Annotated in this window: 49 protein-coding genes (2 of these 49 only partly in view); 26 read left to right on the top strand and 23 right to left on the bottom strand. The window is 68.2% G+C overall.

Features of this window, described 5'->3' with window-relative positions:
- The 3 genes from atuC to OGL92_RS14000 form a co-directional block, all read right to left on the bottom strand.
- Positions 1-1050 carry the 5' portion of a geranyl-CoA carboxylase subunit beta gene (atuC, locus tag OGL92_RS14010; protein WP_263144365.1) on the bottom strand. 567 nt of this gene lie to the left of the window's left edge, so only the first 1050 of its 1617 coding nucleotides appear in the window; the start codon lies at positions 1048-1050; its stop codon lies beyond the left edge, outside the window.
- Positions 1051-1053: 3 nt separating this feature from the next.
- On the bottom strand, positions 1054-1929 hold the full coding sequence (locus OGL92_RS14005; protein ID WP_263144363.1) for an SDR family oxidoreductase: 876 nt from the start codon (positions 1927-1929) through the stop codon (positions 1054-1056).
- 74 nt (positions 1930-2003) lie between these two features.
- Positions 2004-3869, bottom strand: a complete 1866-nt coding sequence (locus OGL92_RS14000) for an acyclic terpene utilization AtuA family protein (protein WP_263144360.1) — start codon at positions 3867-3869, stop codon at positions 2004-2006.
- 190 nt (positions 3870-4059) lie between these two features.
- Between OGL92_RS14000 and OGL92_RS13995 the strand changes: the two genes are divergently transcribed.
- The 3 genes from OGL92_RS13995 (at position 4060) to OGL92_RS13985 (ending at position 6421) form a co-directional block, all read left to right on the top strand.
- The gene (locus tag OGL92_RS13995) at positions 4060-4689 is read left to right on the top strand and encodes a TetR/AcrR family transcriptional regulator (protein WP_263144357.1); all 630 of its coding nucleotides are present in this window, start codon (positions 4060-4062) and stop codon (positions 4687-4689) included.
- 50 nt (positions 4690-4739) lie between these two features.
- Positions 4740-5540 carry a transporter substrate-binding domain-containing protein gene (locus OGL92_RS13990; RefSeq protein ID WP_263144355.1) on the top strand — a complete coding sequence of 267 codons (801 nt, stop codon included), beginning with the start codon at positions 4740-4742 and terminating at the stop codon, positions 5538-5540.
- 71 nt (positions 5541-5611) lie between these two features.
- Positions 5612-6421, top strand: coding sequence for a transporter substrate-binding domain-containing protein (locus OGL92_RS13985; protein WP_263144354.1), 810 nt, complete (start codon positions 5612-5614; stop codon positions 6419-6421).
- A 138-nt stretch (positions 6422-6559) separates the two neighbouring features.
- Here OGL92_RS13985 and OGL92_RS13980 read toward each other — a convergent pair whose 3' ends face one another.
- The 4 genes from OGL92_RS13980 to OGL92_RS13965 form a co-directional block, all read right to left on the bottom strand.
- Positions 6560-7720 (bottom strand): EAL domain-containing protein, encoded by a 1161-nt coding sequence (locus tag OGL92_RS13980; RefSeq protein ID WP_263144352.1) that lies wholly within the window; start codon positions 7718-7720, stop codon positions 6560-6562.
- 79 nt (positions 7721-7799) lie between these two features.
- Positions 7800-8195 carry a hypothetical protein gene (locus tag OGL92_RS13975; RefSeq protein ID WP_263144351.1) on the bottom strand — a complete coding sequence of 132 codons (396 nt, stop codon included), beginning with the start codon at positions 8193-8195 and terminating at the stop codon, positions 7800-7802.
- A complete protein-coding gene (locus tag OGL92_RS13970; protein WP_263144349.1) occupies positions 8192-8572 on the bottom strand; it encodes a phage holin family protein in 381 nt (126 codons plus the stop codon). Before OGL92_RS13970 ends, OGL92_RS13975 begins: the two co-directional genes overlap by 4 nt.
- A gap of 14 nt (positions 8573-8586) precedes the next feature.
- On the bottom strand, positions 8587-8898 hold the full coding sequence (locus tag OGL92_RS13965; protein ID WP_263144348.1) for a DUF883 family protein: 312 nt from the start codon (positions 8896-8898) through the stop codon (positions 8587-8589).
- Positions 8899-9234: 336 nt separating this feature from the next.
- Here OGL92_RS13965 and OGL92_RS13960 point away from each other — a divergent pair, with 336 nt between their 5' ends.
- Positions 9235-10443 carry an ammonium transporter gene (locus tag OGL92_RS13960; RefSeq protein ID WP_263144347.1) on the top strand — a complete coding sequence of 403 codons (1209 nt, stop codon included), beginning with the start codon at positions 9235-9237 and terminating at the stop codon, positions 10441-10443.
- A gap of 551 nt (positions 10444-10994) precedes the next feature.
- Positions 10995-12725: a bifunctional isocitrate dehydrogenase kinase/phosphatase gene (aceK, locus tag OGL92_RS13955; protein ID WP_263144346.1), complete on the top strand. Its 1731-nt coding sequence runs from the start codon at positions 10995-10997 to the stop codon at positions 12723-12725.
- Between the two features lie 92 nt (positions 12726-12817).
- Here the strand turns inward: aceK and OGL92_RS13950 are convergent, their stop codons facing one another.
- Positions 12818-13975 (bottom strand): MFS transporter, encoded by a 1158-nt coding sequence (locus OGL92_RS13950; protein ID WP_263144344.1) that lies wholly within the window; start codon positions 13973-13975, stop codon positions 12818-12820.
- Between the two features lie 104 nt (positions 13976-14079).
- Here OGL92_RS13950 and OGL92_RS13945 point away from each other — a divergent pair, with 104 nt between their 5' ends.
- Positions 14080-14946 carry a LysR family transcriptional regulator gene (locus tag OGL92_RS13945; protein ID WP_263144343.1) on the top strand — a complete coding sequence of 289 codons (867 nt, stop codon included), beginning with the start codon at positions 14080-14082 and terminating at the stop codon, positions 14944-14946.
- On the opposite strand, the gene OGL92_RS13940 is transcribed toward OGL92_RS13945, so the two are convergent.
- The gene (locus OGL92_RS13940) at positions 14934-15884 is read right to left on the bottom strand and encodes a helix-turn-helix domain-containing protein (RefSeq protein WP_263144341.1); all 951 of its coding nucleotides are present in this window, start codon (positions 15882-15884) and stop codon (positions 14934-14936) included. The two genes, OGL92_RS13945 and OGL92_RS13940, sit on opposite strands and share 13 nt — an antisense overlap.
- 160 nt (positions 15885-16044) lie before the next feature.
- Between OGL92_RS13940 and OGL92_RS13935 the strand changes: the two genes are divergently transcribed.
- The 4 genes from OGL92_RS13935 (at position 16045) to OGL92_RS13920 (ending at position 20548) form a co-directional block, all read left to right on the top strand.
- Positions 16045-16683, top strand: coding sequence for a cysteine hydrolase family protein (locus OGL92_RS13935; protein WP_263144340.1), 639 nt, complete (start codon positions 16045-16047; stop codon positions 16681-16683).
- Positions 16684-16759: 76 nt separating this feature from the next.
- Positions 16760-18799, top strand: coding sequence for a TonB-dependent receptor (locus tag OGL92_RS13930; RefSeq protein ID WP_263144339.1), 2040 nt, complete (start codon positions 16760-16762; stop codon positions 18797-18799).
- A gap of 131 nt (positions 18800-18930) precedes the next feature.
- A complete protein-coding gene (locus OGL92_RS13925; protein ID WP_263144337.1) occupies positions 18931-20202 on the top strand; it encodes a sorbosone dehydrogenase family protein in 1272 nt (423 codons plus the stop codon).
- A gap of 217 nt (positions 20203-20419) precedes the next feature.
- Positions 20420-20548, top strand: coding sequence for a PA1414 family protein (locus OGL92_RS13920; RefSeq protein ID WP_263144335.1), 129 nt, complete (start codon positions 20420-20422; stop codon positions 20546-20548).
- 82 nt (positions 20549-20630) lie between these two features.
- Here the strand turns inward: OGL92_RS13920 and OGL92_RS13915 are convergent, their stop codons facing one another.
- The 4 genes from OGL92_RS13915 to speB form a co-directional block, all read right to left on the bottom strand.
- On the bottom strand, positions 20631-22238 hold the full coding sequence (locus tag OGL92_RS13915) for a 5-guanidino-2-oxopentanoate decarboxylase (RefSeq protein WP_263144334.1): 1608 nt from the start codon (positions 22236-22238) through the stop codon (positions 20631-20633).
- An 85-nt stretch (positions 22239-22323) separates the two neighbouring features.
- Positions 22324-23703, bottom strand: coding sequence for a sodium:solute symporter (locus OGL92_RS13910; RefSeq protein ID WP_263144332.1), 1380 nt, complete (start codon positions 23701-23703; stop codon positions 22324-22326).
- 97 nt (positions 23704-23800) lie between these two features.
- A complete protein-coding gene (locus OGL92_RS13905; protein ID WP_263144331.1) occupies positions 23801-24031 on the bottom strand; it encodes a hypothetical protein in 231 nt (76 codons plus the stop codon).
- Between the two features lie 353 nt (positions 24032-24384).
- Complete coding sequence (gene speB, locus OGL92_RS13900) at positions 24385-25335, bottom strand: agmatinase (RefSeq protein ID WP_263144329.1); 951 nt, start codon at positions 25333-25335, stop codon at positions 24385-24387.
- Between the two features lie 196 nt (positions 25336-25531).
- Between speB and OGL92_RS13895 the strand changes: the two genes are divergently transcribed.
- Both OGL92_RS13895 and OGL92_RS13890 read left to right on the top strand, forming a co-directional pair.
- Positions 25532-26425 carry a LysR family transcriptional regulator gene (locus tag OGL92_RS13895; RefSeq protein ID WP_263144328.1) on the top strand — a complete coding sequence of 298 codons (894 nt, stop codon included), beginning with the start codon at positions 25532-25534 and terminating at the stop codon, positions 26423-26425.
- The gene (locus OGL92_RS13890; protein WP_263144327.1) at positions 26415-27062 is read left to right on the top strand and encodes a DTW domain-containing protein; all 648 of its coding nucleotides are present in this window, start codon (positions 26415-26417) and stop codon (positions 27060-27062) included. The genes OGL92_RS13895 and OGL92_RS13890 overlap by 11 nt, the downstream gene beginning before the upstream one ends.
- Before the next feature lie 49 nt (positions 27063-27111).
- On the opposite strand, the gene OGL92_RS13885 is transcribed toward OGL92_RS13890, so the two are convergent.
- Together OGL92_RS13885 and OGL92_RS13880 are read right to left on the bottom strand one after the other, a co-directional pair.
- Positions 27112-27534 (bottom strand): YbaN family protein, encoded by a 423-nt coding sequence (locus OGL92_RS13885; protein ID WP_263144326.1) that lies wholly within the window; start codon positions 27532-27534, stop codon positions 27112-27114.
- 8 nt (positions 27535-27542) lie between these two features.
- Complete coding sequence (locus OGL92_RS13880; RefSeq protein WP_263144325.1) at positions 27543-28130, bottom strand: YecA family protein; 588 nt, start codon at positions 28128-28130, stop codon at positions 27543-27545.
- A gap of 151 nt (positions 28131-28281) precedes the next feature.
- Between OGL92_RS13880 and recQ the strand changes: the two genes are divergently transcribed.
- From recQ to OGL92_RS13850, 6 genes are all read left to right on the top strand, one after another.
- Positions 28282-30414 carry a DNA helicase RecQ gene (gene recQ, locus OGL92_RS13875; protein WP_263144323.1) on the top strand — a complete coding sequence of 711 codons (2133 nt, stop codon included), beginning with the start codon at positions 28282-28284 and terminating at the stop codon, positions 30412-30414.
- 170 nt (positions 30415-30584) lie between these two features.
- Positions 30585-31019 carry a MarR family transcriptional regulator gene (locus OGL92_RS13870; RefSeq protein ID WP_263144321.1) on the top strand — a complete coding sequence of 145 codons (435 nt, stop codon included), beginning with the start codon at positions 30585-30587 and terminating at the stop codon, positions 31017-31019.
- A 484-nt stretch (positions 31020-31503) separates the two neighbouring features.
- Positions 31504-33690 (top strand): FimV/HubP family polar landmark protein, encoded by a 2187-nt coding sequence (locus tag OGL92_RS13865; RefSeq protein WP_263144320.1) that lies wholly within the window; start codon positions 31504-31506, stop codon positions 33688-33690.
- A gap of 117 nt (positions 33691-33807) precedes the next feature.
- On the top strand, positions 33808-34257 hold the full coding sequence (locus OGL92_RS13860) for an Hsp20 family protein (protein ID WP_263144318.1): 450 nt from the start codon (positions 33808-33810) through the stop codon (positions 34255-34257).
- A 253-nt stretch (positions 34258-34510) separates the two neighbouring features.
- Positions 34511-34783, top strand: coding sequence for a DUF1145 domain-containing protein (locus OGL92_RS13855; protein WP_263144317.1), 273 nt, complete (start codon positions 34511-34513; stop codon positions 34781-34783).
- Positions 34776-35537 carry a collagen-like protein gene (locus OGL92_RS13850; protein WP_263144315.1) on the top strand — a complete coding sequence of 254 codons (762 nt, stop codon included), beginning with the start codon at positions 34776-34778 and terminating at the stop codon, positions 35535-35537. Before OGL92_RS13855 ends, OGL92_RS13850 begins: the two co-directional genes overlap by 8 nt.
- A 23-nt stretch (positions 35538-35560) precedes the next feature.
- Here OGL92_RS13850 and OGL92_RS13845 read toward each other — a convergent pair whose 3' ends face one another.
- Positions 35561-36025 (bottom strand): CopD family protein, encoded by a 465-nt coding sequence (locus OGL92_RS13845; RefSeq protein WP_263144313.1) that lies wholly within the window; start codon positions 36023-36025, stop codon positions 35561-35563.
- A gap of 88 nt (positions 36026-36113) precedes the next feature.
- Between OGL92_RS13845 and dinG the strand changes: the two genes are divergently transcribed.
- Entirely contained in the window at positions 36114-38258 is a 2145-nt protein-coding gene (dinG, locus tag OGL92_RS13840; RefSeq protein WP_263144311.1) for an ATP-dependent DNA helicase DinG, read from the top strand.
- A gap of 51 nt (positions 38259-38309) precedes the next feature.
- On the opposite strand, the gene OGL92_RS13835 is transcribed toward dinG, so the two are convergent.
- Positions 38310-39131, bottom strand: a complete 822-nt coding sequence (locus tag OGL92_RS13835; RefSeq protein ID WP_263144310.1) for an HDOD domain-containing protein — start codon at positions 39129-39131, stop codon at positions 38310-38312.
- A gap of 168 nt (positions 39132-39299) precedes the next feature.
- Here OGL92_RS13835 and OGL92_RS13830 point away from each other — a divergent pair, with 168 nt between their 5' ends.
- The 7 genes from OGL92_RS13830 to OGL92_RS13800 all read left to right on the top strand — a co-directional run bounded on the left by OGL92_RS13830 (position 39300) and on the right by OGL92_RS13800 (position 46651).
- Positions 39300-41666 (top strand): beta-agarase, encoded by a 2367-nt coding sequence (locus tag OGL92_RS13830; RefSeq protein WP_263144384.1) that lies wholly within the window; start codon positions 39300-39302, stop codon positions 41664-41666.
- A 71-nt stretch (positions 41667-41737) separates the two neighbouring features.
- Complete coding sequence (locus tag OGL92_RS13825; protein ID WP_263144308.1) at positions 41738-42883, top strand: serine hydrolase domain-containing protein; 1146 nt, start codon at positions 41738-41740, stop codon at positions 42881-42883.
- Positions 42884-42916: 33 nt separating this feature from the next.
- Positions 42917-43249, top strand: coding sequence for an NIPSNAP family protein (locus OGL92_RS13820; RefSeq protein ID WP_263144307.1), 333 nt, complete (start codon positions 42917-42919; stop codon positions 43247-43249).
- A 392-nt stretch (positions 43250-43641) separates the two neighbouring features.
- Complete coding sequence (locus OGL92_RS13815) at positions 43642-44454, top strand: SDR family oxidoreductase (protein WP_263144306.1); 813 nt, start codon at positions 43642-43644, stop codon at positions 44452-44454.
- Positions 44455-44557: 103 nt separating this feature from the next.
- Positions 44558-45745: an MFS transporter gene (locus tag OGL92_RS13810; RefSeq protein ID WP_263144305.1), complete on the top strand. Its 1188-nt coding sequence runs from the start codon at positions 44558-44560 to the stop codon at positions 45743-45745.
- A gap of 85 nt (positions 45746-45830) precedes the next feature.
- The gene (locus tag OGL92_RS13805) at positions 45831-46256 is read left to right on the top strand and encodes a hypothetical protein (RefSeq protein WP_263144303.1); all 426 of its coding nucleotides are present in this window, start codon (positions 45831-45833) and stop codon (positions 46254-46256) included.
- Positions 46257-46318: 62 nt separating this feature from the next.
- Positions 46319-46651 carry a YnfA family protein gene (locus tag OGL92_RS13800; RefSeq protein WP_263144301.1) on the top strand — a complete coding sequence of 111 codons (333 nt, stop codon included), beginning with the start codon at positions 46319-46321 and terminating at the stop codon, positions 46649-46651.
- 9 nt (positions 46652-46660) lie between these two features.
- On the opposite strand, the gene OGL92_RS13795 is transcribed toward OGL92_RS13800, so the two are convergent.
- From OGL92_RS13795 to mnmC, 6 genes are all read right to left on the bottom strand, one after another.
- Positions 46661-46894: a YheU family protein gene (locus OGL92_RS13795; RefSeq protein ID WP_263144299.1), complete on the bottom strand. Its 234-nt coding sequence runs from the start codon at positions 46892-46894 to the stop codon at positions 46661-46663.
- A gap of 58 nt (positions 46895-46952) precedes the next feature.
- Positions 46953-49706 (bottom strand): hybrid sensor histidine kinase/response regulator, encoded by a 2754-nt coding sequence (locus tag OGL92_RS13790; protein WP_263144298.1) that lies wholly within the window; start codon positions 49704-49706, stop codon positions 46953-46955.
- Between the two features lie 228 nt (positions 49707-49934).
- On the bottom strand, positions 49935-51131 hold the full coding sequence (locus OGL92_RS13785; protein ID WP_263144296.1) for an osmoprotectant NAGGN system M42 family peptidase: 1197 nt from the start codon (positions 51129-51131) through the stop codon (positions 49935-49937).
- A gap of 51 nt (positions 51132-51182) precedes the next feature.
- Entirely contained in the window at positions 51183-52937 is a 1755-nt protein-coding gene (gene ngg / locus OGL92_RS13780; protein WP_263144295.1) for an N-acetylglutaminylglutamine synthetase, read from the bottom strand.
- A 13-nt stretch (positions 52938-52950) separates the two neighbouring features.
- Positions 52951-54720 (bottom strand): N-acetylglutaminylglutamine amidotransferase, encoded by a 1770-nt coding sequence (locus OGL92_RS13775; protein WP_263144294.1) that lies wholly within the window; start codon positions 54718-54720, stop codon positions 52951-52953.
- Between the two features lie 193 nt (positions 54721-54913).
- Positions 54914-56848: the 3' portion of a bifunctional tRNA (5-methylaminomethyl-2-thiouridine)(34)-methyltransferase MnmD/FAD-dependent 5-carboxymethylaminomethyl-2-thiouridine(34) oxidoreductase MnmC gene (gene mnmC, locus OGL92_RS13770; protein WP_263144293.1), read on the bottom strand. 42 nt of this gene lie beyond the right edge of the window; only the last 1935 of its 1977 coding nucleotides appear in the window; its start codon lies off the right edge, out of view; its stop codon occupies positions 54914-54916.

The raw sequence follows: 56848 nt of genomic DNA, 5'->3' as shown, positions 1-56848 counted from the left end.
GGGGGTGATCGGGCCGTTGTTGCCGATCAGCCCGCAGGCGCGGCCCTGGATCCGCAGGTGGCCGCAGAGGGTCTGGGCGTCGTATTCCGCCTTGAAGTCGAGGAACTCGGAGCCGTCGGCGATCCGCGCGACGATCTCGCGGGCGTCGTAGGGCTTCTTCGGATCGGCCGGCACCACCCCCAGCAAGTCCTCGGCGGCGTACAGCGGCTCCGCATAGGCGGGCGGCGCCTGCCGCGGCAGGCGGGCGTTCCACGGCAGCATGGCGAGGATCTCGCGGGCGATGCGCAGGCCGTCGGCGTCGTCCTCCGCCAGGTACTCGGCGGTGCCGGCGACCTGGGCGTGCATTTCCGCGCCGCCGAGGGCCTCCTCGCTGGCGATCTCCCCGGTGGCGGCCTTGAGCAGCGGCGGCCCGGCGAGGAACAGGCGGGCCTTGCCGCGCACCACCACCACGTAATCCGAAAGCCCCGGCTGATAGGCGCCGCCGGCGGTGGAAGAGCCGTGCACCACGGTGATCTGCGGGATGCCCAGGGCGGACATCCGCGCCTGGTTGGCGAAGCCGCGCGCGCCCTCGACGAAGATTTCCGCGGCGTAATTGAGGTTGGCGCCGCCGCTTTCGGTCAGGGCCACCAGGGGCAATTTGTTCTCCATGGCGATCCGTTGCAGGCGCAGGGTTTTCTGCAGCCCGGTCGGCGAAATGGTGCCGCCCTTGATCGCGCTGTTGCTGGCGCTGACCAGGCAGCGTACCCCGGAGACCTGGCCGATCCCGGCGATGATGCCGCCGCCGGCCTGGCTGCCGTCCTTGTCGTCGTGCAACCGGTAGCCCGCCAGGGATGCCAGCTCGAGGAAGGGCGCACCGGGATCGAGCAGCAGGTCCAGGCGTTCCCGCGGCAACAGTTGGCCGCGCTTCTCGAACTTCGGCTTGGCCGCGGCGGCCTGGTCGCGGCCCAGGCGTTCGATTTGGCGGAAGGCCTCCAGGGCCGCCAGCATGGCCGCGCGGTCGGCGGCGAAGGCCTCGCCTTGGGGGTCGAGTTGCGAACGGATGACCGGCATGGGTTACTCCTGGTCCTTCAGCACGGCGGGCGTGCGAGCACGAGGGAAGCCGGCGTAGACCGGGTTGCGCCCCGGCAGCGCGGGGCTGAGGGGCCAGGCGCGGCTGCCCTGGCTGGCGGCGCCGTCGATACGCAGGCTGGCGCCGCTGATGAAGGCCGCCGCCGGGGAAAGCAGGAAGACGATGGCGGCGGCCACTTCCGCCTCGCTGCCGATGCGTTGCAGCGGGACCTGGTTCTTGAGCGAGCGGATCAGCCGCTTCATCGCCTCGGGGTAGGTGTCCAGGCCGCTGGACGCGATCCAGCCGGGCGCCACCGCGTTGACCCGCACGCCGGCATGGCCCCACTCGACGGCGGCGGTCTTGGTGAAGTTCTCCATCCCCGCGCGGGCGGCGCCGGAATGGCCCATGCCCGGCATGCCGCCCCACATGTCCGCGAGCATGTTGACGATGGCACCGCCACTGCGGCTCATGCCTTGGTTGAACACCTCGCGGGCCATCAGGAAGCCGCCCACCAGGTTGGTGCGTACCACCGTCTCGAAGCCTTTCTGGCTGATCGAGGCGAGGGGCGCCGGGTACTGGCCGCCGGCGTTGTTGACCAGGTGGTGGAGGGTTCCGTGGGCGGCGAGCACCTGGGCGACCAGCGCCTTCACCGCCGTTTCGTCGCGGATGTCGCAGGCGTGCCAGCTCGCTTCGCCCCCGTCCTCGCGGATTTCCGTGGCCGTCCGTTCGAGGCGCTCCGGCGTCCGTCCGACCAGCACCACGTGGGCGCCCAGGGCCGCCAATTCGTGGGCGGTGCAACGGCCTATGCCACTGCCGCCGCCGGTGACCAGGGCGGTCTGCCCGGCGAACAGCGCCGGTTTGAAGATGGATTCGTAGGGCATGGCCGCTCCGTTAACGTTGTTGTTCTCGTCGGCCGCTCGCGCCGTACGGCGGCCTGGGTTCGCCGGGCGTCGGTTCAGGGGCTTCGCCTGTCGCTGTCCGCCGACGGCTCGGGGTCCTCGGCGTCCGCCAGGTAAGGCGCGCCGTGGGCACCCGGCAAACTGTCCGCCAGCGCGCGCGGGACCGGCACCGGGAATTCCAGCAGCTGCTGGGCGAAGGCCTTGCCTTGCGGGTCGCTGCGCAGGCTGGCGACGCCCCCGCCGCCGAGGGCGTTCTCCAGGACGAAATTGAGGCTGTGGGTGCCCGGCAGGTACCAGCGCGCCACCCGGCCGACCTGCGGGTCGAGCACATGGCTCATCCAGTCCACCACCGCCTCGATGCCCAGGGCTTCGGCGATCCACGGCAGGTACTCGGGTTTGCGGGCCATCACGCCGATGTTGGCGTGGTTGCCCTTGTCGCCGGAGCGCGCCACCGCCAGGGCCACCAGCGGCACGCTGGTATCGGCCTCGCCCTGGGGCGATGGCGTCTCGGCCGCTTCGACCAGGCTTTCCGGGAGCAGACGTTCCAATCGCGGCAGGCCGACCGGATGGCGTCGGTCGCCGATTTGCACCGCCAGCCGGCTGTCGTCCTTCTCCACCAGGCAGGAAAACAGGCGGATCAGCGGGTACACCGTCGGCCGGCCGCCGACGATGCCGGTGAGGCCCGGCGCCATGCCGGTGGCCGCCTGGGCGATTTCCCGGGAGAACAGCAGCAGGGCCTCGCGGCGGGCGTGGCGCACGCCCAGCTTGACCACCACCTCGCGGGTGTCCTGACGCTGGCCATGGGGGCCGTAGGTGGCCTCGCTGCCGAGCAGTTCCAGATGGGTTTCGGCATAGGGTTCCCAGCCGCGCGCGTCGAACAGCTCGGCGGTCTTGGCGAAGATCGCGCGGCCGACGCGCCGGGCTTTCTTCACCGCGTCGATGCCGGCGATGAGGAAGCTGGCGCTGCAGCGATAGCCGTCGAGGTAGGTGGCGCTGGCCTTGTAGCGGTCGGTGGGCGGCAGACCGCTGGCACCGCTGACGGCGACGCGGTCGGGGCCGGCCTGTTGCAGGCTGACCCGGGTGAAGTCGCAGATCACGTCGGGTAATTGGTAGGCGCGCGGGTCGCCGATTTCGTAGAGCAGCTGTTCGCCCACGGTGAAGGGCGTGACCAGGCCGCCGCTGCCGGCCGGCTTGGTCACCACGAAGCGGCCGTCCGCCTGCACCTCCACCAGCGGGAAGCCGATGTGTTCGTAGTCCGGCACGCGTTGCCAGTCGGTGAAGTTGCCGCCGGTGCATTGCGCGCCGCATTCGATCAGGTGACCGGCGAGCGCCGCCTGGGCCAGCTTGTCGTAGTCGTCCCAGGCCCAGCCGAATGCGTGGACCAGCGGCGCGCTGACCAGGGCGCTGTCCACCACCCGCCCGGTGATCACCAGGTCGGCGCCCAGGCGCAACGCCTCGACGATCCCCGGTGCGCCGAGATAGGCGTTGAGCGATACGCAGGCGTCGGGGAAGGGCGCGCCGCTGAACATTTCCAGCGTGCCGGCGGCGGCCAGCGCCGGTTGCCGGTCGAGCAGGTCGTCGCCATGCAGCACGGCGATCTTCAGGTCCACCCCGGCGCGCTCGCAGGCGCTCGCCAGGGCCTCCGCGCAGGCCTGGGGGTTGACCCCGCCGGCGTTGGCGATCACCCGGATGCGGCGTTCGGCGATCTCGCCCAGCAGTGGCGCGAGCACGTCGACGAAATCGGTGGCGTAGCCGAGGCGGGGATTCTTCAGCCGCGCGCCCGCCATGACCGACAGGGTGACCTCGGCCAGGTAGTCGAACACCAGGTAGTCCAGCTCGCCGCCGCGGATCAGTTGCGCGGCGGCGGTGGAGGTGTCGCCCCAGAATGCGGAGGCGCACCCGATTCGCAGGCTATCGGTCATGTCGAAGGTCCAGGGGTGTATGCAATGGGCAGGACATTACCAAGCAAGCGCTTGGTTGAAAAGTCGGAAGCCTATGTTTTTGCCCAAGCGCTTGCTTGGCCAGCCCTCGACAGCATAGATTTCGCCAACCGAGACAACCACTTGCCCATGGCTGCAGGTCCCAGGCGGCCGGCGAGGAAAGGCGAAAAGCATGAATCCGGATGAACTCCAGGCCCAGGCGGTGATGCGCGAGTTGGTCGCGGAAGGCTGCCTCACCGACCCGCAGAGCGCCCGCGGCAAGTTGCTGCAAACCGCGGCCCATCTGTTCCGCAGCAAAGGCTACGAGCGCACCACGGTGCGCGACCTGGCCGGTGCCGTGGGCATCCAGTCCGGCAGCATCTTCCATCACTTCAAGAGCAAGGACGAAATCCTCCGCTCGGTGATGGAGGAGACCATCCTCTACAACACCGCGCTGATGCGCGCCGCCCTGGCCGAGGCCAGCGACCTGCGCGAGCGGGTACTGGCGCTGATCCGCTGCGAGCTGCAGTCGATCATGGGCGGCACCGGCGAGGCCATGGGGGTGTTGGTCTACGAGTGGCGCTCCCTCTCCGAGGAGGGCCGCACCTACATCCTCGGCCTGCGCGACACCTACGAGAGCCTCTGGCTCGGGGTGCTCGCCGAGGCCCAGGAAGCCGGCTACGTGAAGGCCGACCCCTTCGTGCTGCGGCGCTTCCTCACCGGCGCGCTGAGCTGGACCACCACTTGGTTCCGCTCGGACGGGCCGATGGACCTGGACCAATTGGCGGAACAAGCGCTCTCGCTGGTCCTCAAGGACGAGTGAGGCTGGCTGGGCTAGGCTTGGCTTGTCCGCGATGATTGGACGAGGCCTCTATGTCAGCCGTTTGGCGCGTGTTAGCGATGTTCCTCCTGCCGCTCCTGTGCTGCCTGTCGGCCGACATGGTGGTCGCGGACGCGTTGGAGATCCGGGTCGGTGCCTACGATTTCCCACCCTATGCGGTGAAACCCGAGCACCAGGCCCGCGGCGTGCTGCCCGACCTGCTGGCGCTGCTCAACGCCGGGCAGTCCCGCTACCGCTTCGTCCTGGTGCCCACCTCCAACGTACGGCGCTACCGCGACTTCGCCCAGGGCCGGTTCGACCTGATGTTCTTCGAGGCGGCGGCCTGGGGATGGGGTGGCATCGAGGCGGATGCCCTCGACCTGGGCATCGAGGATGCCGAGGTGTTCGTGGCGCGGGCGACCCCGGGACGTGACCAGGCCTATTTCGACCGGTTGAGCGACAAACGGCTGGCACTGCGCAACGGCTATCACTATGGCTTCGCCGGCCTCGACGCCGACCCGGCCCGGCTGGCCGAGCGCTTCCAGGCGACGCTGACCTACTCCCATGAAAGCAACCTGCTGATGGTGCTGCACGGACGGGTGGACGTGGCGGTGGTCACCCGTTCCTATCTGCAGCTTTATCTGGAGCACAACCCGGAGCTGGCGGACGCCTTCCTGGTGTCGCGCCGTACCGACCAGACCTACCGCTTGCAGGCGCTGTTGCGGCCTCGCTCGCCCTTGAGCAAGGAAGGGCTCGCCGCGCTCTGGCGGCAATTGCTGGCGGACAACCGGCTGGCGTCCCTGCTGGAAAGCTATCATTTGCCCCTGAGCCCGTTGCCCCCCGAGCGGCGCTAGGCGCAGTGGGAAGCTCAATTCAATTCGGGTAGGCTGCTGCGACTGGGGAAAAGCCGGGTCGACGGATCGAAATGCGAATTTCTACATGGGTGTTTGTTTGCGCCGCATGCCTTGGCGTTTCCGGAGCGGTGGCCGCCGCGCAGGAAGTGCACATCGGCGGTGCGCACTTTCCGCCCTATGTGATCAAGCCGGAAGGAAACGAGGCCGGTGGGTTGCTGCCCGAACTGATCGGGGTGTTCAACGCGGCCCAGTCGGATTACCGGTTCGTCCTGGTGCCCACCGCCATTCCCCGGCGCTTCCGTGATTTCCAGCAGGGCCGGATCGACCTGGCGATGTTCGAGAATCCCGGCTGGGGCTGGGACGGCATCGAAGGCTCGCGCATCGACATGGGCCTGGAAGACGCCGAGATCTACGTGGCCCAGGCCAGCGAAGGGCGCGACGAGCGCTATTTCGATGAGCTGAAGAGCAAGCGGCTTGCGCTCTATTCCGGCTATCACTACGGCTTCGCCGATTTCAATTCGGACCCCGCGTTCCTCGCTCGCGAGTTCAACACGGTCAGCACCTACTCCCACGACAGCAACCTGATGATGGTGATGCGCGGCCGCGCCGAAGTCGCACTGGTCACCCGTTCCTATTTCGGAGCCTACCTGGAAGCCCATCCCGAGCAGCGCGAGTTCTTCCTGCCCTCGCAGCGGGTGGATCAGGTCTACCGACACTACGCGCTGCTGCGGCCCGGCGCGCCCATCGACGCGAACGCGTTCTCGGCCTTGCTCGACCGGCTGCGCGCCGACGGCCGCCTGGAGCGGATCTTCAGCCGCTACCAGATCGAGGTCAAACCCACCGCGCGGGACAGTTCGACCATCGGGCACGTGGCCCATTGAACGTGTCGGCGTGGCGCTTCCGAAGCGCCCGCGCCCGGCTGTCCGGGACGCTTGGCCCGAACGGGCCGGCTCAGGTGAAGATGCAGCAGCCGGCAAGGAAGGACGCGCCTGCCGCGCCCAGGGCCATCCCGGTGGGGATCAGAAACCGGCGGCGTCGATGTCCACCAGCAGGAGCCGCATGCCGTCGTCGACGAATTGCCCGGCGGTGAGGCAGTACTGGTTGCTGGTGGCGTCGCGGTAGGTGCTGGACAGGGTCAGGCGGCGCTCCTCCCAGCCCTCGGCGAGCAACTGGTAGAAGTAGGGCCGCCACGACCAGTTGTGTCCCAGGTAACGCGGGTCCTCGTGCCACTTGCCGTCGCGCCATTCGAGGTTGGGCGTCAGCTGGGTGCCATGCCGGTCGCATTGGTAGAGGCGCAGCAACCAGGGATAGTCGCTGGGCGCCGGCAGTTGCGAGGCGGGCGCGCCGGTCGCCGCCCAGTCGCGCAGCATGGCCATCAGCGCGTTCACCTGTTGCCTCAGGATCATCAGGCGCCCGCGTTCGGCGAGCTTCTGCCGCACATAGCGGTCGCGCAAGGTCGCGAAGCGGCCGACGAAGGCGTCGCTGGCGAAGAAGTGCTCTTCGGCGCGGGCGAAAAGGTAGCCCTGCACGTAGCGGGCGCCGCACTCCAGGGCGAAGTCCATTTCCGCTTCGGTCTCGACGCCTTCGGCGATGATCCAGCAGCCGGTCTTTTCCGCCATCTGCGCCAGGGCCTTGACCACCTCGCCGCTGGCGCCGCCGCGAGCCGCTTCCTGGAACAGGCGCATGTCCAGCTTGAGGATATCGGGCTCAAGGGCGAGGACGCGGTCGAGTTGGGAGTAGCCCGCGCCGAAATCGTCGATGGCGATCCGCGCGCCGGCTTCGCGATAGCGCGCGACCACTTCGGGGAGACGACGGCTGGCGCCCAGTTCGGTGATCTCGAACACGATGCGATGGGCCGGAATGCCGGCCAGGAGGAGTTGCTTGAGGCTGGGCAAGGCCTGGCCGGGATGCAGGCGGCCGATCCAGCGAGGGGAGATGTTCAGGCTGAGGAACCAGTCGTCCGGCGCTTCGTGCAAGCGCTGCAACGCATTTTCGCGGATCGCCCGGTCGAGGCGACGCAAGGCGGTACCGGACACCTTGGGGTCGAAGAACAACGGGCCGACGGAGACCAGCCGACCATCGGCCTGGCGCAGGCGTCCAAGTGCTTCAACCCCTGCGATCAGGCCGGTGGCGGTATCGATGAACGGCTGAAAACATGCGATCGGTAGCCCATCTATCACGACAACTCCTTAGTCGACGCGGCAAGAAGACTACACCCGCGCCTAAAACGATAAGCAGCCGTAGCAAATTAGCAGCCATTCAGCGGAAAGGAGGGCCCTCTTTGCGTCTTCGCAGCGGTTCTTTCGGCGGATAGTAGGTCGAGACGGGCGCCACCGGCGGGCGCGAGGGCTTGTGCCTGGTGAGCTTGAGCAGTGGCAGCAGGCTGGTGCCCAGCTTGAACAAACTGGCCAGGCCGCGGCGTTTGCCGAACAGAAAGCTCAGCAGCGACATGCCGGCCATGCCCCACAACGGCGCATTACTCACGTTGAGCGAGTCCTGCAGGCTATGGGTGATTCCCTTGGCTCGACGCAGCGGCTGGGTCAGCAACAGGGCTTCGTGCTGGAGCTGCTGCCGGTGCAGTTCCATGCGCAGGCGCACCACGGCTTTACGCAGTTCTCGCCGGGAGGAGAATTCAGGTAGCTGTACGTCGCTCATGGCAAGAGTTGCTCCCGATCTTTCTTCAATTCGGCCAGGGTGGCGCTGAAGGGGGTGGATTCGTCATGCAACTGCGCACGCAAACGCAATCCGCACAGAACCGCCGCGATCGTATAGACGATGCAGAGCCCGATGATCCCGGTCAGGCGATAGCTGTCCCAGACGATGACCATCACCAGCGTGGACAGGCCCAGCAGAAGGAGGAGGGCGAACAACAAGCCCAATCCGGCGAACAGCAGCAGGTTGAGGGTGCGCCCCTTCTGCTCCTGCAATTCGATGCCCAGTAATTCCAGATGACTGTGCAGCAGGCCTAACGCCGCCGCGCCCAGGCGGCGTGGCGACGGGCCATGGCTGGCCGGCAGTGGGCCGGCTTCCATTCCCGGCTTCATGATCAGCGCCGCGCTGTGATCAGGCCGAGCACGAAACCGATACCGACGGCTACGCCGACTGCCTGCCAGGGCTTGTCCAAGACGTACTCTTCGGCGGTTTGCACGGCCACTTTGCTTTTTTCGCGCAGGCTTTCCTGGACGCCGCTCAGGGTTTCGCGGGCGCGTACCAGGTTTTCGTTGACCTGCAGGCGCAACTCAGCGGCTTGGTCGCCGGCCAGGTTCGCGGTGCTTTCCAGGAGTTTCTCGGTATCGCGCACCAGGGATTGGAACTCGGTAACCAGATCATCCTGCTTGGCGGTGTTCTTGATCGACATGGTGTATCTCCTTGATGGGGTCTGTTGGGTATGAGTTCCCGTTCGTCGGGAAGGTTCCTTCTAATATCGCTGGTATAGCGCTTGCAACAACCTGGGGCGCTCTCCTCGGGAATCGCCCCTTAAAAGAGCCTTAATGGGCAGCGCCTGACCTCGTGTCTGTTCGACAACCTACTGATAAACAATAGAAAAAAATATCGAAGCGGATTTACGCTGAATGTCCGTGCCCCTTTTTCGGACGTGCGCGGCCCACTCTGCGGTGGTCCGGTGCGTCTCCCTGGTGCGCATTCGGCGACGATGCCGCTTTTCGGTGCTTTTTCCTGCCGGAGTCTTTGTGCGATGGATAACCCCGATAGCGCCGTAGCCACCCTGGTGCATGGCTCGAATACCTTGTTTCTGCTGATGGGCGCGGTCATGGTGCTGGCCATGCATGCCGGCTTCGCGTTCCTGGAGGTGGGTACGGTGCGCCAGAAGAACCAGGTCAACGCCCTGTCGAAAATCCTCTCGGATTTCGCCGTGTCGACCCTCGCCTATTTTTTCGTCGGTTACTGGGTAGCCTATGGCGTGACCTTCCTGCAACCCGCCGCGCAACTCGCCCGGGAGCAGGGCTACGGGCTGGTGAAGTTCTTCTTCCTGCTGACCTTCGCGGGGGCGATTCCGGCGATCATTTCCGGCGGCATCGCCGAACGGGCGCGCTTCGTCCCGCAGCTGTTCGCCACCGTGCTGATCGTGGCCTTCGTCTATCCCTTCTTCGAAGGAATGGTCTGGAACGGCAACCTCGGCCTGCAAGCCTGGTTGGCGGCGCGTTTCGGCAGTAGCTTCCATGACTTCGCCGGGTCGGTGGTGGTGCATGCCATGGGCGGTTGGCTGGCGTTCGGCGCGGTCTTGCTGCTGGGGCGTCGCGACGGGCGGTATCGCGAAGGCCGGCTGGTGGCGTTCGCGCCCTCGAACATTCCGTTCCTGGCCCTGGGGTCCTGGATCCTCATCGTCGGCTGGTTCGGCTTCAACGTGATGAGCGCGCAGACCTTGCAAGGGCTCAGCGGGTTGGTCGCGGTGAATTCGCTGATGGCCATGGTCGGCGGAACCGTGGCGGCGCTGCTGGTGGGGCGCAACGACCCGGGCTTCCTGCACAACGGCCCGCTGGCCGGGCTGGTGGCCGTTTGCGCCGGCTCCGACCTGATGCATCCGGTCGGCGCGCTGGCCACCGGCGCGGTGGCCGGGGCACTGTTCGTCTGGGCCTTCACCGCGACCCAGGTCAAATGGAAGATCGACGATGTCCTCGGCGTCTGGCCCTTGCACGGGCTGTGTGGCGCCTGGGGCGGCATCGCCTGCGGCCTGTTCGGCCAGGCCGCGCTCGGCGGCCTTGGCGGCGTCAGCCTGGCCAGCCAACTGATCGGCACCCTGCTCGGCGTGCTGGTGGCGCTGGTGGGCGGGTTCGTCGTCTATGGCGCGCTGAAGAAACTGATTGGCCTGCGCCTGACCCAGGAGCAGGAATATTACGGCGCGGACCTGTCGATCCATCGCATCGGTGCGGTGAGCCAGGATTGAGGCGGTACCGCCTGCTCGCCAGGCAGCGGGTCTTCGCCAGGGGATAACGCCATGAAGGGAATAAGCGGCATGACCCAGGTGTGTTTCGGCTGCTTGAGCCTGCTCTGGGCGCTGGCTTCGCCCGGTGCCGCGCGCATCGATTGCCCCGAAACGCTGACCCCGAGGAAGGCCTGGCTGCGGCGCCACCCGCGGAGTGGCAGGGGCGCGGGGCTTCGCGGCCTCGTTATCTGGAGAGCGTGGGCTTCTATAACGGCGATCCGACCGGAGAGGCCTCCCTGGCTCCGCTCCGCGAGGTCGAGGAGGGCGGCGAAGGCGGGCCGCATGGGACTTCGGAAAGGACCCGGCGCCGGGCTGGATGGGGTGTCGCTATGTGGACAGCGGTCTCGTCCTGAGCCGACCGCTGCCCGCTGGCACGCGCGGCTGCCAAGTACGCCAGGCCCGCGACGGGCGCGTCCTTCGCGTCGATTGCCGGTAGAGACGGGCGCGCGCCTTTTCCTTCCACCGGCGAATGGCTAAGCTCGCCATTCCTTCGATCAAGCGGGATGCTTTTTATGGCGCAGCAATGGCCGGCCGCGGATATGGCTCGGCGGATCCTCGACGGGTTCGACGACTACCGCGAACACTTCCGCCAGATTACCGATGGCGCCCGCGCCCGCTTCGAGCGGGCCCAGTGGCAGGAGATCCAGAGCGCGGCGGCGGCGCGCATCTCGCTGTACGAGGAAATGGTCGCGCAGGTGAGCCAGCGCCTGCGCGCGGCGTTCGACGACGCGGTACTGCTCGACGTGCACCTCTGGCCCCTGGTGAAAAGCGCCTACATCAACCTGATCGACGTGCGCCTCGACGACGAGCTCTCAGAAACCTGGTTCAACTCGATCTTCTGCGACCTGTTCAGCCACGACCTGATCAGCGACGGCTGCATGTTCATCCATACCACCCGGCCGTCCCTGCGCGCCCACGAGCGGATGCCGCAGACCCGCGCCTACCGGCCGGAAGGCAACCTGGCCGCGGCGCTGGAGAAGGTGCTCGAGGATTACCGCTTCGGCGTCGCCTACGAGGACCTGTCGCGGGACCTGCAACGCCTGGAAGCCCAGTTGCGCGAGAACCTGCCGGACTGGGTGTGCAAGGACCCGGCGCTGACCATCGAACTGTTTTCCTCGACCCTCTACCGCAACAAGGGCGCCTACCTGGTGGGGCGCATCTACACCCTCGACGAGCAGTGGCCACTGGTGATTCCGCTGTTGCACCGCGAGGGGCGCGGCATCCAGGTGGATGCGCTGATCACCGACGAGGCGGAAGTCTCGATCATCTTCTCCTTCACCCGCTCCTACTTCATGGTGGACGTACCCGTCCCCGCGGAGTTCGTCGGCTTCCTCAAGCGCATCCTGCCGGGCAAGCACATCGCCGAGCTGTACACCTCGATCGGTTTCTACAAACACGGCAAGTCGGAGTTCTACCGGGCGCTGATCAACCACCTGTCGAATACCGACGACCGCTTCGTGATGGCGCCGGGCGTGCGCGGCATGGTGATGAGCGTGTTCACCCTGCCGGGCTTCAACACCGTGTTCAAGATCATCAAGGACCGCTTCTCGCCCTCGAAGAACGTCGACCACGCCACGGTGATCGAGAAGTACCGCCTGGTGAAGCGGGTCGACCGGGTCGGACGCATGGCCGATACCCAGGAGTTCGCCGATTTCCGCTTTCCGCTGAACAAGTTCGACCCCGAGTGCCTGGCCGAGCTGCTGGAAGTGGCGCCGTCGACCGTGGCGGTGGAGGGCGACAAGGTGCTGATCCGCCACTGCTGGACCGAGCGGCGCATGACCCCGCTGAACATCTACCTGGAAAGCGCCAGCGAAACCCAGGTGCACGAGGCGCTGGACGACTACGGCCTGGCGATCAAGCAACTGGCGGCGGCGAACATCTTCCCCGGCGACATGCTGCTGAAGAACTTCGGCGTCACCCGCCATGGCCGGGTGGTGTTCTACGACTACGACGAAATCAGCTTCCTCACCGAAGTGAATTTCCGTCGCATCCCGCCGCCGCGCTATCCCGAAGACGAGATGGCCCTGGAGCCCTGGTACTCGGTGGCGCCCAACGACGTCTTCCCCGAGGAGTTCCCGCGCTTCCTGTTCGCCGACCTGGGCCAGCGCCGGCTGTTCAACCAGTTGCACGGCGAGCTCTACGACGCCGCCTACTGGCAAGGGCTGCAGGCGGCGATCCGCGACGGCAAGGTGATCGACGTCTTCCCCTACCGACGCAAGAGCCGCCCCGACCCCATCCAGTGACCCGGAGGCCGCCGACCCGCGGGTTCGCGGCGGCCGCGCTCCCGAACCTTCTTCGCGCATCCAGTCTCTTTTCCCTTCCTCTGGCCGCCGGCTCAGCCTTGCACGGCCTCGGCACGCGACGCGGCGCCCGGTCGTCGCACCAGCAGGCTGGCGACCAGCAATACCGCGCCCGCCACCCAGAGCGCCAGGTCCAGGCCGCCGGTGAAGCGACTGCTGCACGCCGCCAGCAGCGGACCGCAGAGCTGACCGAGGGCGAAGGCGGCGGTGAGCAGGCCGATGTTCCGGGTATGCCCGTCCGGGTCGAGTTCGCGCGCGTATTGCAGGGTCAGCTGGGTGCCGGCCAGGAAGGGCCCGCCGCTGAGCGCTACCCCCAGTGCCAGGCCGAAGGTGCCGGGCAGCAGGCAGGCCAGCGCCCCGGCCGCCTGCAACCAGAGCGTGCAGACCAGCCAGCGCAGGGTGCCGCCGGGTGTCGGCCGGCGCAGGCTGGCGAGGAGCACGCCGAGGAAAGCCGCCAGGCCGAAGCAGGGCCAGAACAGGTCGGCTTGCCAGGCCCCGTGGAAACGCGACGCGGCGAGCTGCGAGAGGAAGGTGGCGGGAATGATGTAGCCCAGGCCGGACAAGCCATAGGCGCCCAGCAGCCCGCGCAGACCCGGCGGCAGCGACCGGGCCGTCCGAGGCGGGTGCGGACGTGCCCGCGGGCGCGGCAGCAGTGGATGGGCCAGCAGCGCCGCCGCCAGGCCCGCGCAGCCGTAGAAGGTCCAGGCGGCGGCGGAACCCAGCCGATAGTGATTCAGCGCCAAGGCGATCAGGCCGGTGACCAGCACCCCCAGGCTCGGTCCGGTGAAGACCAGCGCACCCCGCCGCGGCTGGCCGGCTTGCAGCGCGACTTGCTGGCTGATCCCGGCGGCCACCACCAGGGCCCAGGCGCTGGCCACGCCGCTGGCGAAGCGCAGCAGCCCGTGGGCCCAAAGCCCCTCGGCCCAGGTCGAGAGGAAACTCAGCGCCACGCAGCCCCAGAGCCCGGCGAACAGGCGCCGTCCGGCCCGGGCAGGGGTGTCGGCGCGCAGCGCATCGAGGGCGCCGAGCAGATAGCCGAGGTAATTGGCGGCCGCCAGCAACCCGGCGCCGGTGAGGTCGACCTGGCCTTCGGCGATCAGGTGCGGCAATTGCGGTGTCAGGGTGAAGCGGCCGACGCCCATGGCCACGAATAGCGTCAGCAGGCAGGCGAACAGGTGCAGGAGCGGGGACATGGGCTCTCCAGAGCCAGGAGGTCCCGCAGGGTAGGATGCTTGCCTTGTTCTGCAATACCGAATAATAGTGAACGACTTATTCTTTATTGGAGATGAAAGCCGCCATGGAATTCAGCCAGTTGCGTATTTTCCAGGCCGTCGCCGAAGAGGGTTCGATCGCCAAGGCGGCGCTGCGCCTCAGCCGGGTACCGTCGAACCTGTCCACGCGGCTGCGCCAACTGGAGGCGCAACTGGGCGTCGAGTTGTTCCACCGCGAGCGTCAGCGCCTGCAACTGACCCCCGCCGGCAGGGTCCTGCAGCGCTACGCCGAGCGCCTGTTCGCCCTGCAGGGCGAGGCCGAGGCGGCGCTCAAGGGCGACGAGCCCGGGGGCGTGTTCGTGCTCGGTTCGATGTACAGCACCGCCGCCATCCACCTGCCGGCGCTGCTGGCGCGTTATCACCATGCCTATCCCGGGGTGAACCTGCAGGTGCGGACTTGCCCCAGCGGCGAATTGCTCGACGGGTTGATCGGTGGGCGCCTGGACGCGGCCCTGTTGAACGGTTCCGGGGACTACCCGGAACTGGAGGGCATGCCGCTGTTCGACGAGGACATGCTGCTGATCACCGAACTCGGACACCCGCCGGTACGTTCGGCCCGGGACGTGGCCGGGCGCGCGGTCTTCACCTTTCGCCCGCGCTGTTCCTACCGACGGCTGCTGGAGGCCTGGTTCGCCGAGGCGCGGGTGGCGATGGGGCCGCTCATGGAAATCGAGTCGTACCACAGCATGCTGGCCTGCGTGATCGCCGGCTCGGGGGTCGCCCTGATGCCCGCGTCGATGCTCGACAGTCTGCCGGGACGCGAAGCCGTGGCACGGCATCGCCTGGCCGCACCCTTCGACCGGGCCACCACCTGGCTGATGTGGCGCAAGGGCATGCTCGGCGCCAACCTGCGCGCCTGGATCGACCTGGGGTTGCCCGCTCAGCGCCCCTGAAAGCTCAGCCGGTAGGCGCTCGGCGAAAGACCGAAGGCGCGGCTGAAATGCTGGCGCAGGGCGGCGCTGGAGCCGAACCCGGCCAGGCCGGCGATGCTGTCCACCGAGCGGTCCGTGCTTTCCAGCAGGCGCTGGCTCAGCGCCAGGCGTTCGGCCAGCAGCCAGGTGCCGAAGGTGCTGCCGGTGAGCGAGCGGAAGCGCCGGGTGAAGGTGCGCCGGCTCATCAGTGCGCGGTTCGCCAATTCGTCGAGGCTGTGGGGCTGGTCCAAGTGGGCGCGAACCTGGTCGAGCAGGCCGGCGAGGCGGTCGTCGCGGGTGCCGGCGGGCAAGGGTTGCGGAATGAACTGGGCCTGGCCGCCCTGGCGGTGCGGTGCGACCACCAGGCTCCGCGCCACCTGATTCGCCGCCTCGCTGCCGCAATGCAGGCGCAACAGGTGCAGGCAGCAGTCCAGGCCCGCCGCGGTTCCGGCCGAGGTGAGCAGGGGCCCGTCCTCCACGTAGAGCACCTCGGGCTCCAGGCGCACTGCCGGGAAGCGTTCGGCGAAGGCGTGGGCACAGGCCCAGTGGGTGGTGGCGCGGCGGCCGTCGAGCAGCCCGGCTTCCGCCAGCAGGAAGGCGCCGAGGCAAAGGCCGACCAGGCGGGCGCCCCGCTCGTGGGCGGCGACCAGGGCGTCCAGCAGTGCCTGGGGCGCCGGCTCGGTGGAATCGTGCCAGCTCGGCACGATGACCGTCTGCGCCTCGGCCAGCGCCTCCAGGCCGTGCTCCACGTGCAGGTCGAAGCCCGCGCTGCTGCGCAATCGGCCCGGCTCGACGGCGCATACGGTCAGTTCGTAGGGCGGGATGCCGGGGCGCGGCTCGCCGAACACCAGGCAAGGCACCGAAAGGTGGAAGGGGCTGATCCGGTCGAAGGCGACGATGGCCATGCGGGTGTGCGGCATTTTGGGTTTCCGGTCGGGAGGAGGGCGCGAAGCTTCGCCCGTTGGAGGCGGGCGAACACCGTTGGCCCGATCATAGCGGAGTATGGCATTCGGGCCACTCACCTGTGGCGCGGGCGGTCGGCAAGAATCCGTTTTCACCTTCTTCCCTCGGAGTTCGACCATGTCCCAGTCCCCACGCCGTGCCCTCATCGTCATCGACGTACAGAACGAATATTTCACCGGCGACCTGCCCATCGAGTACCCGGAGGTACAGGGCTCCCTGGCCAACATTCTGCGCGCCATGGACGCCGCCCAAGCCGCCGCTATTCCGGTGGTGGTGCTGCAACACCTGTCCGCCGAAGGCTCCGCGCTGTTCGCCCGTGGCAGCGACGGCGCGGCCCTGCATCCCGAGGTCGCCGCGCGGCCCCGCGACCTGCTGGTGGAAAAGCAGATGGCCAGCGCCTTCGCCGGCACCGGGCTGGGCGCCTGGTTGCGCGAGCGGCAGATCGATACCCTCAGCGTGGTCGGCTACATGACCCATAACTGCGATGATTCCACCGTGCGCCAGGCCTGGCACGAGGGCTGGGCGGTGGAGCTGCTGCACGACGCCACCGGCGCGGTTCCCTACACCAATGCGCTGGGCCAGGCCAGCGCCGAGGAAATCCATCGGGTGTTCACCCTGGTGATGCACACCGGTTTCGCCTCGGTGCTGGATACCGCCACCTGGCTCGGCTTGCTGCGCGACGGCGGCGAAGCGCCGCGCGACAGCATCCACCACTCCAACCTCCGCGCTCGCGGAAAGGCGCTGCCGGGCGCCTAGGGCTTTTAGCCGGGGCCGGGCTGTGGCACCTTCTGCGCCGCGGCGATTTCCGGGCCGCAGCGGACAAGGACCCCCGATGACCCCGATGCCCATCCAGCGCCGCCCCCGTGGCTGGCTCGCGCTGCTCGGCTGCGCCTGGCTCGCGCCGCTGGCCGCCGCCGAGCCGGCCCGCGAGCTGGCGCCTCTGGTGATCACCTCCCAGCGCGGCGCGGCCGGTTGGTTGCAGACGCCCGCCGCGGTGGGCCGGGTCGATCGCGACGACCAGCCCGGCGAGCAGACCCTGACCCTCGACCGCCTGCTGGCCCCGATTCCCGGGGTGTTCACCCTGGATCGCTACAACTTCGCCCAGGGCATGCGCCTGTCGATTCGCGGCTTCGGCGCCCGCGCCAATTTCGGCGTGCGCGGCGTGCGCGTGCGGGTCGACGGCGTGCCGCTGACCATGCCCGATGGCCAGACCGAAATGGACGGCCTGGACATGGGCCTGGTGGAGCGCGTCGAGGTGATCCGCGGACCGGCGTCCAGCCTCTACGGCAATGCGGCCGGCGGCGTGCTCTCCATCGATACCCGCGAGCCGAGCGTCGAGCCCTACGCCAGCCTGGACGCCAGCGGCGGCGACCTGGGCTATCGCCGTCTGCGCGCCGAGACCGGTGGCGGCGAAGGGCAACTGGCCGGGCTGCTGGCGTTCAACGCCACGCAACTGGACGGCTATCGCGACCACGACCGGGCGGAAACCAACAGCCTGACCGGCAAGCTCGGCTGGTACGCCGACGCCGGTACCCTCGGCCTGACCTTCAATGCCATCGACAACCGCGCCGAAGACCCCGGCGGCCTGACCGCCGCCCAGGTCGGCGTCCAGCGCCGCCAGGCGGCGCCGAACAACCTGCGCTTCGAGGCCGACGAGCGCATCCGCCAGCAACGCCTGGCGCTGGTCTGGGACGGCAAGGGGCCGGGGGCCGACGAGTACCAGTTGCGCAGCTACCTGGGCCATCGCAGCTTCGCCAACCGCCTGCCGTTCAGCGCGGGCGGGCAGGGCGCCTTCGACCGCGAGTTCGCCGGCTTCGGCGGGCATTACAGCCATCGCGCCGAGTGGCTGGGCCTGGCGCAGAAAATCACCCTCGGCATGGACCTGGAAAATCAGCGCGACGATCGCCGCCGCTACGACAACCTGCTCGGCTCGCGTGGCGCGTCCAGCCTGCGGCAGACCGAGCGCGCGGAAAGCGTCGGCGCCTTCCTCGAGGATGAAATCGCCCTGGGCGAGGATTGGCTGCTGAGCCTGGGCGGGCGCTACGACCAGGTGCGCCTGGCGGTGGACGACCGCTACCGGGCCGACGGCGACGACAGCGGTTCGCGCACCCTGCACGACTGGAACTACAGCACCGGCTTGAGTTACCGGCTGGATGAGCACCGGCAACTGTACGGGCGGGTCGGGACCTCCTTCGAGACGCCGACGGTGAACGAGCTGGCCAATCCAGCCGGCGGCGGCTTCAACGCTGCCCTCGGGCCCGCGCGGGCGCTGAACCGCGAAGTGGGGCTCAAGGGCGAATGGAGCGACCTGCGCTACGAGGCGGCGCTGTTCAGCTTGCTGATCGACGACGAACTGGTGCCCTACAGCCTGCCCGAGCAACCAGGGCGCAACTTTTACCGGAACGCCGGAAAGTCCCGCCGCGATGGCGTCGAGCTGGGGGGCGACTGGCGCTTCGCCGAGCACTGGCGCCTGTCCGGTGCCTACACCTACAACGACTTCCGCTTCGAGCGCTATCGCCAGGCCAACGCCGACTACGACGGCAACGCCCTGGCCGGCATCCCCCGGCAGTCCCTGTTCGCCGAGATGGCCTACCAGCGCGGCGACGGCTACGCGCGGCTGAACCTGAACGCCTTCGACCGCCTCTACGCCGACGACGGCAATGCCGAGCGGGTGCCGGGGTACGCTTTGTTCAATGCGCGCATCGGCCAGCGCCTGCGGTTCGCCGACCAGACCCTGGAGCCCTACCTGGGCATCGACAACCTGCTCGACCGTCGCTACACCGACAACGTGCGGATCAACGACGCCAACCGCCGCTACTTCGAGCCGGGCCCCGGACGCACCCTCTACGTGGGCGTGCGCGCGGAATTCTGACGGCGTCGCCGGGCCCGCCGCCGCTCGCGCCGCCGACCAGGCGGTGCCCGGGCGAGGCGGCAACCCGCCTGAACTAAAGCCGAAACCCGCCGGTCGACTTTTGCGTGACCTCTTTTTCAAGGATTCCACCCATGGCCCAGGACCTGCGCAACCGGTATTCCCTTTCCCCCCTCGCCGGGCTGCTGGCGGCCCTGGCGCTCGGCCCCGCGCTGGCCGCGCCGGAGAACGCGACCAAGGTGCGCACCGCGGTGGGCGAGGTCGAGCTGCCGGCGCCGAATCCCGAGCATGACGTGGAGCGCCGCAGCGAGGTGATCGGCTGGGCCGACGGGCAGACGCCCATCGCGCCGCCCGGCTTCACCGTCAGCGAGTACGCCGGCGACCTGAAGAGCCCGCGCTGGATGCTGGTAACGCCCAACGGCGATCTGTTGGTGGCGGAGTCCAGTACCTCGATGCTCAGCGCCGATCGCATCACCCTGTTCCGCGATACCGACGGCGATGGCCGCGCGGACATGCGCGAAGTCTTCCTCGACAAGGGCCTAAAGAAGCCCCTGGGCATGCAGGTGATCGGCGACTGGTTCTACGTCGCCAACACCGACGCGGTCTGGCGCTACCCCTACAAGGCCGGCGACACCCACCTGAGCGGCAAGGGGCAGAAGATTCTCGAATTGCCCGCCGGCGGCTACAACAACCACTGGACGCGCAACCTGCTGGCCAACGTCGACGGCAGCAAGCTCTACGTGTCGGTCGGCTCGGGCAGCAACGTGGGCGAGCACGGCATGGACAACGAAGTGCGCCGCGCGGCGATTCTCGAGATCAACCCCGACGGCAGCGGCGAACGGCTCTACGCCAGCGGCCTGCGCAACCCGGTGGGCATGGCCTGGGGCCCGGGCACCCGTACCCTGTGGACCGCGGTCAACGAGCGCGACAACCTCGGCGAGGATCTGGTGCCGGATTACCTGACCCATGTCGAGCCCGACGGCTTCTACGGCTGGCCCTACGCCTACTTTGGTCCCCACGAGGACCCGCGCATGGCCGGCAAGCGCCCCGACCTGGTGGCCAAGACCATCGTTCCCGACGTTCCGCTGGGCGCCCACACCGCGTCCCTCGGACTGGCGTTCTACAACCAGCAGAGCTTCCCGGAGAAATACCAGGGCGGCGCGTTCGTCGGCCAGCACGGTTCCTGGAACCGTAGCCAACTGGCCGGCTACAAGGTGACCTTCGTGCCCTTCCGCAACGGCAAGCCCACCGGGCCGCCGGAGGACTTCCTCGGCGGCTTCATCGCCGACGCGCACAAGGGCGAGGTGCACGGCCGCCCGGTGGGCATCGCGGTCCTGCCGAGTGGGGCGCTGCTGGTGGCGGACGACGCCAGTAACAAAATCTGGCAAGTACAGGCCAAACCCTGATGCCGTACCGGGTATGGTGTCAGGGCGGCATAGTCGAATCCGACGACGAGCGATGTGCACTTCGTCGGCTGAATGGCGTTGCAAGGCGTCAATCCGCGCCGCCCGGCCCCCCGGAGGGCTAGTCTAGGGAAACGGAGACCTGAAGAGGCTACCTCCGGCATGTCCGGATGCTTCCGATCCCAAGGCCGTCCGATCATCGCAGTTAGAAGGAGTGATCATGAAAGCTTGGTTCAGCCGTCTCGCCTGGCAGGTATCCGTCGCCCTGGGGCTCATCGAACCCCCGCGCCTGCAACCCATTCCGATTCCCGCCGAAGCGCGTCGCCCGACGCGCGCCCCTCGCCGCTGAAGACACGACGCCCCGGCCCGGTTGCCGGGGCGTCTCGTTTCCGCGCCGCTGGTTTCTCGCCTGGCCGCCCCCTCCTCGCGGGCTAACGTGACGGCGCGAAGGGCGGCGCCTCGAGCAGTTCGATGAGCAGCGGCCGGTCGGCCGGCACCTCGCCCAAGAGTTGGCGCAGATGCTGGCGATCCCGGGCGCGTTCCGCGCGACAGCCGAAGGCCCGGGCCAGGGCGACGAAGTCCGGCGTGTGGATATCCACGCCGATGGGCTCGATGTCGCGGCTTTCCATGTAACGCTTGATCTCCCCGTAACCGCCGTTGTTCCACAGCAGCACCAGGATGCCCACCCGCGCTTCCACCGCGCTGGCTAGTTCCGGCAGGGTGAATTGCAGGCCGCCGTCGCCGATCAGGCAGACCGTGGGCCGCGTGGGGTCCGCCAGGTGAGCGCCGATGGCCGCCGGCAGGCCATAGCCGAGAGTGCCGTAGCCGGTGGACGAGTTGAACCAGCGGCGAGCGCCATCCAACTCCACCACGTGATTGCCGCTGTACACGGTCTGCGTCGAGTCGCCGACGAAACGCGCCTCGGGCAGCACGGCGAGGAGGTCGTCGAACAGCCGTCGGTAATGCGCCCAGCCGGCGAAGTCCCGGTCCAGGCGCCGCCGTGCCTCGGCGGCACGTTGGGCGCCGGGGCTGCCGGTGTCGGCCTGGCGCGGCGCCAGCCGTTCCAACAGGCCCTGCATGGCCAGGCGCGCGTCACCCTGGATCGCCAGGGCGGGTCGCTGGTTGCGTTGCAACTGCAGCGGGTCGATATCGATGCGGATCAGCTCGCCGCCGAGGTGGAAACCGCCATCGAACACCACGTCGTAATCGGTTTCGCCCAGCTCGGTGCCGATGGCCAGCACGCAATCGGCGCCGGCCGCCAGCGCCCGCACCGGCGGCAGCGATTGGTTGCTGCCCAGCAACAGCGGGTGGCCCGGCGGCAGCAGCCCCTTGGCGTTGATGGTCAGCGCCGTCGGCGCGTCCAGCGCCACCGCCAGGGCCCGTGCTTCCGCCTGCGCCGCGCGGCAGCCGCCGCCGAGCAAGAGCAGCGGTTGCCGGGCCGCCCCAAGGCGCCGCGCGGCGTCGTCCAACAGTGCGGCGGCCGGAATCGGCGGCGCGACGGCGCGACGCGGACGGATCGGCAGGTGTCCGGCGTCGGCGGCGATCAGGTCCAGCGGCAGCTCGATGTGCACCGGCCGCGGGCGCTGCCCGTCGAACACCGCGAAGGCGCGATCCAACACCTCCGGCAGCTCGTCCAGGCTCATCAGGGTGTGGCTGAAGGCGCTGACCCCGGCCACCAGGGCGCGCTGGTCCGGCAGTTCGTGCAGGTAGCCATTGCCCAGGCCGAGGCGCGCGCGTTGGTTGACGCTGGAAATCACCAGCATCGGGATCGAGTCGGCGTAGGCCTGGCCCATGGCGGTGAGGATATTGGTCATGCCGGGGCCGGTGATGATCAGGCAGACCCCCGGCTTGCCGGTCACCCGCGCATAGCCGTCGGCCATGAAGCCGGCGCCCTGTTCGTGGCGCGGGGTGACATGGCGCAGGCCGCTGCGCGGCAGGCCACGGTAGAGTTCCACGGTGTGCACGCCGGGGATGCCGAAGACGGTGTCGACGTCCCAGGCGCGTAATTGGTGCAGGAGGAATTCGCCGCAGCTGGTCATGGGGCTGTCCTGTGGGAAGGGGCGGATGATCGCCGGTCGGGCCGGGCCGCAGCCCCGCGACCATGAAGGCCCGCGGGGCCGTGCTTCAGGCCAGGCGCCCGCTGGCCAGCGGGCGGCGCGACAGCAGGCTGACCAGCACGAAGCTCGCCAGCGCGATCGCCAGGCTGTAGTAGATCGGCGTGTTGGCTTCCAGGCCGTCCTTGAGCATGAACGCCAGCGCGGTCAGGCAACCCAGCGACATGCTGGCGATGGCTCCGGCGGTGGTCGCGCGTTTCCAGTAGATGGCCCCCAGCAGCGGGATCAGCATGCCGCCCACCAACAGGTTGTAGGCCAGGGTCAGCGCGCCGAGCACGTCGTTGACGATCAGCGCGATGGCCAGCACGGCGAGGCCGGTGAGCAGGGTGAACAGCCGGCTGCGGGCCAGAGTGCGGCGTGGGCCGCCGCCCAGCCCTGGCAACAGGTCCTCGGTAAGGGTGGTGGACGCGGCAAGCAAGCCGGCGCTGGCGGTTGACATCATCGCCGCCAGGGCGGCGGCGATCACCAGGCCGCGGATGCCGTCCGGCAGCGACGCCTGAACGATCGCGGCGAAGGCGTTGTTGACGTTGTCCAGCTCCGGCAGCAGCACCTTGGCGCACATGCCGATCAGCGCGCCGACCAGGCCGTAGAACACGCAATAGACGCCGGCGAGGCTGCCGGCGTACTTCGCCACGCCCTCGCTGCGCGCGGTGAATACCCGCTGCCAGATGTCCTGGCCGATGAGAATGCCGAAGAAGTAGATCAGGAAGTAGGTGAGGATGGTGTCGTAGCCGATGGCGGTGAAGCTGAAGGCGCTGGCCGGCAGCTTGGCCACCAGTTGTTCCCAGCCGCCCACGCGGTACAGGCAGATCGGCAGCAGCAGGAACATCAGGCCGACGGTCTTGATGATGAATTGCACGATGTCGGTCAGGGTCAGCGACCACATGCCGCCGAGGGTGGAGTAGATCACCACCACGCCGCCGCCGAGCAGCACGGAAATCCAGAACGGCAGGCCGAACAGCACCTGCATCACCGTGCCGATGGCGAGGATCGACACCACGCCGATCATCAGCGCATAGGCGAACATGATCGCCGCGCTGGCCTGGCGCGCCATCGGCGTGTAGCGGCGCTCGAGGATTTGCGTGACGGTGAAGATGCGCAGCTTGAGCAGCGGCTTGGCGAGGAACAGGTTGAGCACGACGATGCCGGCGCCCAGGGCCGCGCACAGCCAGAAGCCGGAAATGCCATGGACGTAGCCCAGGCGCACGGTGCCGACGGTGGAGGCGCCGCCGAGCACGGTGGCGGCCATGGTGCCCATGTAGAAGGCCGGGCCGAGGTTGCGCCCGGCGACCAGGAACTCCTCGTGGTTGCGGGCGCGGCGCATGCCGGACCAACCCAGCAGGAGCATGCCGGCGGCGTAGATGGTGACGACGAAGATATCCAGGGCCATCTTTCAGTTCTCTTGATTGTTGTTGTGCAGGCCGCGAGGCCTGGGGTTTTTCGGTGCGGTACGCCAAGGTCGGGCGGCAGGGTGGTTCCGGCCCCGCTCAGGGTTGGGTGGCGATGTCCTCTGGTGCGACGGCGGTCGTCCGCGGTGGAACGCCAGCCCGGTGAGGCCCCTTGAAGCTGGCCGGCACCACGGTGGCGAAAGCGTGGGTATGCCCGCAGCACAGCCGTAGCGGCTGGCGGGACGTGGTGTGACGGCCGCCGTCGGGAATCCCTTCGAAGCCGGAGGGGTCGAGGCGGGTGGCGGGCTGTGCATTCTTGTTGTTAGGCATGGCGTTCTCCCAGGTCGGCGCTTGGTTAGCGGGTCCTTGGCGGAAGCTTCGGCAGGGCCGGCAGCGGCGTGCGACAGGCCAACCGATGGTCTTCTCGTCGTGGGCGGCGGAGGGCGAGGGATGTGCCATCGCCGTGCAGGGTGCTGCACCGGGCGGGGCGCCCGCGGCCCGGTACCTTCACATCCCGCTCGTGCCGGCCCTGCCAGCCCGCTCGCGAGGGCGAGGCTTGGACGGTGAAGCGGGCATCCTCGCTGAAGGCCGGGGAGTGGGTCGCGCCATCGTTGGCGGCGAACGCCGCCGTCCGTGGCCGCACGGCCTCACGCAACTGCTCGAGGGACGACACGTCCATGGCCTCAGCGATGCACTACGCCGGGCAGCACACAAAGCATTTCGTAGAGCAGGTTGGCGCCCAGCAGGGAGGTGTTGCCGGTGGTGTCGTAGGGGGGCGAGACTTCCACCAGGTCGCAGCCGACCAGCTTCAGGCCCTGGCAGCCGCGGACGATCTCCAGGGCCTGGATGGTGGTCAGCCCGCCGACCTCCGGGGTGCCGGTGCCCGGCGCCCAGGCCGGGTCGATGCCATCGATGTCGAAAGACAGGTAGACCGGGCCGCCGTCGACCTTCTCGCGCACTTCGGCCATCAGCGGCGCCAGCGACTTGTGCCAGCATTCTTCGGCCTGTACCACGCGGAAGCCCTGCTTGCGGCACCAGTTGAAATCCTCGGCGGTATAGCCTTGGGCGCGCAGACCGATCTGCACCACCCGGTCGCAATCCAGCAGGCCTTCTTCCACGGCGCGGCGGAAGGTGGTGCCGTGGGCGATCTTCTCGCCGAACATGTGATCGTTGACGTCGGCGTGGGCATCCACGTGGACCAGCCCGACCTTGCCATGCTTCTTGTGGATCGCGCGGAGGATCGGCAGGGTGATGGTGTGGTCGCCGCCCAGGGTCAGCGGGATCACGTCATGTTCGAGGATGCGGTCGTAGGCCTCCTCGATCCGGCGCACGGCGTCGAGCAGGTTGAAGGTGTTGATCGCCACGTCGCCGATGTCCGCCACCGACAGCGAGTCGAAGGGCGCCGCGCCGGTGGCCATGTTGTAGGGGCGGATCATCACCGATTCGGCGCGGATTTCCCGTGGGCCGAAGCGCGTGCCCGAGCGCAGCGAGGTGCCGATGTCGAGGGGCACGCCGACGAAGGCGGCGTCCAGCCCGGCGGCGGAGGCGAGGTGGGGCAGGCGGAGCATGCTGGCGATGCCGCCGAAGCGGGGCATCTCATTGCCGCCCAGCGGCTGATGAAGGATCTTGTCCACGGGAAGGCCTCGGGTTTTCTAGTTGTAATAGGGGTCGAGCCGGATTCTGCTGGCCACCGCCGGCGCGGAAAATCGCTGAGGGCAAATAATCAGTTCAGAGATTCCTGAACTATCCGTTGCGGGTAAACTGCGCCGCGAGAGGGCGCCGACGCTGCCGTGGCGGCCCGCGTCTCGCCTGTCCACGCCGGGAGCGCCTATGTCCACCGCCATGCCCGACCTGAAGCTCCTGCGCATCTTCGCCAGCGTGGTGCGCCACCAGGGGTTCGCCGCCGCCCAGCAGGAGCTCAACCTGTCCACATCGGCGATCAGTACCTACATGAGCCAGTTGGAGGCGCAGCTCGGCCTGAGCCTGTGCCATCGCGGCCGCGGTGGCTTCAGCCTGACCAGCAAGGGCGAGCTGTTCTACCAGGAGACCCTGCGCCTGCTCGGCGAACTGGAGAGCTTCCAGCGCTATGCCTCGGCCCTCACCGGCGAACTGCGCGGAACCCTCAACCTCGGCGTGCTCGACTCCACCGTCGGCGACCCGGCGCTGCCGTTGCCGGACGCCATCGGTGCCTACAGCCGGGAACATGCGGCAGTGCACCTGCGCCTGGCGGTGATGAGCCCCTACGAATTGCAGTTGGGGGTGCTGGAGAATCGCCTCGACCTGGCCATCGGCGCCTTTTCCACGCGGATGAACGGGTTGGTCTACCAGCCCCTGTACCGCGAGCAGCACTGGCTGTATTGCAGCGATCGCCACCCGTTGTTCGCCGAGCGACGCATTCCCGCCGAACTGATCACCCAGCAACGCATGGTCGGCCGCGGCTACTGGAGCCAGGCGGAATTGGCCCGCCATGGCTTCAAGCACAGCGCGGCCACTGTGGAGAGCATGGAGGCGCAACTGATTTTGGTCTTGTCCGGCGCCTACGTGGGTTACCTGCCGGAGCACTACGCCCAGTCCTGGGTCGACCAGGGGCGCCTGCGGGTCCTGCTGCCGGCCACCTTCGGCTACCAGGCGCCGTTCTCCCTGATCCTGCGCCGTGGGCGTTCCCGCGAACCCCTGCTGCAGACTTTTCGCGACCTGTTGAGGACCCAGCTGAATGCCCGTTGAACCGGCCGAGGGCGCGCCTTCCGCTGCGGCGTCCACGGGCAAGCGCGCGCGCTGCCCGCGTTGCCAGCGGCCTTCCGCGCATTGCCTGTGCGCGTTGATCCCGCGCCTGGACAGCCGCACCCAGTTGCTGATCCTGCAGCACCCCAGCGAGACGTCCCATGCCCTGAACACCGCGCGCCTGGCGGCCCTTGGCCTGGTGCAGGCCGAGTTACGGGTGGGCGAGCGTTTCGACGCGCTCGAAGACGGGTTGGAGCGACCGGCGCGGCGCGCCTGCCTGCTGTTCCCGGGGGACGAGGCCTTGCCGCTGGAGGCGTTCGCCGCCGGTTCCGAAGACCCGCTGCTGTTGGTGGTGCCCGACGGCACCTGGCGCAAGGCGCGCAAGCTGCTGCACCTCAACCCGGCGCTGGCGGCCTTGCCACGGGTCACCTTGCCGCCCGGGCCGGCGTCCCGCTACCGCCTGCGCAAGGCGCCGATGGCCGGGGCCTTGTCCACCCTCGAAGCCATCGTCCAGGCGCTGGACATCCTCGAGGCGCCGGCGCGTTTCGGCGCGCTGCTACGGCCCTTCGACGCCTTGATCGAGGGCCAGGTGGCGGCCATGGGCGCGGAAACCTACCGGCGCAACCACCAGCGGGAGTGAGCGGGATCTGTAGTACGGCCAGGGAAGGGGGGCGAGCGGGCGGGTCGGCTTATCCGAGGTCGGCGCCGCCGCGACGGCTGGGCAGGGTCTTCTGCCGCAGGATGTAGACGCTGACGCAGACCGCGCTGGTGAGCATGAAACCGCGCGCCCAGGGGCGTGGCACCAGGTAGCAGGAAAAGCCGATGCTGGCCCACATGAGCAGCAGGGCATAGACCTTGCCCTTGAGCGGTATGCCGTTGCCGTCCAGGTAGTCGCGGATCCAGGGGCCGAGCCGCGGGTGCTCGACCAGCCACGCGTAGAAGCGCTTCGAACTGCGCGCGAAGCAGGCAGCGGCGAGCAGCAGGAAGGGCGTGGTCGGCAGCACCGGCAGGAAGATCCCGATCACCCCCAGGACCACGCTGAGCCAGCCGATCGCCAGCAAGGCGTAGCGCACGCTGCGATGGCGGCTCTGGGGGATGTCGCGATGCGCCACGGCGTGGCTCAGTGGGGGCGGGGTTTCAGCAGCGCGGGTTTCTCGTCCGGCGCCTGACAGAGCAGGAACAACGCGGTGAGCAGTTCCGGGATCTGCTCGACCATGCTGTCGACCAGGTCGCGGTCCTGGGCGATCTCGGCGAACTCCGCTTGCTCGTCGAACAGGCCGGAGCCAACCATGATCGGCAGCAGCAGTTCGCTGACTTCGTCCTCGGCATCCTCGAACCAGATCGATTCGCGAAGGAACACGCCTTCCATGAAACCGATGCACCAGCCGCGCAGGTCGGAGTCGTCCGGTTCCTCGCCGAGGTCCAGCTCGCAGGGCACCTCCGGCTCGTCGTCGCTCGCCAGTTGCCGGGCGATGTGCGCCTTGAGCTGCACCAGCGCGCTTTCGATGTCGGCGTGCTCGTCGTCGTTGCGGTAGTGCGGCGGCTCGGCGAACAGGGCGTCGATCCACTCGCGCTCCGGCACCGGCTCGGGGCAGATCGCCAGGGCGGTCAGGTAGCCATGAGCGGCCACGTAGTCCAGGGCTTCTTCGTGCAGATCATCGGCATCGAGGAAGGCTTGCAGGCGGGACAATTGCTCGGCGAAGGACATCGTGGAACTACCTTGGGGAAGAAACAGGCCTGGATTCTAGTCCAGCGCCGTGTCGCAGGCTACCGCGGACAGGCCATCGGCTCGCATGCAGCGAGTCTCGAGGCGCGGGACGGGTCGCGTATACTCCCCGACTCGATTTTCGGAGAACGGCATGCTCGACCAGGCTCTAGGCATCCTCAAGGACGTTTTCGGTTACGACGCGTTTCGCGGTAACCAGGCGGCGATCATCGAGCGCGTGGCCGCCGGCGGCGACGCGCTGGTGCTGATGCCCACCGGCGGCGGCAAGTCGCTGTGCTTCCAGGTGCCGGCCCTCATGCGCGAAGGCCTGGCGGTGGTGGTGTCGCCGCTCATCGCGCTGATGGACGACCAGGTCGCCACCCTTGCCGAGCTGGGCGTCGCGGCGGTCGCGCTGAATTCCACCCAGGGGCCCGACGAGCAGCGCGAGATCGCCGAGCGGGTTCGCCGCGGCGAAATCAAGATGCTCTACCTGGCCCCCGAACGCCTGGTGCAGCCGCGCATGCTGGCCTTCCTGCAACGCTTGCCGATCGCCCTGTTCGCCATCGACGAAGCGCACTGCGTATCGCAATGGGGCCACGACTTCCGTCCGGAGTACCTGCAACTGGGCCAGTTGGCGGAAACCTTCCCCGAGGTGCCGCGCATCGCCCTGACCGCCACCGCCGACATGCGTACCCGCGAAGAGATCGTCCAGCGCCTGCATCTGCAGAACGCCGAGCGGTTCCTCTCCAGTTTCGACCGGCCGAACATCTTCTACCGCATCGTGCCCAAGGAGCAGCCGCGCAAGCAGTTGCTGGCGTTCCTCGGGGTGCGCAAGGGCGACGCTGGCATCGTCTACTGCATGTCGCGCAAGAAGGTCGACGACGTCGCCGCCTTTCTTTCCGAACAGGGCTTCCCCGCGTTGCCCTATCACGCCGGCCTGCCCAACGACGTGCGCGCCCTGCACCAGAAGCGTTTCCTCAACGAGGAAGGGCTGATCATGGTGGCGACCATCGCGTTCGGCATGGGCATCGACAAGCCCAACGTGCGCTTCGTCGCCCACCTCGACCTGCCCAAGTCCCTGGAAGCCTACTACCAGGAAACCGGCCGGGCTGGCCGCGACGGCCTGCCGGCGGATGCCTGGATGGCCTACGGCCTGCAGGACGTGATCTTCCTCAAGCAGATGCTCAGCAACTCCGAGGGCGACGAGCGCCACAAGCGCATCGAGCAGCACAAGCTCGATGCCATGCTCGCCCTCTGTGAGGAGATTCGCTGCCGTCGGCAGACCCTGCTCGCCTACTTCGACGAGGTGTTGCCGCAGCCCTGCGGCCATTGCGACAACTGCGTCGACGGCGTGCAGACCTGGGACGCCACCGAGGCCGCGCGCCAGGCGCTTTCCGCCATCTATCGCAGTGGCCAGCGTTACGGCGTGGGGCACCTGGTGGACATCCTGCTCGGCCGCGACAACGAGAAGATTCGCGCGCCCGGACACCAGCACCTGTCGGTGTTCGGCGTGGGCAAGGGGCATAGCGAGGCCGAGTGGCGTTCGCTGTTCCGTCAGTTGGTTTCCCGTGGCCTGGCCGACGTCGACCTGGAGGGCTTCGGCGGCCTGCGCCTGTCGGAAAGCTGCCGGCCGCTGCTGCGCGGCGAAGTGCGCCTGGAGTTGCGCCGGGAACTGGTGTCCAAGGTTTCCAAGCCGGCCGCCAGCGCGGCCAGCCAGTTGGTCCGCAGCGACGAGAAAGTGCAGTGGGAGGCGCTGCGTGCGCTGCGTCGCAAACTGGCGGAAGAGCACAGCGTGCCGCCCTACGTGATATTCCCCGACGCCACCCTGCTGGAAATGCTGCGCAGCCAGCCGTCGTCCCTCAGCGAGATGGCGCGGGTCAGCGGCGTCGGCGCACGCAAGCTGGAGCGCTATGGCGAGGCCTTCCTCGCAGTGCTCAACGGCGAGTCCGCGGCGGTCGAGGCGCCGCGGGTGGTCAGCGACCTGCGCCACGAACTGGTCAGCCTGGCCCGCGCCGGGATGACCCCCGCGCAGATCGCCGGGCAGCTTTCCTGCAGCGAGAAGAACGTCTACAGCCTGCTGGCCGAGGCCATCGGCCGACAGCAGTTGAGTCTGGACCAGGCCCTCGATCTGCCGGAAGAGCTGTTCGGCGAAATCCAGGATGCGTTCCTCGACGGCGAGGGTGAGTTGCCGCCGGTGGCGTCCATCGCCGGCCAGTTCGCCGGACGCGTGCCGGATGGGGTCCTGCATTGCGTGCGGGCGGCGTTGCAGGCGGAACTGGAGGCCTGACCGGAGACCGGTTCGCGCCCTTCGGCAAGCGGGGCTCGGCGGCCGCGGTCCATTCGGCGAAGGTCGGGGCGCGTGGAACACGGGGTGTGTGGATATGCCGCAGCGCTTGCCCACCGCCAATTGGCTATGATTAGCTGCCTAATAATTAGATCGAGCGTCTGGATCCTTTCATGTCTTATTCCGATGAACACCGTTTCGCCATGCAGTTGGCCCAGCTTTCCCGTGGCTGGCGCGGCGAATTGGATCGGCGTCTCGCCGACCTCGGCCTGTCCCAGGCCCGTTGGCTGGTGCTGCTGCACCTGGCCCGTTTCGAGGAATTGCCCACCCAGCGCGAACTGGCGCAGAGCGTCGGCATCGAGGGTCCCACCCTGGCGCGCCTGCTGGACAGCCTGGAATCCCAGGGGCTGGTGAGCCGCCAGGCGGTGCTCGAGGACCGCCGCGCGAAGAAAGTGATGCTGTGTCCTCAGGCGCGTCCGCTGATCGAGCGGATAGAGGCCTTGTCCAACCAACTGCGAGCTGAACTCTTCGAAGGCATCGACGAGGAAGAGTTGCGACGCTGCCAGCAGGTCCACGCCCGCATCCTCAGCAACCTGGAAAAGCGCTAAGACGCGGGTCCCGCTCCAGACTGTGGGCGAAGGCGCGCGCGGCCCTTCGCCCACCCGTGGGCACCGACCACGCGTCCCTCCGATTGGGCGCGCATAGTCGCGTCGATGCCGTCCATGTGGCACTGGCATTTCTTTGGATTCCTTCGCACCGATCCGCTGCCTAGGCGCGTTCAGGCATGATGGGGCAGGCCATCGGCCTCATCCAGACGAAAACTTGACGCTTATTTCGTGACGCCTTCCGCAAAAGTCAAGGATTCAACTTCTTCCGGAGTCTTGAGGTATGCTAGGCGCGCTCCACGCAGCGCCGGCACGGCCCGCCGCGGGCAAACTTTCCCTAAGCAGCCATACTCAGCGTCAGCCGGTCCTTCAACGGACTGTTACCGACTGACGTTTCTGCCTACGTCTGCATCGATCCCCCACCAAGGACGCATCCTCCACGAGGATCGGGGGTCATGACGTATGAGCCGGCATGAAGAGGAACACCATGGCTCGAGTTCGCACATTCCTGCTCACATTGGCGACCGCCGCTCTGTTTCCAGGCATGGCTTGGGCGCTGGGTGTCGGTGACATCGAACTGCATTCCGCGCTCAACCAGCCCCTGGACGCCGACATCCGCCTGCTCGAAGTGGGCGACCTGGACGGCAGCGACATCAAGGTCGGCCTGGCCCCCGGCGATGTCTTCGAGCGTTCCGGGGTCGAGCGCCTGGCGTTTCTCAACGATCTGCGTTTCACCCCGCTTCTGCGCAAGGGCGACAACCGCATCCACGTGGTGTCCAGTCGACCGGTGCGCGAGCCCTACCTCAACTTCATCATCGAGGTGCTGCGGCCCAGCGGGCGGTTGTTGCGCGAATACACCGTCCTCCTCGATCCCGTGGATATACCTTCGGCTTCCCGCACCGCCCGTGCCGCCGCACCGACGCAGCCGGTCGCCCAGCGAGACCAAGCCTCCGCCAGCGCGCAGCCCGCGCGAAGCGCTCGCGAACCCGGGACGGTTCCGCCGGCGACGCTCGGTCGGACCTACGACGTCGCACCCGGCGACAGCCTCTGGGTCATCGCCCGACGCTTCGCCGGTTCGTCCAGCCCCGCGGCCCAGCGGCAATTGATGGAGGGCATCCAGGCCCTCAACCCACGGGCATTCGTCGGCGGCGACAGCCATCGCCTTCGCGTCGGCGAGCGTCTGCTGTTGCCGGACAGCGCCGCGCCATCCGGCGCCAATACCGTGGAGCGGACCTCCACGCCCGCGCCCGCCCTTCCCGTGGTTGCCAGCGCGCCCTCGGCACCGGCATCGACGGCGGCCCTGAGCGCCGCGCAGCTCGCCGAGGTGCAGAAGCGCGTCGACCAGCAACTGGCGGACAGCGAGAACGAACGCCTGCAACTGCGCAAGGACATCCTCGACCTGCAACTCAAGCTCGAGCACCTGCAACAACAGGTGACCAGCAAGGATCGCGAAGTGGGCGAGCTCCAGGCGCGCCTGGCGGAGAACGCGCCGGTCGCGGCGCCGACCTCCTCGTCCCGCGCGCAAACCCCGGCGGTCGAGACGCCAGCGCCGACGCCGGTTTCCGCCCCGGTCGACGAAGAAGAGCCGGAACTGCTGGGTTACGGCCTGCTCCTGCTGGCCTTGGTCCTGCTGCTGATCTTCCTGGCCGCGCTGGGCCTGTTCCTGAAGCGGCGTAAGCGCCCGCTGCGCATGCCGCTCACCGAGGCACCGGCGGCCGCTGCGGTGCCGCCGGCATTGGTCGCCGTGCCCGTGCCGCGGCCCGAACCCGAAACGGCGGCGCTCGCGCCCCTGGTCGGCCCCGACCCGCTGCCGCCGGTCCGCGGGTCGAACCTTTCCAGCGATGCCCTGGAGGGTGCGAACATCTACATCGCCTACGGGCGTTTCAACGAGGCGCGCCTGGCGCTGCTCACGGCGATCGACAAGGAGCCCCGGCGCCTCGACCTGCGCTTCCGCCTGCTCGAAGTGCTGGGCGAGCAGGGCGACCTCGCCGGATTCGCCCGCGAGGAAGCGGCGCTGCGCGAGCGCGGCGGAGACCCGCAGACCCTGGAGCGCATCAAGGCCCGCTATGCCCGGCCAAGTCCGCCCACCGTGGCCGCCGACGATCCCTTCGAAGGCATCACCCTGGAGCTGGACGACATCGCCGAAGAGCCGGCCCCGTTGCCCACGGTGGAAGGGATCGAGCCCGACGGTGAGGATTTCCAGCTCAACCTCGACGACCTCCCGCTGGATGCCGATTGGGACTTGGTCAGCCCGTTCGAGCCGGCCACGCCGCCCCGCAAGGTCAGCGCCAAGGCCGCCGCCGCAGAGCAGGCCGCCGCTTTCGACGCGGAATTCCGTTCCAACCTGCGGCAGCTGCCGGAAGTCCAGGAACTCAGCGCCGACCAGCATGCCGACGATTTCGGGCGTTTCGCCGAGCTGGGGATGCCCCCGCAGGAAGCGCCCACGTTGTTTCTCGATCAGGTCGAAGACCTGCCGCCCCTCGATGATCCGCTGGACGCCGATCTGGACCACCTGGCGGGTAGCCGGGAAAACCTCACCCGGCTCAACCAGGCCCTGGCCTACATCGATCAGGGCGACCTGGAAAGCGCCTGCCTCATCCTCAACGAGGCCATCAGCGAGGGCGACGATCGGGAGCGCCGGGAGGCGCGCGAACTGCTGGCGCGGATCGCCTGAAAAAATTTTCCCGAGGACGCTTGAAAGTCCGATGACCATCCCTATTTCAGTGACTGTGGGACGCCGCTAGCGGGTCCCTGAACCACTTTTCACTCGCTGAAATATCAGGAGATTGTCATGAGCACAGCATTTTCCCTTGCCCCTCTGTTCCGCCATTCCGTCGGCTTCGACCGGTTCAACGACCTGTTCGAATCCGCGCTGCGCAACGAGACAGGCAGTTCCTACCCGCCCTACAACGTCGAGAAGCACGGTGACGACCAGTACCGTATCGTCATCGCGGCCGCCGGCTTCCAGGAAGAAGACCTGGAGTTGCAAGTCGAGCGCGGCGTGCTGACCGTCAGCGGCGGCCGGCGCGAGAAGACTGCGGAAGGCGTCACCTTCCTGCACCAGGGCATCGCCCAGCGTGCCTTCAAGCTGTCGTTCCGCCTCGCCGACCACATCGAGGTCCAGGCGGCGGCCTTGCAGAACGGCCTGTTGCACATCGATCTGTTGCGCAGCGTGCCGGAAGAAGCCAAGGCCAAGCGCATTCCCATCGGCGGTGAGCAACGCGCCGCGCTGGAACACTGATAGCCGGCCGGGGTTCGCGGCGACGCGAACCCCCTTTCCGAGCCATATGGACGCCCCGACCGGTTCGGGGCGTTTTCTTGTCCGCTTTTCGTTCATGCCGGGGTTTTGCCGGCGAATCCCCGGCAAAAGGCCGCGCGACTCATTTCCCGCTTGGCGCCTCACCTCGGGGACGCTAAGGTTCGCCGACATAAGAATCGCCCGACCTCATGAGCGGGCGCGATCGATCCAACTTTCTCGAAGGGGCAGGGGCCGCATGAAAAGTATTTGGGGTATCGGCAAGGCGTTCGCTTTGCTTTTCTGGGCGGCGGTGGTGACGAATCTGGTCGTACCCTTCGCCCATCCGATCGACCTGCTGTTGTCGCTCGCCGGCGGGCTGGTGCTGGGCATGCACCTGATCGAACTGGCGGTGTTCCGCGCGCAGCTGCGCCAGTTGCAATCGCCGGGGCGCCAGCGCCTGCAGGTCTTGCTGTTCGGGGTCTTCCATCTGCTCGCCGTGCAATCCCGGAAGGAGCAGGCGCATGCGTAAGGTAGCCCTGTCGATGGTCTTGCTCGCACCTTGTGTACTGGCGGATGGCCGGGTCAGTGTCGAGCCGCACAACCTGCTGCGACTGGCCGGAAACGCCGAGATCCTGGTGCTGGAGCGGCTGGAGGTGGCGGATCAGGCGAGCCTGCTGATACCGGCCACGGTGCGTGAACTGCATGTCGAGGAGTTGCGCCTGGGCGAAAACGCCTACATCGGCGTGGCGCCCAGCGAGCAGGCATTCCTGCTCGACGTCCGCCAGGGCGACATCGGCCCCGGCAGCCGTATCGCGGCCCGTGGCGTGTCGGGGAACATGCAGCGTTACGCCGGCGCCGGGCGTACCCTCACGCTGCGCCTGCAACGGGTGACCGTCGCCGATCTGACCCTGGACGTGCGTGGCGGCCAGGGCTCGCCGGGCTACGCGGGGCTCGGCGGCGCCTACGGACAGCCGGGAGGCTGCCTGTGGGGCCGCGCCAGCCGCGGCCACGACGGTCAGGATGGCGGCGATGGGCGTAACGGAGGCCCGGGAGGCCAGGTTCGCGTCGAGATTCCCCTGAACTTCCCCGCCGAGAGCCTGCACGCCGACGTCGACGGCGGTGCCGGCGGGCCGGCCGGCGAGGGCGGCAGTGGCGGCAAGGGCGGCGCCTCCAAGGGCTGCTGGCTGTATCGCACCGACGCCGGACGCGACGGGCGTACCGGCAATCCGGGCAAGCCCGGCCTGCCGGGCATTCCGGGCGCCGTGGACGTCGTGCGCTTTTGAGTCGCGGGTTCCGCCGGGCGCGATCAGAAGCCGGGTCGCGCGGTGGCGAGAACCACTACCGTCAGGCCCAGTAGCAGGTTGAAGCCGACCAGGCGGCGAATCTGTCCCAACGCAGCGGCGCCGGCGGCCCAGTCGCCGGCATCCACCGCACGTCGCAGCTGCGGAAACTGCAACGCGAGGATGCGCAGGAACAGCGCGACCATCGCGATGTACAGGCCGATCATTGCCTGAACGTAGCGCGGGGCGCCGTCGAGGCCGGCGAAACCCAGGTCCAGCAGGCCGATTCCGCTGAGCGGCAAGAGCACCACTGAGGCCCACACCCAGCGGAAGAAGCGCCGCAGCACCTCCACCCAAAGCCCCAGGCGTGCCGGGCCCTCCAAGGCGACCACGGCGGCGGGGCGAAGCACCAGCCAGGCGAAGAACATGCCGCCGACCCAGACCAGGGCGGCGAGGACATGCAGGCTATAGAGGAGGGCATGGACGGTCATTGGGCAATCTCCGGTGGCGGTCAGCGAAACGCGCGTTATCATAGCGGCCTCTCCGAAACACTGAAAATTTATCCAGCCCTCCGCGCCCATGCTCAGTACCGAACTCAAGTCCCAGATCCAGGGCGCCTACACGCGTTTCCTCGAAGCCAAAGGGCTCAAGGCCCGCTATGGCCAGCGCCTGATGATCGCCGAGGTGGCCAAGGTGCTTGGCACCATCCAGGTCGACGACGAAGGCCATCGCAGCGGCGAGCCCGCGGTGGTGGCGGTGGAGGCGGGTACCGGGACCGGCAAGACGGTCGCCTACAGCTTGGCGGCGATCCCGGTGGCGAAGGCGGCGGGCAAGCGCCTGGTGATTGCCACCGCCACCGTCGCCCTGCAGGAGCAGATCGTCCACAAGGACCTGCCCGACCTGATGCGCAACAGCGGCCTGAACTTCAGCTTCGCCCTGGCCAAGGGCCGCGGCCGCTACCTGTGCCTGTCCAAGCTCGACATGCTGCTGCAGGAAGGCGAGGCGCAGAGCGCCACGGCGCAGTTGTTCGAGGAGGAGGGCTTCAAGATCGACGTGGACGAGCGCAGCCAGAAACTGCTCGGCCAGATGATCGAGAAACTCGCCGGCAATCGCTGGGACGGTGATCGCGACGCCTGGCCCGAGGCCATCGAGGACGCCGATTGGGCGCGGGTCACCACCGACCACAGCCAGTGCACCAACCGCCACTGCCCGAACTTCCAGCAATGCGCTTTCTATCGCGCGCGCGAAGGCATGACCAAGGTCGATGTCATCGTGACCAACCACGACATGGTGCTGGCCGACCTGGCCCTCGGCGGCGGCGCCATCCTGCCGGACCCGCGCGACACCCTGTACGTCTTCGACGAAGGCCATCACCTGCCGGACAAGGCCATCGGCCACTTCGCCCACTTCACCCGGCTGCGTTCCACCGCCGACTGGCTCGAGCAGATCGCCAAGAATCTCAGCAAGCTGCTGGCCCAGCACCCGCTGCCGGGCGACCTCGGCCGCCTGATCGAGCAGGTGCCGGAACTGGCCCGGGAGCTGCGCACCCAACAGCAGTTCATGTTCACCGCGTGCGAGGAACTGGCGGACTTCCGCGCCGGCGAGGACATGGAGGGCCGCGAGCGGCCGCGGCACCGGTTCCCGGCCGGCGTGGTGCCCGAGCACTTGTTGGCGCTGGGCGTCGAGTTGAAGAAAGGCTTCGCGATCCTCAACGACCTGTTCACCCGTCTCACCGAATTGCTGAAGGAAGCCATGGACGGCGAGGCCACCGTCGGCATCGCCAGCCACCAGGCCGAGGAGTGGTATCCGCTGTTCGGCAGCCTGCTGGCCCGGGCCCAGGGCAACTGGGAACTGTGGACCGCGTTCACCGCCGAGGACCCCCAGGACAGCCCGCCGATGGCGCGCTGGCTGACCCTGGCGGAAAGCGGATCGCTGTACGACATAGAAGTCAACGCCAGCCCGATCCTCGCCGCCGAGACCCTGCGGCGTAACCTGTGGAACGTCGCCTACGGCGCCCTGGTGACGTCCGCCACTCTGACCGCACTGGGCACCTTCGATCGCTATCGGATGCGTGCCGGCCTGCCCCGCGCAGCGGTCACCGCCGTGGTGCCGAGCCCGTTCCACCATGCCGATGCCGGGGTGCTGCGGGTGCCGGACCTGAAGGCCGACCCACGGGATGCACCGGCCCACACGGCCGCCATCGTCCGCGAGTTGCCCGCCCTGGTGGAAGGCTCGCGGGGCAGCCTGGTGCTGTTTTCCTCGCGGCGGCAGATGCAGGACGTGTTCGACGGCCTGGAGCGGGAGTGGCGACGCTGCGTGCTGATCCAGGGCAACCTGTCCAAGCAGGAAACCCTGAACAAGCACAAGGCGCGGGTCGACGAGGGCACGTCCAGCGTCCTCTTCGGGCTGGCCAGTTTCGCCGAAGGGGTGGACTTGCCGGGAGCCTATTGCGAGCACGTGGTGATCGCCAAGATTCCTTTCGCGGTGCCGGACGATCCGGTGGAGGCCGCCCTCGCCGAATGGATCGAAGCGCGCGGAGGCAACCCCTTCATGGAAATCGCCGTGCCGGATGCGTCGTTGCGCCTGGTGCAGGCCTGCGGGCGACTGCTGCGCACCGAGCAGGATCGCGGCACCATCACGCTGCTCGACCGGAGAGTGATCACCCAGCGCTACGGTAAGGCGATTCTCAATGCGTTGCCGCCGTTCCGGCGGGAGATCGGCTGACGCGGCGACCGACCCGTAATGCCCGGCGGGTCGATGCCGTGGCGGCGGGGCTCAGTTCAGCAGTTCGGCGAAGACCTTGTCCGCTTCCAACACCGTCGGCAGCTCGGCGAACAGCGCATCCAGGTCCAGCCCATCGAACAGCGGGCCTTCCAGGGACTCCTGGGCCGGCGCGTTGGCGCCGCCATGCTGGCGCAACGCCTCGGCGATCAGCACCGCCTGGGCGACCAAGCGCGGCAGCGGCAAGTCCACCGGCGCTTGCAGCGGGCGGGCCTGGTAAGCGATGGCCTGCTGGATCAGCACCGGCAGTTGCCAACGCTTGGCCAGCTCGGCGCCGACCTCGGGGAACCCGAAACCGAGCTGCAACGTCTCAACAGCGACGCGCCCGGCGGCATCGGTCTTGGTCCGGTTGAGCGCGTTCACCAACTCGGTGCCGGCCGTCTGGATCAGCAATTCGCCGATGTTGTGCATCATGCCGCAGGTGAATGCGGTTTCCGCGGCCACGCCGCGTTGCTTGGCCAGCAGGCGGGCGATGCTGGCGACCTGGAAGCTGTGGGTCCAGAACCCCTTGAGATCGAAGCTGCTGTCCGCCTTGAAGGCGCCGGTCACCGCCGAGGCCAATACCAGGGTGCGCAGGGTGTTGAAGCCCAGGCGCATGGCCGCGTCCTCGATGCTGGTGGCCTCGCGGGCGCCGCGGAAACGCGCGGAGTTGGCGAGCCGCAGCACCTTCGCCGCGATCACCGGATCGAGGGCGATGTTGCGCGCTACGCTGTCCAGGTTGGTGTGGGGGTTGTCGAATTGCAGGATCAGGTCCTGTGCCACCTTGGGAATGCTGGGTAGAGTATGTAACTGTTCGAACAGGCTATTGATATCCATGCGAGACTCTCCGGCTTGATGCAGTCTGAAGAACGATAGCCAGCCGCCGTCGTTTTTCCTGCCGGAAACGAATTTTTATGCAGTGGACGCCGATCGCGTCATCCCATCGCTGCCTTGAGAGGAATACCTATGCGTCGAAGTAGTGCGTTGAACAAGCTGCTGGTAGCCATGCTGCTGGGTGTCGCCGGCCCGGCCCTGGCGGCCGAGGGGCAGAGCCTGTTCAACTTCGTGCGGCCGCTGGATGCGGTGCAGGTGATCACCGAGAACGCCAGCCTGCCGAGCGTCACCGCCGAGACTACTGCGGAGGGGGAGATCCTCCGCCGCCTCACCTTCAATGCCGGCGACCAGCCGAGCCTGCGCCTCACCCCGCAGACCGGGACCTGGGACTGGAGCCAGAGCGGCGCCATGAGCCTGCGCATCCAGAACGCCATGGACTGGGCGTTGACCCTCGACGTGAAGATCGTCGGCGCCGACGGCAAGGCCTTGCACAGCCGCATCGCCCTTCCCGCGGGTCCCGCGCAGACCCTGCTGGTGCCGCTCAAGGCCACCTCGCCGAAAGACCAGGGCATGCGTGCCGGCCCGCCGATGCCTTGGAACCGCGACGGCAAGCGCGTGCTGCTGGCGGAGAGCGTCGAGGGCGAACTGGACGCCGCCCAGGTCAAGGAAGTGGTGATCGCCCTGGACAAGCCGGACGTCGCGCAGAACATCCTTCTGGGGCGCTTCGGCACCCAGGGCGAGGACGTCCGTGGCGAGGCCTACAAGGGCCTGGTGGACACCTATGGGCAGTTCACCCGCGGCGACTGGCCGGAGAAGATCAAGAACGACGACCAGTTGAAGAGCGCCGCCCAACAGGAGCGCCAGCGCCTCGACGAACAGCTCGCCCAGCGCCCCGAGCAGGATCGCTTCGGCGGCTGGCTCGGCGGCCAGCGCTTCGAGCCATCCGGATTCTTCCGCACCGAGAAACGCGACGGCCGCTGGTACCTGGTCACGCCGGAGGGCAATCCGTTCTATTCCCTCGGGGTGAACGCGATCAACACCGAACAGAGCCAGACCTTCGTCGAGGGCCGCGAGGCGATGTTCGAGGGCCTGCCCCAGGAGGGCGAACCGCTCGCCGCCCATTACGGCCGCCAGGACGCCCGCAACGAGATCGGCGCGAACAAGGGCAGGGCGTACGCCCAAGGACGCTGGTACGACTTCTACGCCGCCAACCAGGCGCGCCTGAACGGCACCTTCGACGCCGCCGAATGGCGCAAGCTGGCCACCCAGCGCCTACAGGCCTGGGGGTTCAATACCGTCGGCAACTGGAGCGACGAGGGCTTCTCCACCAGCCAGCAACTGCCCTACACGCTGCCGCTGTCGATCCATGGGGACTTCGCCACCATCAGCACCGGGCTGGACTGGTGGGGCGGCATGCCGGACCCCTTCGACCCGCGTTTCGCCATGGCGGCCGAGCGCTCCATCGCCATCGCCGCCCGCGATCACCGCGACGACCCCTGGCTGATCGGCTTCTTCGCCGACAACGAGCTGGCCTGGGCCGGCCGGCCGGAAGACCCGCACTGGCGCTACGCACTGGCCTACGCCACGCTGCGCCTGACCACCGACGTCCCGGCCAAGCGCGCGTTCCTCAAGCAACTGCGCGACAAGTACCGCAACCAGAGCGGGCTCTCTGCCGCCTGGGGCATCGAGTTGTCGGCCTGGGAGCTGATGGAGGACCCCGGCTTCGAGGCTCCGCTGCCGAGCCCCGAGCACCCGGCCATCGAGGAAGACTTGAAGCGCTTCCAGCGCCTCTACGCCGATACCTATTTCAAGACCATCGCCGATTCCCTGGACTGGCACGCGCCCAACCACATGCTCCTCGGCGGGCGTTTCGCCAACAGCATCCCCGAGGCGATCGAGGCCTGCGCCCAGTACTGCGATGTGCTGAGCTTCAACTTCTATACCCGCGAACCGCAGCATGGTTACGACTTCGCGACCCTGCGCGCGCTCGACAAGCCACTGCTGGTCAGCGAATTCCACTTCGGTTCGCGCGATCGCGGCCCGTTCTGGGGCGGCGTCGCCGAAGTCCCGCGGGAAGAGGACCGTGGCCCGGCCTATGCGCATTTCCTCGAACAGGCCCTGGCGGAGCCGCAGATCGTCGGCATCCACTGGTTCCAATACCTGGATCAGCCGGTGACCGGCCGCCTGCTGGATGGCGAGAACGGCCACTTCGGTCTGGTGGGGATCACCGATCGCCCCTGGCAGGGGTTCGTCGACGCCGTACGCAAGGCCAACCTTCAGGTGCCGAAGGCGATCCGCGGCAACCCGGTGCCGGCCAGCGCGGCGCAACCCGCCAGCGGTCCGGCGAACCCGCCGGCGGCCGACAAGGCGCCGGCTCCCGCGAAAGGCGATACGCCGGCGGCCACCGAGGCCCCGGTGGAGGCGCCCGAGGCGAAGGAGAGCGGCCAGCCCGCGACTCCGACACCCGCGGCAACGGACGAGACTCCGTCCGAACCGGCGCCCGCCGCTCCGGCCCCGGGCGAGAAGAAGGCCCCCTAGCCTGACGCGCGGAAGCGCCTCGCGCTTCCGCGTCCGCCCCATCCACTCTCCATTGGCTGAAGGAACTACCGGTGCAGATACAGGGTTATTTCGATCTCCAGTTCGAACCCTTGAAAGACGCGTTCGCGGCGTTGTTCGAGGACCCCCAGGCCCGCGGCGCGGCATTGTGCGTCCAACGCGGCGGCGAGACTCTGGTCGATCTCTGGGCCGGGGTGGCGGACCGGGAGGGCCAGCAGGCTTGGCACAGCGACACACTGGTCAATTTGTTTTCCTGCACCAAGACCTTCGCCGCGGTCGCCGCGCTGCAACTGGTGGCGGAAGGCAAGCTCGCGCTCGACGCGCCCATGGCCGACCTGTGGCCGGCCTTCGCCGCCGCCGGTAAGGGGGGGATCACGCTGCGCCAGGTGTTGTGCCATCAGGCCGGACTGCCGGCGATCGCCCAGCCGCTGCCCGCCGAAGCGCTCTACGATTGGGACGCCATGACCCGGGCACTGGAGGAACAGGCACCCTGGTGGACGCCCGGCGAGGGCCAGGGCTATGCGCCCATCACCTACGGTTGGCTGGTCGGCGAAATGATCCGGCGCGCCAGCGGGCGCGAGCCCGGCGACGCGATCGTGGCCCGGGTCGCCGCCCCGTTGGGGCTGGACTTCCACATCGGCCTGGACGACGCGGAGTTCCACCGTGTCGCGCACGTGTCGCGGGCCAAGGGCAACTCCGGCGACGCGGCGGCGCAGCGTCTGCTCAGAACCACCATGGGCGAACCCAATTCCATGCCCAGTCGCGCCTTCGCCAACCCGCCGTCGGTGCTGACCAGCACCAACAAGCCGGAATGGCGGCGGATGCAGCAACCGGCGGCCAATGGCCACGGCAACGCGCGCAGCCTCGCCGGGTTCTATGCCGGCCTGCTGGACGGCAGCCTGCTGGACGCCGAGAGGCTCGCCGAGCTGACCCGCGAACACGGCGTGGGCGAGGACAAGACCCTGCTGACCCGCACGCGCTTCGGGCTCGGTTGCATGCTCGACCAGCCCGGCGTGGCCAACGCCACCTATGGCCTGGGGCCGCGGGCATTTGGCCATCCCGGCGCCGGCGGCTCCATCGGATTCGCCGATCCCGAGCGGGACCTGGCCTTCGGCTTCGTGACCAACACCCTCGGACCCTACGTGTTGATGGACCCGCGCGCCCAAGGGCTGGCGCGGGCATTGGCCGACTGCCTATAGCGATCACCTTTCCCTGCGACGGAGCCTCTTCTCATGGTCACCTGTTACCTGCGCTACCTCATCGACCCGTACAAGCTGAAGGAATTCGAGCACTACGGAAAACTCTGGATCCCCCTGGTCGAGCGTTTCGGCGGGCGCCATCACGGCTATTTCCTGCCTTCCGAGGGCGCCAATGACGTGGCCCTGGCGTTGTTCACCTTCCCCAGTCTGGCGGAATACGAGCAATACCGGGAGCGCTCCCTGGAGGATCCCGAGTGCCAGGCGGCGTTCGCCTATGCGGAACAGACCCGCTGCATCCTCAGCTACGAGCGCAGTTTCTTCCGCCCGGTGTTCGAGTCGCCGGCGCCGCCGACCCGCTGGACCTGACACCGGCGCCTGGACAAGCGCCTCGGTTTCCCGCGCGCGCGGCCTCCGCCGAGCCTGGCCGAGGCCGATCCGGTCGCGCCTGGAACCCGGGTACATCGTTTTGCCGTTAGCCGACCGCGCCTTCGCCGAAGGCGCTCGGACCTCAGGGGTACGGCGCGCGGCCTCCGGGTGAACGCGCCTCGAGGGTTGCTCCGCCATGCGGTCGGCGACCCCCTCTGCCTCGCCCCCAAAGCGCTGTCCTCTCGCCTGGGTCGACCGACCCGGTGGTTTCGCCTGCCCCATGGAGGGGGCTTTTGCACCCATCATTCAGCGACCTGATGAAGCGCCGGAGTGGCGATCGCCTTGGCTACACTGCCGGCATTCCCACCGCCCCATCAGGAAGGCAGCTCACCATGCAGAATCGCATCATGATCACCGGCGCCGGTTCCGGCCTCGGCCGCGAAATCGCCTTGCGCTGGGCGCGCGAAGGCTGGCGCCTGGCGCTCTCGGACGTCAACGAGGCCGGCCTGGCGGAAACCCTGAAAGCGGTGCGCGACGCGGGCGGCGACGGTTTCACCCAACGCTGCGACGTGCGCGACTACAGCCAGCTGACGGCCCTGGCCCAGGCCTGCGAGGAAAAATTCGACGGCATCGACATCATCGTCAATAACGCCGGGGTGGCCTCCGGCGGGTTCTTCGGCGAGCTGTCCCTGGAGGACTGGGACTGGCAGATCGCGATCAACCTGATGGGCGTGGTGAAGGGCTGCAAGGCGTTCCTGCCGCTGCTGCTGCGCAGCCAGGGCACGATCATCAACATCGCGTCCATGGCGGCCTTGATGCAAGGGCCGGCGATGAGCAACTACAACGTCGCCAAGGCGGGTGTGCTGGCATTGTCGGAAAGCCTGCTGGCGGAATTGAAGCAGGATGGCGTGGCCGTCCACGTGGTCTGCCCGTCGTTCTTCCAGACCAACCTGCTGGACTCCTTCCGCGGACCGACCCCCGCCATGAAGCAACAGGTCGGCAAATTGCTCGAGAGTTCGCCGATCAGTGCCCGCGAGATCGCCGAGTACATCTACCAGGAAGTCGCCCAGGGCGCCTTCATGATCCTGCCCCACGAACAAGGGCGCGCCGCCTGGCAGCTCAAGCAGCGCAATCCACAACTGCTCTATGACGAGATGGCCGCGATGTCCGAGAAAATGCGCGCCAAGGCGCGCCAGGTCGACTGATTTCCTGTCCATTCGGTCAATTTTCCTGCCCAGGGTTGCCCCTCGAGGGTGCGCGGGGTAGGGTTGGCGGCCCGGCCTGCCGCCGTTGACCGATGGACTGCTTGTGAAACCCGTATCCCGGGCCATGTTGATGTTGGCCCTGGTGCTGGCGGCGATCAATCTTCGCCCCGGCATCACCTCCCTCGCGCCCCTGATCGAACGCATCGCCGCCGACCTCGACCTGAGTCGCGGCCTGATCAGCCTCACCACCGCTTTGCCGGTCCTGTGCATGGGCCTGCTGGCACCCCTGGCGCCACGCCTGGCCGCGCGCTTCGGCCTGGAACGCACCATCGCCTGCTGCCTCGGGCTGATCGGCAGCGCGCTGCTGCTGCGCCTCGCCAGTCACCTGGGCGGCGTGCTGATCGGCAGCGCGGTGGTGCTCGGCACCGGGATCGCTGTGGCCGGCCCGCTCCTGTCCGGCTTCATCAAGCGCCATTTCGAACACGTCGGCCGGGTGGTCGGCTGGTATTCCTTCAGCATGTCCATCGGCGGTGCCAGCGGCGCGGTGTTCAGCATGCCGGCGACCCGCCTGCTCGGCGACGACTGGTCCTACGGCCTGGCGGTCTGGGCGCTGCCGGCCTTCATCGGGCTGGCGTTCTGGCTGTTCCTGCCCGGCCAGCGCGAGGCGGCGAATGCGCCCAGCGGCGGGGCCGGGTTGCCTTGGCGCGAACCGCGCGCCTGGCTGGTGACCGCCTTCTTCGCGATCCAGGCCGGCCTCTTCTACACCTTGGCCACCTGGCTGGTGGCGCGTTACCACGAGGCGGGGCTGAACGAGTTGCGCGCCGCCGGGTTGTTCAGCACCTTCATGCTGGTCGGCCTGCCCAGTGCGTTCCTGCTGCCCTGGCTGGCCCAGCGCTTCGACAACCGCCATCACCTGCTGCTGGGCTGCGGGCTGATGGTCAGCCTTTGCCTCGGCATGCTGACCTTCGCCCCGACCCTCTATCCGGAGCTGTGGGCGACCCTCCTGGGCTTCGCCCTCAGCGGCTCGTTTTCCCTCTCCCTGGTGTTGCCGCTGTACGAGGCCCACAGCCCGCTGCAGGTCAGCCGCTGGACCGCGATGATGCTCTGCGCCGGCTACGGCATGGGCTGCCTGACGCCGATCCTGGCGGGCGTCGGCCGGGATTTTTCCGGCACCTACCAATTGCCCTTCATGGTGCTCACGGCGCTCGCCCTGGGCATGACGATAGTGGCCAGGGCGCTGCGCCCGCCGCGCCGCGCCGCCGCGTCGGAGAGCGCCCGGCACCCCGAGTGAGACCGGCGTCGCGTCCCCGCTCGCGCGACTTTCGCCGGGCCGGTCGGCGTGTTAGAAGGCTGCACCCATTCAGCAGGAGTCCCGCGTGGAGTCTGAATCCATCGTCTATGGCCGTATCCGCGACTGGTCGGCGGAGGCTGGCGAGAGTCGCCTGCGGCGCGCGCTGAACCGTCGTGTGCTGGAACGCCTGCCCGGCGGCGAGGGCTGGCCGTTCCTCGGCCGCGAGATGTTCTCCTGCTGCCGCCAGCAGGGCGAAGGGTTGTACCAGAGTCAGGTGATCCATTTCGGCGCCAGCTATCGTGCGGTGGAGTACGAGTGGACGCTCTGGGTGAACCAGTTCGAGGCGTTGCTCAAGCGGCTCTACTGGACCAGCGTGGTGGTGCACCTGGAAACCGAGTCGAGCGGCACCCACACCTTCCGCTGGGAGAGCGACCAGGGCTTCCACGCGCCTTCCAGCGACGCTCTGCGCGTGCGCTGCGCCTGGGAGCGGGAGAGCGGGCTCGGCGCGTGACGGCGCTGCGTCGCGACCTTCCGTCGATTACCCTGTAGCGCCCCCGCCATCCTGGAGACGCCATGCTCAATTACCTGTGGTTCTTTCTCGCCGCGCTGTTCGAGATCTTCGGCTGCTATGCCTTCTGGCTGTGGCTGCGCATGGACCGCGGCGCGGCCTGGGCGGTGCCGGGGCTGCTCAGCCTGACACTGTTCGCCCTGCTGCTGACCCGGGTCGAGGCGGCCTACGCCGGGCGCGCCTATGCCGCCTACGGCGGCATCTACATCGTCGCCTCGCTGCTGTGGCTGGCGCTGGTGGAGCGCAGTCGGCCCCTGGCCAGCGACTGGCTGGGCGCCGGCCTGTGCGTGCTGGGGGCGGGTATCGTGCTGTGGGGGCCGCGCTTCAACCCGGCCTGAAGGCGGCGCTCATTCGCTGTCCAGCCATTCCTTGGGCACGTCGCGCTTGAGCATCAACTGACACTGCTGGCTCTCTGGCTCGAAGACGATCACCGCCTGGCCTTTCACCAGGGCGTGGCGGGCGCGTTCGACGCGGGTGTGGAGGGGCGTTTCGTCGCCGTTGTCGGTGCCGTCGCGGGTGACGAAATCCTCGATCAGCCGGGTCAGGGTGTCGGCTTCTAGTAACGCGTGTGGAATCAGCATGGTCCGCCTCTGGGCAATGCAGGCGATGCTAGCGCCTGGGCCGGCGCGAGGCCAGCCATCAGGCGCCTTCCCGCTTGCCCCAGGCGATGAAACGCTCCAGCGTGGCGTAGAGCTGGACGCTGTCCAGGGGCTTGCCGAGGAACCCGTCCATGCCCGCGGCCGCGCCGGCCTCGCGGTGTTCATCGAAGATGTGCGCGGTGAGGGCGACGATGGGAATGGCCGGCCAGCGCCGCTCGCGCTCCTCGCGGCGGATGCTGCGGGTCGCCTCGAAGCCGTCCATTTCCGGCATCTCGCAGTCCATCAGGATCAACTGAATGGCGGTCGGATCGCGCCGGTACTCCTCCACCGCCGCGCGACCGTCGCCCACCAGGCGTACGCCATAGCCGCGCTTCTTCAGGAACCCTTGCACCACCATCTGGTTCACCGGGTTGTCCTCGGCGACCAGGATGCAGGGCGCCGCCTCGCCGATGCTGCGCGGCGGGCGGGGAGCGACCGGCAGGGGCGCCGGGCGCTCCCGATAGAGTTCGCGCAGGGTCTCGCGCAAGGGCGTGACCGCCAGCGGCTGGGCCAGGCCGAGCAGGCGCAGGTCGTCGTGGACCGGCAGGTGCTGGCACTGCTCGGGCGGGCAGAGCAGCAGCACCGGCTGATCCTCTTTCAGGTGCGGCCGCAGGATATCCAGCCAATAGGCCGCCTGGCCGGGCCAGGGCGACATCAGTACCAGCAGCGGCGCTACGGCGAAATCGTCCAGGGCTTCCAGCAGCCGTTCCGGCGACTGGCAGCGCTCGGTGCGCATGCCCCAGCGGCTCAGCAGGCGGCTCAAGGCGTCCAGGCCGATGCCGTCCAGCGAGGCGAGCAGCGCGGTGCGCCCCTGCAGCAGGTGGCGCAGGTCATCGTCCTGGATGCCCGGCCCCTTGAGCGGGATATCGAAAGCGAAACGGGTACCCTGGCCTAAGGTGCTTTGCACTTCGATGCGTCCTCCCATCATTTCCACCAACTCCTTGCTGATCGCCAGGCCCAGCCCGCTGCCGCCGTAACGCCGGGTGGTGCTGGAGTCGCCCTGGGCGAAGGAGTCGAACAATTGTCCGAGGGCTTCCGGGCGAATGCCGATGCCGCTGTCGCTCACCGCGATGACCAGGTGCGCCGTCCCGAAGGAATCGTCGCGCCGGCACAGGTTCAGCGCCACGTGCCCGTCGCCGGTGAACTTCAGGGCATTGCTCAAGAGGTTCATCAGCACCTGCTTGAGCCGGGTCGGGTCGCCGACGATGCGCCGCGGCACGCCGTCGTCCAGGCTGACGTACAGGCGCAGGCGCTTTTCCAGGGCCTGGGCGGTGAACAGGGCGAGGGTGTCGGAAATCAACTGCTCCAGGTCGAACTCGATTTCCTCCAGGCTGAGCTTGCCGGACTCGATGCGCGCGTAGTCGAGGATGTCGTTGATCACCGACATCAAGGCGCTGCCGGAACTGGAGATGGTGTCCACGTAGAAGCGTTGGCTGCGGTCCAGCGAGGTTTCCCGCAGCAATTGCAGCATGCCCAGCACACCGTTCAGCGGGGTGCGGATCTCATGGCTCATCTTGGCCAGGAAGCGGCTCTTGGCCTGGCTCTCGATATGCGCCTGCTCCGCCGCCTGGCGCGAGCGGAAGCCTTCTTCCTTGAGCATGTTGATGCGGTCGGCGAGCCCGATGGAGAGGGTGATGAGCTCGATGGTGACGCCGATCTTCACGATGGTGGCGCCGAAGATGCCGAAGATCTCCATGCCCAGAGAGCCGGTGGTGGCCTGGATGAAGGCGAACAGCAGGATGCCCCAGGCGAGGATGTAGTAGGAGCCGAAGCGCAGGCCCCGGCGCCAGATATAGGCGCCGGACAGCAGGAGCACGAAGGAAACCCCCAGCACGGTCAGGCTGGCGAGGATGTTCCAGGCGTGCAGGCCGATCAGCGGCGCCGACAGCAGGCAGGCGGCGGTGAACAGCATCAGGCCGCGCAAGGCCAGGTCGAGGCGCGGGAAGAACTGCTTGGCGTGGAGGAAATGCCGGCTGAACTGGATCGCCGTCAGGCAGTGCATGAACATCAGGATGTAGATGGCCACCGACTGCAACCCGACGTTTTCCGGCAACAGCTTGAACAGCATGCCGTCGAAGCAGGCGGCGAACAGCCCGACGTTGAGGTTGTACGCCAGGTACCACAGGTAGGCCGACTCGCGCAGCGACAGGTAGAGGAACAGGTTGTAGCAGAACATCGCGAACAGCACGCCATAGAAAGCGCCGTTGAAGCCCATCAGGTTTTCCTGGGCGGCGGCGCTGGCGTTATAGGTGCTGAAAAAAATCGGCACGAAGATGGTGCTGGAGCTTTCCACCCGCAGCAGCACCGTGGTCTCGCCGGGCTCGAGGCGGCTGGGGAACCAGAAGTTGCGCACCTGCACGCTGCGCTGGGCGAAGGCGAAGCGGTCGCCGCTGCGTTGCGCCACCACTTCGCCGTCCGGACCGATCAGGTACAGGTCGAGCAGGTCCAGCAGCGGATAGTTGATCTCCAGGTAGCCTTCCAGCGGGTGGACCAGGCGATTGTCCAGGCGCAACTTGAACCACCAGGCCGATTTGTTCTTGCCGAGGTTGGCGTGTTCCGCCTTGACCGGCTGGAAGGCGTCGTCCGGCAGCGCGCGCACCTGTTCGAAGCTCAAGTGGCCAGCGGGGTCCTCCAGGTAGCCCATGGCGTGGCCGAGGGGCAGGCGCAGGTCGTCCTGGGCCAGCGGCACGCTCTCGAAGGCCCACAGCGGGGCGCAGAAAACCCACAGCAATAACGACAACGCCAGGCGAGGCATCCACGAACCTCTTTGTTCTTTTACCGCGGCCTGCGACGGCGGACGGTTCCAGGGGCGCACTTTGCCCGGAAGGCCAGGGGCCAGCAAGGGTGGCCTTATACAAGCAGGGGCACTTGAAACGCGTCCGGCACCCGCCGGACGCGGCGGGCAGCGGGCGCCGCGGGGACTGCGCCGGCGTGGACCGCACGTCGGCGGTGATGGGCGATCAGCCGGAGCGGCTGGGGCGACTCATTCCGGCTCGTCCTCGCGCGGTCCCACCAGGCTGTCCACGCTGGGTACGCGGGTATCGCTGGCCATCTGCGCAGTGTGTTCCAGCTGATGGCTGAAGGGCTCCAGGGATTCCTGGGCGGGTTGCGCGTCGCTGGCGAACACCGGCGGGCTGAGGATGTAGACGCCGAGCAGCCGGCTCAGGGCCTGCAGGCTGTCCAGGTGGGTGCGTTCGTAGCCATGGGTGGCGTCGCAACCGAAGGCCAGCAGGGCGGTGCGGATGTCGTGGCCGGCGGCGATCGCCGATTGCGCATCGCTGTGGTAGTAGCGGAACAGGTCGCGACGCACCGGGATGTCGTGGCCGTCGGCCAGCCGCAGCAGGTGGCGCGACAGGTGATAGTCGTAGGGCCCGCCCGAGTCCTGCAGGGCGACGGTGACCGCGTGTTCGCTGGATTGCTGGCCGATGGCGACCGGGGCGATATCGATGCCGACGAATTCGCTGACGTCCCAGGGCAGCGCCGCCGCCGAGCCGGAGCCGATCTCTTCGGTGATGGTGAACAGCGGATGACAGTCGATCAGCGGTTCGCAGCCGCTTTCCACCACCGCCTTCAACGCCGTCAGCAGCGCGGCGACGCCGGCCTTGTCGTCCAGGTGGCGGGCGCTGATATGGCCGCTGTCGGTGAACTCCGGCAAGGGATCGAAGGCGACGAAATCGCCGACCCGCACGCCCTGTGCCTCGCATTCGGCGCGGCTGGCGCTACGCGCGTCGAGGCGGACTTCGACGTGGTCCCAACTGATCGGCATGCTGTCCACTTCGGTATTGAAGGCATGCCCGGATGCCAGCAACGGCAGCACACTGCCGCGTAGCACGGCATCGTCGGTGAACACGCTGACGCGGCTGCCCTCGGCGAAGCGGCTCGACCAGCAGCCCACCGGTGCCAGGGCCAGGCGGCCATCGCTTTTCAACTCGCGGACGATCGCGCCGATGGTGTCGAGGTGGGCGGAGACCGCACGGTCCGGGCTGCTGCGACGGCCCTTGAGGGTCGCGCGGATGGTTCCGCGACGGGTCAGCTCGAAGGGGATGCCGAGCTCCTCGAGGCGCTCGGCGACGTAGCGCACGATGGTGTCGGTGAAGCCGGTGGGGCTGGGGATGGCGAGCATTTCCAGCAACACTTTTTGCAGGTAATGCAGGTCGGGATCGGGGAGTGGCTTGGCCATGGTTCACCTCGGGGCGGGTGCCATCCGCCGGCGAGGCGGATGGCACCGGGTTCAGGCGGGGGCTTGACTGAGCGGGAAGAGCAGATCGATGAAACGCTCGGCCGTCGGGCGTGGCTGGTGATTGGCGAGGCCGACGCGTTCGTTGGCTTCGATCATCACGTATTCGGCGGCGTCCGCGGCGGGTACCAGCAGGTCGAGGCCCACCACCGGGATTTCCAGCGCCCGGGCGGCCCGGATCGCGGCATCCGCCAGGTGCGGATGCAGGCTGTCGGTGACGTCCTCCAGGGTGCCGCCGGTGTGCAGGTTGGCGGTGCGCCGCACGGCCAGGCGGGTGCCGGCGGGGAGCACGCTGGAGTAGCCGTATCCGGCCGCCTTCAGGGTGCGTTCGGTTTCGGCATCCAGCGGAATCCGGCTCTCGCCGCCGGTGGCGGCCTGGCGTCGCCGGCTCTGGGCCTCGATCAGCGCGCGGATGCTGTGCTGGCCGTCGCCGACCACTTCCGCCGGGCGGCGGATCGCCGCGGCCACCACCTCATAGCCGATCACCACGATGCGCAGGTCGAGCCCGGCGTGGAAGCTTTCCAACAGCACGTTGGCGTCGAAACGCTGGGCGGCCTTGATCGCCTTGGCGACCTCCTCGTCGCTGCGCAGGTCCACCGCCACGCCCTTGCCCTGCTCGCCGTCCACCGGCTTGACCACCACGCTGCCGTGTTCGGCGAGGAACAGCGCGTTCTCTTCCGGGCTGCCTGCGCGCCGCTGCGCCGGCAGGCTGATGCCGGCCTGGCGGAGTACGCGGTGGGTGAGGGTCTTGTCCTGGCAGAGGGTCATGCTCACCGCGCTGGTGAGGTCGCACAGCGACTCGCGGCAGCGTACCCGCCGGCCGCCATGGTTGAGGGTGAAGAGGCCGGCCTCGGCGTCGTCCACGCGGACTTCGATGCCGCGCCGGTGCGCCTCGTCGACGATGATCCGCGCGTAGGGGTTGAGGTCTTCTTCGGGGCTGGGGCCGAGGTAGAGCTGCTGGTTGATGCCGTTCTTGCGCTTGATGGCGAAGGTGGCCAGGTCGCGGAAGCCCAGCTTGCTATAGAGCGCCTTGGCCTGCTTGTTGTTGTGCAGCACCGAGAGGTCGAGGTAGCTGAGCTCGCGGCTCATGAAATGCTCGATCAGGTGGCGCACCAGGGCCTCGCCGACGCCGGGCCGGCTGCACACCGGGGACACCGCCAGGCACCAGAGGCTCGAACCGCCCTCGGGGTCGTCGAAGGCGCGGGCATGGTTGAGGCCCATGACGCTGCCGACCACCTCGCCGCTGGCGCTGTCCTCGGCCAGCCAGTAGACCGGCCCGCCCTTGTGTCGCGGGGTGATCCGCTGCGGCTGCACCGGCAGCATGCCGCGCCCGCGGTAGAGCTGGTTGATCGCGGTCCAGTCGTCGTCGCTGTGGGCGCGGCGGATGCGAAAACCGCGGAATGCCCGACGCGCCGGTCGGTAGTCGCTGAACCACAGGCGCAGGGTGTCGGAAGGGTCGAGGAACAGCTGTTGCGGCGCTTGCGCCAGCACTTGCTGGGGCGCCGCCACATAGAGGGCGATGTCGCGCTCGCCGGGGTTTTCCGCGAGCAGTTCCTCGGCGAGGCCGGCGGCATCGGGGTAGGTGTGCCCGAGCAACAGGCGACCCCAGCCGCAATGCAGGTATTGCGGCTGGCTGGGCTTGGCCTGGTGATCTTCCGCCAGCCGGGCTTGCAGGCGCTCGTAGGTCGGCGCCTGGCCGCGCAACAGGCGCTGGCTGTGGAGGTGGGACGGGCTGGCCTGTCCTTTCATGGTGCGTGTTCTCCTAGAGGCCCTGTTCGTTCAGCCACAGGTTGAGGGTGGCGAGCTGCCAGAGCTTCGAGCCGCGTAGCGGGGTCAGGTCCTGGGACGGGTCGCTGAGCAGGCGGTCGAGCATGTCCACCTGGAAATAGCCGCGGTTCTGGCTGGGATCGAGCAGCAGCTCGCGCACCCAGTCGCGGGTCTTGCCCTGCAGGTGCTTGAGGCCGGGTACCGGGAAATAGCCCTTCTTGCGGTCGATCACCTCGTGGGGGATCACCAGCCGTGCCGCTTCCTTGAGCACCTGCTTGCCGCCGTCGCCCAGCTTGAAGCGCGAAGGAATGCGCGCCGACAGCTCGGCCACGCGGTAGTCGAGGAACGGCACCCGGGCTTCCAGGCCCCAGGCCATGGTCATGTTGTCGACCCGTTTCACCGGGTCGTCCACCAGCATTACCGTGCTGTCCAGGCGCAGCGCCTTGTCCACCGGATCGAGCGCGCCGGGTTGTTGGAAGTGGGCGCGGACGTACTCGCCCGCGGCGTCATGGGCGAGCCAGTCCGGGTGCACCGTGGCGGTGTACTCGGCATGGCTGCGGTCGAAGAACGCCGCCCGGTAGCTGGCGAAGGGATCGTCGCTGCCGACCAGTGGCGGGTACCAGTGATAGCCGCCGAACAGTTCGTCGGCGCCCTGGCCGCTCTGCACCACCTTGCAGTGCTTGGAAACCTCGCGGGAGAGCAGGTAGAAGGCGATGCAGTCGTGGCTGACCATCGGTTCGCTCATGGCGCGGAAAGCCGCCGGCAACTGCTCGATCACTTCATGCTCGTCGATGCGCAATTGGTGGTGACGGGTGCCGTAGCGCCGCGCGATCAGGTCGGAAAATTCGAATTCGTCGCCGCGCTCGCCACCGGCGTCCTGGAACCCGATGGAGAAGGTCAGCAGGTCGTCGACGCCGGCCTCGGCCAGCAGGCCCACCAGCAGGCTGGAGTCCACCCCGCCGGAGAGCAACACGCCCACTTCGCGGGCGGCCCGCTGGCGGATGCCCACGGCGTCGCGCAGGCCGTCCAGCAGGCGGTCGCGCCAGTCTTCCAGGCCCAGGTTCAGTTCGTCTTCACGCGGGCCGTAATCCAACTGCCACCAGGTTTTCCGCTCGCAGCGGCCCTGGGCGTCGATCCGCAGCCAACTGGCCGGCGGCAGTTTCTCCACGCCGGCGATCAGGGTGCGCGGCGCGGGCACCACCGCGTGGAAATTCAGATAGTGGTTGAGCGCCACCGGGTCCAGGGTGCCGGCGATGTCGCCGCCCTTCAGCAGGGCCGGCAGCGTCGAGGCGAAGCGCAGGCGCTGGGCGGTCTGCGACAGGTACAGGGGCTTGACCCCGAGGCGGTCGCGGGCGATGAACAGGCTCTGCCGGTCGCGTTCCCAGATGGCGAAGGCGAACATGCCGTTGAGTTTCGGCAACAGCGCCTCGCCCCAGGCGTGGTAGCCCTTGAGCAGCACCTCGGTGTCGCCGCCGGAGTGGAAGCGATAGCCGAGGCCTTCCAGCTCGCCGCGCAGTTCGGGGTAGTTGTAGATCGCGCCGTTGAAGCTGAGGGCGAGGCCCAGGTCGCTGTCCACCATCGGCTGCGCCGAGGCGTCCGACAGGTCCATGATCTTCAGCCGCCGGTGTCCCAGGGCGACCGGGCCCTGGCTGTGGAAGCCCCAGGCGTCGGGGCCGCGCGGGGCGAGGTGATGGGTGATGCGCTCGAGCGCGGCCAAGTCGGCCGGTCGATCATCGAAACGTAGTTCTCCAGAAATACCGCACATAAGTCCTTACCGGTGTTGCCGTTGGGGAGGCACGTTCGAGACGTGCTAAAGGTCCGACCGGTAGATCTAGGATGAGTTTTATATTGTTCGGTTATAAGAAAAAGGTGCCTGCCGGGTGCTTGCGCCTTGGCCGGGACGCGTCCGGACGGCTCCGGTTTCATTGCTGGTGTCGGCCCCGGAAGTGCGAGGTCCTTCAGCGGCCGCGGATCAGCCGGCGCAGGGGGAACCGGTTCGGATGGCAGGCTTCGGCGACTTCGCGGGGCAGCGGCAGGGGCTCGTCCTCCAGCCAGGCTGCCAGCAACTCCGCCGCCAGCGGCGCGCTGATCAGCCCCCGGGAGCCGTGGCCGCTGTTGACGTAGAGCCCGTCGAGCCAGGGGCAGGGCGTCTGCGGCAGTTGCCGGGCATCCCGTGCCAGTACGCCATAGGCTTCGGCGAACCGCGCGCTGTCGGCCAGGGGGCCTACCACCGGCAGGTAGTCCGGGGTGGTGCAGCGAAAGCCCACGCGCCCGTCCAGGACGTCGGCGGATAACCGGTCCACCGCCAGGCGCTGGCCGAGGTCGGCGGAAATCTGCCGCAGCAACTCGAGGTTGCCGGCGTGCTCGGCGGCGCTGGGCGTGTCGTCCTGGCGCTGGAAATCGAAGCTGGCGCCGAGGGTGTGTTCGCCCTCGCGCGCCGGCGCCACGTAGCCTTCGGCGCAGAGCACGGTGCGCAGGGCCGCGCTGGCCGGCGTGCAGGGGACGCGGGTGATCTGTCCGCGGATGCGCTTGAGGCGCAGGTCGCGGGTTTCCTCGAAGCGCAGCACCTCGGCGGCGCCCGCCAGGACCGCCACCGGCGCGCGGGCGAGGACTTCGTCGCCGGCGCAGGCCAGCCACTCGCCGTCTTCGCGGCGCAACGCCAGGGCCTCCCGGTGCGGCAGCAAGCGGATCGCCGGATGGGCCAGCAGGCTGCGGCACAACGCCGGCGGATGGACCCAGCCGGCTTCCGGGAAGAACAGGCCGCCGCTGGCCAGGGCGACGCCCGCCAGGGCTTCGGCCTGGTGGCGGTCGAGGGGTTGCAGCAGGTCCTCGCCGAAAGCCGCGGCGAGTTCCGCCTGGCGGGTGGCCTCGGCGGCGTCGAAGGCCAGTTGCAGCACGCCGCAGGGCGCCCAGTCGCGCTCCCGGAGCAGGCTTTCCAGCAGGCGCCGGGTATGCCCGAAGCCGGAGAGGACCAAGCGCGACAGCGCGGTGCCGTGGGCCGACAGTTTCAGGTAGAGCACACCCTGGGGGTTGCCCGAGGCCTCGCGCGCGACGTCGTCGCGGCGCTCCAGCACGGTCACCCGCCAGCCGCGGGCGGCGAGGCTGGCGGCGCTGGCGCAGCCGGCCAATCCGGCGCCGATCACCAGGGCTTCGCGATGCCCGCGAGGGGCCGGCGGGCGGGCGTACCAGGCCTTGGCGGGCGGCGTGGCGGTGTCCGTGGGCGGCGCCCCGGCGAACACCCCCTTGAGCACCTCGCGCTTGCGCCCCTGGCCGGGCGTGCGCTGCATGGCGAAGCCGGCCGCGATCAGCCCGCGACGCACGAAGCCGGCGCTGGTGAAGGTGCCCAGGGTCGCCTGCGGCGCCGACAGACGCGCCAGCTCGGCGAAAAGCGCCGGGGTCCACATCTGCGGGTTCTTCGCCGGCGAAAAACCGTCGAGGAACCAGGCGTCGATGCGCGCGTCCAGCTGCGGCAGCATGTCCAGGGCATCGCCCACCAGCAGGGTCAGGGTGACCCGGCCGGCCGCGAACACCAGGCGCTGAAAGCCGGGATGCACGCCGACGTATTGCCGCAGCAACGCGGCGGACTGGGGTTCCAGCTGCGGCCAGAGGGCGAGGGCGCGTTGCAGGTCGTCGCGGCGCAGCGGGTACTTCTCCACGCTGACGAAATGCAGCCGGGCGTCGGCGGGCGCGCTCGCCTCGAACAGTGCCCAGGCAGCGAGGAAATTCAGCCCGGTGCCGAAGCCGGTCTCGCCGATGGTCAGCCGCCCGCCGGCGGGCAGCGCGGCGAAACGCTCCGGCAGATGGTTGTTGGCGAGGAACACGTGGCGGGTTTCGTCGAGCCCGGAGGCCTGGGAGAAATACACGTCGCCGAACAGCCGCGAGCGTGGCTGGCC

The sequence above is a fragment of the Pseudomonas sp. RIT-PI-AD genome (genome assembly GCF_025642785.1).
Classification (GTDB): domain Bacteria; phylum Pseudomonadota; class Gammaproteobacteria; order Pseudomonadales; family Pseudomonadaceae; genus Pseudomonas_T.
Note: the sequence above shows the minus strand (reverse complement) of the source record. Positions and strands in the feature narration are given on the sequence as shown.

Bases quoted from the DNA above. Each gene is read 5' to 3' on its own strand.
- OGL92_RS14005 (WP_263144363.1), bottom strand. From the start codon at position 1,929: ATGCCCTACGAATCCATCTTCAAACCGGCGCTGTTCGCCGGGCAGACC.
- OGL92_RS14000 (WP_263144360.1), bottom strand. From the start codon at position 3,869: ATGACCGATAGCCTGCGAATCGGGTGCGCCTCCGCATTCTGGGGCGAC.
- OGL92_RS13995 (WP_263144357.1), top strand. From the start codon at position 4,060: ATGAATCCGGATGAACTCCAGGCCCAGGCGGTGATGCGCGAGTTGGTC.
- OGL92_RS13990 (WP_263144355.1), top strand. From the start codon at position 4,740: ATGTCAGCCGTTTGGCGCGTGTTAGCGATGTTCCTCCTGCCGCTCCTG.
- OGL92_RS13985 (WP_263144354.1), top strand. From the start codon at position 5,612: ATGCGAATTTCTACATGGGTGTTTGTTTGCGCCGCATGCCTTGGCGTT.
- OGL92_RS13975 (WP_263144351.1), bottom strand. From the start codon at position 8,195: ATGAGCGACGTACAGCTACCTGAATTCTCCTCCCGGCGAGAACTGCGT.
- OGL92_RS13970 (WP_263144349.1), bottom strand. From the start codon at position 8,572: ATGGAAGCCGGCCCACTGCCGGCCAGCCATGGCCCGTCGCCACGCCGC.
- OGL92_RS13965 (WP_263144348.1), bottom strand. From the start codon at position 8,898: ATGTCGATCAAGAACACCGCCAAGCAGGATGATCTGGTTACCGAGTTC.
- OGL92_RS13960 (WP_263144347.1), top strand. From the start codon at position 9,235: ATGGATAACCCCGATAGCGCCGTAGCCACCCTGGTGCATGGCTCGAAT.
- aceK (WP_263144346.1), top strand. From the start codon at position 10,995: ATGGCGCAGCAATGGCCGGCCGCGGATATGGCTCGGCGGATCCTCGAC.
- OGL92_RS13950 (WP_263144344.1), bottom strand. From the start codon at position 13,975: ATGTCCCCGCTCCTGCACCTGTTCGCCTGCCTGCTGACGCTATTCGTG.
- OGL92_RS13945 (WP_263144343.1), top strand. From the start codon at position 14,080: ATGGAATTCAGCCAGTTGCGTATTTTCCAGGCCGTCGCCGAAGAGGGT.
- OGL92_RS13940 (WP_263144341.1), bottom strand. From the start codon at position 15,884: ATGCCGCACACCCGCATGGCCATCGTCGCCTTCGACCGGATCAGCCCC.
- OGL92_RS13935 (WP_263144340.1), top strand. From the start codon at position 16,045: ATGTCCCAGTCCCCACGCCGTGCCCTCATCGTCATCGACGTACAGAAC.
- OGL92_RS13930 (WP_263144339.1), top strand. From the start codon at position 16,760: ATGACCCCGATGCCCATCCAGCGCCGCCCCCGTGGCTGGCTCGCGCTG.
- OGL92_RS13925 (WP_263144337.1), top strand. From the start codon at position 18,931: ATGGCCCAGGACCTGCGCAACCGGTATTCCCTTTCCCCCCTCGCCGGG.
- OGL92_RS13920 (WP_263144335.1), top strand. From the start codon at position 20,420: ATGAAAGCTTGGTTCAGCCGTCTCGCCTGGCAGGTATCCGTCGCCCTG.
- OGL92_RS13915 (WP_263144334.1), bottom strand. From the start codon at position 22,238: ATGACCAGCTGCGGCGAATTCCTCCTGCACCAATTACGCGCCTGGGAC.
- OGL92_RS13910 (WP_263144332.1), bottom strand. From the start codon at position 23,703: ATGGCCCTGGATATCTTCGTCGTCACCATCTACGCCGCCGGCATGCTC.
- OGL92_RS13905 (WP_263144331.1), bottom strand. From the start codon at position 24,031: ATGCCTAACAACAAGAATGCACAGCCCGCCACCCGCCTCGACCCCTCC.
- OGL92_RS13895 (WP_263144328.1), top strand. From the start codon at position 25,532: ATGTCCACCGCCATGCCCGACCTGAAGCTCCTGCGCATCTTCGCCAGC.
- OGL92_RS13890 (WP_263144327.1), top strand. From the start codon at position 26,415: ATGCCCGTTGAACCGGCCGAGGGCGCGCCTTCCGCTGCGGCGTCCACG.
- OGL92_RS13880 (WP_263144325.1), bottom strand. From the start codon at position 28,130: ATGTCCTTCGCCGAGCAATTGTCCCGCCTGCAAGCCTTCCTCGATGCC.
- recQ (WP_263144323.1), top strand. From the start codon at position 28,282: ATGCTCGACCAGGCTCTAGGCATCCTCAAGGACGTTTTCGGTTACGAC.
- OGL92_RS13870 (WP_263144321.1), top strand. From the start codon at position 30,585: ATGTCTTATTCCGATGAACACCGTTTCGCCATGCAGTTGGCCCAGCTT.
- OGL92_RS13865 (WP_263144320.1), top strand. From the start codon at position 31,504: ATGGCTCGAGTTCGCACATTCCTGCTCACATTGGCGACCGCCGCTCTG.
- OGL92_RS13860 (WP_263144318.1), top strand. From the start codon at position 33,808: ATGAGCACAGCATTTTCCCTTGCCCCTCTGTTCCGCCATTCCGTCGGC.
- OGL92_RS13855 (WP_263144317.1), top strand. From the start codon at position 34,511: ATGAAAAGTATTTGGGGTATCGGCAAGGCGTTCGCTTTGCTTTTCTGG.
- OGL92_RS13850 (WP_263144315.1), top strand. From the start codon at position 34,776: ATGCGTAAGGTAGCCCTGTCGATGGTCTTGCTCGCACCTTGTGTACTG.
- OGL92_RS13845 (WP_263144313.1), bottom strand. From the start codon at position 36,025: ATGACCGTCCATGCCCTCCTCTATAGCCTGCATGTCCTCGCCGCCCTG.
- dinG (WP_263144311.1), top strand. From the start codon at position 36,114: ATGCTCAGTACCGAACTCAAGTCCCAGATCCAGGGCGCCTACACGCGT.
- OGL92_RS13835 (WP_263144310.1), bottom strand. From the start codon at position 39,131: ATGGATATCAATAGCCTGTTCGAACAGTTACATACTCTACCCAGCATT.
- OGL92_RS13830 (WP_263144384.1), top strand. From the start codon at position 39,300: ATGCTGCTGGGTGTCGCCGGCCCGGCCCTGGCGGCCGAGGGGCAGAGC.
- OGL92_RS13820 (WP_263144307.1), top strand. From the start codon at position 42,917: ATGGTCACCTGTTACCTGCGCTACCTCATCGACCCGTACAAGCTGAAG.
- OGL92_RS13815 (WP_263144306.1), top strand. From the start codon at position 43,642: ATGCAGAATCGCATCATGATCACCGGCGCCGGTTCCGGCCTCGGCCGC.
- OGL92_RS13800 (WP_263144301.1), top strand. From the start codon at position 46,319: ATGCTCAATTACCTGTGGTTCTTTCTCGCCGCGCTGTTCGAGATCTTC.
- OGL92_RS13795 (WP_263144299.1), bottom strand. From the start codon at position 46,894: ATGCTGATTCCACACGCGTTACTAGAAGCCGACACCCTGACCCGGCTG.
- OGL92_RS13790 (WP_263144298.1), bottom strand. From the start codon at position 49,706: ATGCCTCGCCTGGCGTTGTCGTTATTGCTGTGGGTTTTCTGCGCCCCG.
- OGL92_RS13785 (WP_263144296.1), bottom strand. From the start codon at position 51,131: ATGGCCAAGCCACTCCCCGATCCCGACCTGCATTACCTGCAAAAAGTG.
- ngg (WP_263144295.1), bottom strand. From the start codon at position 52,937: ATGAAAGGACAGGCCAGCCCGTCCCACCTCCACAGCCAGCGCCTGTTG.
- OGL92_RS13775 (WP_263144294.1), bottom strand. From the start codon at position 54,720: ATGTGCGGTATTTCTGGAGAACTACGTTTCGATGATCGACCGGCCGAC.